Annotated in this window: 55 protein-coding genes (2 of these 55 running past the window's edge); 34 read left to right on the forward strand and 21 right to left on the reverse strand. The window is 62.8% G+C overall.

The window, feature by feature from the left end; translation table 11 throughout:
* Both OKW20_RS16085 and OKW20_RS16090 read right to left on the reverse strand, forming a co-directional pair.
* Window positions 1-374 carry the beginning of a VOC family protein gene (locus OKW20_RS16085; protein WP_429173568.1) on the reverse strand. The gene continues 1183 nt to the left of window position 1, outside the view, so the window shows 374 of its 1557 coding nt (coding positions 1-374); it begins with the start codon at window positions 372-374; its stop codon lies off the left edge, out of view.
* A 93-nt stretch (window positions 375-467) separates the two neighbouring features.
* Window positions 468-1325 (reverse strand): SDR family NAD(P)-dependent oxidoreductase, encoded by an 858-nt coding sequence (locus OKW20_RS16090; RefSeq protein ID WP_429173569.1) that lies wholly within the window; start codon window positions 1323-1325, stop codon window positions 468-470.
* Between the two features lie 190 nt (window positions 1326-1515).
* On the opposite strand from OKW20_RS16090, the gene OKW20_RS16095 reads away from it, so the two are divergent.
* Window positions 1516-2271, forward strand: coding sequence for a Crp/Fnr family transcriptional regulator (locus OKW20_RS16095; RefSeq protein ID WP_429173571.1), 756 nt, complete (start codon window positions 1516-1518; stop codon window positions 2269-2271).
* Window positions 2272-2334: 63 nt separating this feature from the next.
* Here the strand turns inward: OKW20_RS16095 and OKW20_RS16100 are convergent, their stop codons facing one another.
* The gene (locus OKW20_RS16100; protein WP_429116234.1) at window positions 2335-2847 is read right to left on the reverse strand and encodes a Dps family protein; all 513 of its coding nucleotides are present in this window, start codon (window positions 2845-2847) and stop codon (window positions 2335-2337) included.
* A 269-nt stretch (window positions 2848-3116) separates the two neighbouring features.
* Between OKW20_RS16100 and OKW20_RS16105 the strand changes: the two genes are divergently transcribed.
* Window positions 3117-3503 carry a response regulator gene (locus tag OKW20_RS16105; RefSeq protein ID WP_043611311.1) on the forward strand — a complete coding sequence of 129 codons (387 nt, stop codon included), beginning with the start codon at window positions 3117-3119 and terminating at the stop codon, window positions 3501-3503.
* A 13-nt stretch (window positions 3504-3516) separates the two neighbouring features.
* Here the strand turns inward: OKW20_RS16105 and cysQ are convergent, their stop codons facing one another.
* Window positions 3517-4293, reverse strand: coding sequence for a 3'(2'),5'-bisphosphate nucleotidase CysQ (cysQ, locus tag OKW20_RS16110; protein WP_205237993.1), 777 nt, complete (start codon window positions 4291-4293; stop codon window positions 3517-3519).
* A 214-nt stretch (window positions 4294-4507) separates the two neighbouring features.
* Here cysQ and OKW20_RS16115 point away from each other — a divergent pair, with 214 nt between their 5' ends.
* From OKW20_RS16115 to OKW20_RS16165, 11 genes are all read left to right on the forward strand, one after another.
* The gene (locus OKW20_RS16115; RefSeq protein ID WP_034798844.1) at window positions 4508-5758 is read left to right on the forward strand and encodes a sarcosine oxidase subunit beta family protein; all 1251 of its coding nucleotides are present in this window, start codon (window positions 4508-4510) and stop codon (window positions 5756-5758) included.
* Window positions 5759-5828: 70 nt separating this feature from the next.
* Entirely contained in the window at window positions 5829-6107 is a 279-nt protein-coding gene (locus OKW20_RS16120; RefSeq protein ID WP_113539221.1) for a sarcosine oxidase subunit delta, read from the forward strand.
* Entirely contained in the window at window positions 6104-9061 is a 2958-nt protein-coding gene (locus OKW20_RS16125) for a sarcosine oxidase subunit alpha family protein (protein WP_429173573.1), read from the forward strand. Before OKW20_RS16120 ends, OKW20_RS16125 begins: the two co-directional genes overlap by 4 nt.
* 10 nt (window positions 9062-9071) lie before the next feature.
* Window positions 9072-9626, forward strand: a complete 555-nt coding sequence (locus OKW20_RS16130) for a sarcosine oxidase subunit gamma (RefSeq protein WP_043611298.1) — start codon at window positions 9072-9074, stop codon at window positions 9624-9626.
* Window positions 9627-9879: 253 nt separating this feature from the next.
* A complete protein-coding gene (locus tag OKW20_RS16135; protein WP_429173575.1) occupies window positions 9880-12306 on the forward strand; it encodes a GcvT family protein in 2427 nt (808 codons plus the stop codon).
* Between the two features lie 288 nt (window positions 12307-12594).
* Window positions 12595-13497: a branched-chain amino acid ABC transporter permease gene (locus tag OKW20_RS16140; protein WP_043611301.1), complete on the forward strand. Its 903-nt coding sequence runs from the start codon at window positions 12595-12597 to the stop codon at window positions 13495-13497.
* Window positions 13498-13510: 13 nt separating this feature from the next.
* Window positions 13511-14887 (forward strand): high-affinity branched-chain amino acid ABC transporter permease LivM, encoded by a 1377-nt coding sequence (gene livM / locus OKW20_RS16145; protein WP_371742520.1) that lies wholly within the window; start codon window positions 13511-13513, stop codon window positions 14885-14887.
* On the forward strand, window positions 14887-15771 hold the full coding sequence (locus tag OKW20_RS16150; protein ID WP_043626789.1) for an ABC transporter ATP-binding protein: 885 nt from the start codon (window positions 14887-14889) through the stop codon (window positions 15769-15771). Before livM ends, OKW20_RS16150 begins: the two co-directional genes overlap by 1 nt.
* On the forward strand, window positions 15771-16496 hold the full coding sequence (locus OKW20_RS16155) for an ABC transporter ATP-binding protein (protein ID WP_043626786.1): 726 nt from the start codon (window positions 15771-15773) through the stop codon (window positions 16494-16496). Before OKW20_RS16150 ends, OKW20_RS16155 begins: the two co-directional genes overlap by 1 nt.
* A 24-nt stretch (window positions 16497-16520) precedes the next feature.
* Entirely contained in the window at window positions 16521-16865 is a 345-nt protein-coding gene (locus OKW20_RS16160) for a DUF6867 family protein (RefSeq protein WP_043626784.1), read from the forward strand.
* 114 nt (window positions 16866-16979) lie between these two features.
* Window positions 16980-18098: a branched-chain amino acid ABC transporter substrate-binding protein gene (locus tag OKW20_RS16165; RefSeq protein ID WP_043626781.1), complete on the forward strand. Its 1119-nt coding sequence runs from the start codon at window positions 16980-16982 to the stop codon at window positions 18096-18098.
* Window positions 18099-18189: 91 nt separating this feature from the next.
* Here the strand turns inward: OKW20_RS16165 and OKW20_RS16170 are convergent, their stop codons facing one another.
* On the reverse strand, window positions 18190-18642 hold the full coding sequence (locus tag OKW20_RS16170; protein WP_043626778.1) for a MarR family winged helix-turn-helix transcriptional regulator: 453 nt from the start codon (window positions 18640-18642) through the stop codon (window positions 18190-18192).
* Window positions 18643-18836: 194 nt separating this feature from the next.
* On the opposite strand from OKW20_RS16170, the gene OKW20_RS16175 reads away from it, so the two are divergent.
* The 14 genes from OKW20_RS16175 (at window position 18837) to ureG (ending at window position 29350) form a co-directional block, all read left to right on the forward strand.
* Window positions 18837-19847, forward strand: a complete 1011-nt coding sequence (locus OKW20_RS16175) for an alpha/beta fold hydrolase (RefSeq protein ID WP_429173577.1) — start codon at window positions 18837-18839, stop codon at window positions 19845-19847.
* Window positions 19848-19989: 142 nt separating this feature from the next.
* Window positions 19990-20964: a 2-hydroxyacid dehydrogenase gene (locus tag OKW20_RS16180; RefSeq protein WP_429173578.1), complete on the forward strand. Its 975-nt coding sequence runs from the start codon at window positions 19990-19992 to the stop codon at window positions 20962-20964.
* A 174-nt stretch (window positions 20965-21138) separates the two neighbouring features.
* Window positions 21139-21972, forward strand: coding sequence for an urease accessory protein UreD (locus OKW20_RS16185; protein WP_429173579.1), 834 nt, complete (start codon window positions 21139-21141; stop codon window positions 21970-21972).
* Window positions 21973-22096: 124 nt separating this feature from the next.
* Entirely contained in the window at window positions 22097-22399 is a 303-nt protein-coding gene (locus tag OKW20_RS16190; RefSeq protein ID WP_043627336.1) for an urease subunit gamma, read from the forward strand.
* 72 nt (window positions 22400-22471) lie between these two features.
* Window positions 22472-22777 (forward strand): urease subunit beta, encoded by a 306-nt coding sequence (locus OKW20_RS16195; protein ID WP_060518934.1) that lies wholly within the window; start codon window positions 22472-22474, stop codon window positions 22775-22777.
* Complete coding sequence (locus OKW20_RS16200; protein ID WP_429173580.1) at window positions 22774-23184, forward strand: lysozyme inhibitor LprI family protein; 411 nt, start codon at window positions 22774-22776, stop codon at window positions 23182-23184. The genes OKW20_RS16195 and OKW20_RS16200 overlap by 4 nt, the downstream gene beginning before the upstream one ends.
* A 3-nt stretch (window positions 23185-23187) precedes the next feature.
* Window positions 23188-23832 (forward strand): Urease operon accessory protein, encoded by a 645-nt coding sequence (locus OKW20_RS16205; RefSeq protein WP_429173581.1) that lies wholly within the window; start codon window positions 23188-23190, stop codon window positions 23830-23832.
* 3 nt (window positions 23833-23835) lie between these two features.
* Window positions 23836-25548 carry an urease subunit alpha gene (ureC, locus tag OKW20_RS16210; RefSeq protein ID WP_192447069.1) on the forward strand — a complete coding sequence of 571 codons (1713 nt, stop codon included), beginning with the start codon at window positions 23836-23838 and terminating at the stop codon, window positions 25546-25548.
* A gap of 18 nt (window positions 25549-25566) precedes the next feature.
* Window positions 25567-26238 (forward strand): TIGR02117 family protein, encoded by a 672-nt coding sequence (locus tag OKW20_RS16215; protein ID WP_429173582.1) that lies wholly within the window; start codon window positions 25567-25569, stop codon window positions 26236-26238.
* Between the two features lie 276 nt (window positions 26239-26514).
* A complete protein-coding gene (locus OKW20_RS16220) occupies window positions 26515-27054 on the forward strand; it encodes a peroxiredoxin (protein ID WP_429173584.1) in 540 nt (179 codons plus the stop codon).
* 168 nt (window positions 27055-27222) lie between these two features.
* Window positions 27223-27519: a putative quinol monooxygenase gene (locus OKW20_RS16225; RefSeq protein WP_192447067.1), complete on the forward strand. Its 297-nt coding sequence runs from the start codon at window positions 27223-27225 to the stop codon at window positions 27517-27519.
* 2 nt (window positions 27520-27521) lie between these two features.
* Window positions 27522-27995, forward strand: a complete 474-nt coding sequence (gene ureE, locus OKW20_RS16230) for an urease accessory protein UreE (protein WP_429173586.1) — start codon at window positions 27522-27524, stop codon at window positions 27993-27995.
* Entirely contained in the window at window positions 27988-28659 is a 672-nt protein-coding gene (locus OKW20_RS16235) for an urease accessory protein UreF (protein WP_429174496.1), read from the forward strand. Before ureE ends, OKW20_RS16235 begins: the two co-directional genes overlap by 8 nt.
* 79 nt (window positions 28660-28738) lie before the next feature.
* The gene (gene ureG / locus OKW20_RS16240; protein ID WP_034794155.1) at window positions 28739-29350 is read left to right on the forward strand and encodes an urease accessory protein UreG; all 612 of its coding nucleotides are present in this window, start codon (window positions 28739-28741) and stop codon (window positions 29348-29350) included.
* A 45-nt stretch (window positions 29351-29395) separates the two neighbouring features.
* Here the strand turns inward: ureG and OKW20_RS16245 are convergent, their stop codons facing one another.
* The 9 genes from OKW20_RS16245 to OKW20_RS16285 all read right to left on the reverse strand — a co-directional run bounded on the left by OKW20_RS16245 (window position 29396) and on the right by OKW20_RS16285 (window position 39652).
* Window positions 29396-30076, reverse strand: a complete 681-nt coding sequence (locus tag OKW20_RS16245; protein WP_429173587.1) for a Crp/Fnr family transcriptional regulator — start codon at window positions 30074-30076, stop codon at window positions 29396-29398.
* A 159-nt stretch (window positions 30077-30235) separates the two neighbouring features.
* Window positions 30236-33550: an efflux RND transporter permease subunit gene (locus tag OKW20_RS16250; protein WP_429173589.1), complete on the reverse strand. Its 3315-nt coding sequence runs from the start codon at window positions 33548-33550 to the stop codon at window positions 30236-30238.
* 14 nt (window positions 33551-33564) lie between these two features.
* On the reverse strand, window positions 33565-34752 hold the full coding sequence (locus tag OKW20_RS16255; RefSeq protein ID WP_429173591.1) for an efflux RND transporter periplasmic adaptor subunit: 1188 nt from the start codon (window positions 34750-34752) through the stop codon (window positions 33565-33567).
* A gap of 525 nt (window positions 34753-35277) precedes the next feature.
* Window positions 35278-36270, reverse strand: coding sequence for an ABC transporter substrate-binding protein (locus tag OKW20_RS16260; RefSeq protein WP_043620767.1), 993 nt, complete (start codon window positions 36268-36270; stop codon window positions 35278-35280).
* A gap of 51 nt (window positions 36271-36321) precedes the next feature.
* Window positions 36322-37191: an ABC transporter permease gene (locus OKW20_RS16265; RefSeq protein ID WP_043620764.1), complete on the reverse strand. Its 870-nt coding sequence runs from the start codon at window positions 37189-37191 to the stop codon at window positions 36322-36324.
* A complete protein-coding gene (locus tag OKW20_RS16270) occupies window positions 37188-38072 on the reverse strand; it encodes an ABC transporter permease (RefSeq protein WP_429173593.1) in 885 nt (294 codons plus the stop codon). Before OKW20_RS16270 ends, OKW20_RS16265 begins: the two co-directional genes overlap by 4 nt.
* A gap of 2 nt (window positions 38073-38074) precedes the next feature.
* Window positions 38075-38410, reverse strand: coding sequence for a hypothetical protein (locus OKW20_RS16275; protein ID WP_043620760.1), 336 nt, complete (start codon window positions 38408-38410; stop codon window positions 38075-38077).
* On the reverse strand, window positions 38407-38871 hold the full coding sequence (locus OKW20_RS16280) for a GNAT family N-acetyltransferase (protein ID WP_043620757.1): 465 nt from the start codon (window positions 38869-38871) through the stop codon (window positions 38407-38409). The genes OKW20_RS16275 and OKW20_RS16280 overlap by 4 nt, the downstream gene beginning before the upstream one ends.
* Window positions 38861-39652, reverse strand: a complete 792-nt coding sequence (locus OKW20_RS16285) for an ABC transporter ATP-binding protein (RefSeq protein ID WP_043620799.1) — start codon at window positions 39650-39652, stop codon at window positions 38861-38863. The genes OKW20_RS16280 and OKW20_RS16285 overlap by 11 nt, the downstream gene beginning before the upstream one ends.
* Before the next feature lie 121 nt (window positions 39653-39773).
* Between OKW20_RS16285 and OKW20_RS16290 the strand changes: the two genes are divergently transcribed.
* The gene (locus OKW20_RS16290; protein WP_429173596.1) at window positions 39774-40187 is read left to right on the forward strand and encodes a cupin domain-containing protein; all 414 of its coding nucleotides are present in this window, start codon (window positions 39774-39776) and stop codon (window positions 40185-40187) included.
* 93 nt (window positions 40188-40280) lie between these two features.
* On the opposite strand, the gene hydA is transcribed toward OKW20_RS16290, so the two are convergent.
* A complete protein-coding gene (gene hydA / locus OKW20_RS16295) occupies window positions 40281-41735 on the reverse strand; it encodes a dihydropyrimidinase (protein WP_429173598.1) in 1455 nt (484 codons plus the stop codon).
* A gap of 79 nt (window positions 41736-41814) precedes the next feature.
* Complete coding sequence (locus OKW20_RS16300; protein ID WP_429173600.1) at window positions 41815-43065, reverse strand: Zn-dependent hydrolase; 1251 nt, start codon at window positions 43063-43065, stop codon at window positions 41815-41817.
* A gap of 280 nt (window positions 43066-43345) precedes the next feature.
* Between OKW20_RS16300 and OKW20_RS16305 the strand changes: the two genes are divergently transcribed.
* On the forward strand, window positions 43346-43999 hold the full coding sequence (locus OKW20_RS16305; protein WP_034794116.1) for a TetR family transcriptional regulator C-terminal domain-containing protein: 654 nt from the start codon (window positions 43346-43348) through the stop codon (window positions 43997-43999).
* A gap of 17 nt (window positions 44000-44016) precedes the next feature.
* Here the strand turns inward: OKW20_RS16305 and OKW20_RS16310 are convergent, their stop codons facing one another.
* The 3 genes from OKW20_RS16310 to OKW20_RS16320 form a co-directional block, all read right to left on the reverse strand.
* On the reverse strand, window positions 44017-44946 hold the full coding sequence (locus tag OKW20_RS16310) for a DMT family transporter (RefSeq protein ID WP_429116189.1): 930 nt from the start codon (window positions 44944-44946) through the stop codon (window positions 44017-44019).
* A gap of 149 nt (window positions 44947-45095) precedes the next feature.
* Window positions 45096-46772: an adenylate/guanylate cyclase domain-containing protein gene (locus OKW20_RS16315; protein ID WP_429173601.1), complete on the reverse strand. Its 1677-nt coding sequence runs from the start codon at window positions 46770-46772 to the stop codon at window positions 45096-45098.
* Between the two features lie 312 nt (window positions 46773-47084).
* Window positions 47085-47984, reverse strand: coding sequence for a LysR family transcriptional regulator (locus tag OKW20_RS16320; protein ID WP_429173603.1), 900 nt, complete (start codon window positions 47982-47984; stop codon window positions 47085-47087).
* Between the two features lie 107 nt (window positions 47985-48091).
* Between OKW20_RS16320 and OKW20_RS16325 the strand changes: the two genes are divergently transcribed.
* Window positions 48092-49114, forward strand: coding sequence for a zinc-dependent alcohol dehydrogenase family protein (locus OKW20_RS16325; RefSeq protein ID WP_429173605.1), 1023 nt, complete (start codon window positions 48092-48094; stop codon window positions 49112-49114).
* 76 nt (window positions 49115-49190) lie between these two features.
* Here the strand turns inward: OKW20_RS16325 and preA are convergent, their stop codons facing one another.
* Both preA and OKW20_RS16335 read right to left on the reverse strand, forming a co-directional pair.
* Window positions 49191-50504 carry an NAD-dependent dihydropyrimidine dehydrogenase subunit PreA gene (preA, locus tag OKW20_RS16330; protein ID WP_104668042.1) on the reverse strand — a complete coding sequence of 438 codons (1314 nt, stop codon included), beginning with the start codon at window positions 50502-50504 and terminating at the stop codon, window positions 49191-49193.
* Between the two features lie 18 nt (window positions 50505-50522).
* Window positions 50523-51884, reverse strand: coding sequence for an NAD(P)-dependent oxidoreductase (locus OKW20_RS16335; RefSeq protein WP_429173606.1), 1362 nt, complete (start codon window positions 51882-51884; stop codon window positions 50523-50525).
* Between the two features lie 204 nt (window positions 51885-52088).
* On the opposite strand from OKW20_RS16335, the gene OKW20_RS16340 reads away from it, so the two are divergent.
* From OKW20_RS16340 to OKW20_RS16355, 4 genes are all read left to right on the forward strand, one after another.
* Window positions 52089-53042 (forward strand): sugar-binding transcriptional regulator, encoded by a 954-nt coding sequence (locus OKW20_RS16340; protein WP_429173608.1) that lies wholly within the window; start codon window positions 52089-52091, stop codon window positions 53040-53042.
* A gap of 199 nt (window positions 53043-53241) precedes the next feature.
* Entirely contained in the window at window positions 53242-54552 is a 1311-nt protein-coding gene (locus tag OKW20_RS16345) for an ABC transporter substrate-binding protein (protein ID WP_429173609.1), read from the forward strand.
* A gap of 162 nt (window positions 54553-54714) precedes the next feature.
* Window positions 54715-55587 (forward strand): carbohydrate ABC transporter permease, encoded by an 873-nt coding sequence (locus tag OKW20_RS16350; protein ID WP_429173611.1) that lies wholly within the window; start codon window positions 54715-54717, stop codon window positions 55585-55587.
* Between the two features lie 5 nt (window positions 55588-55592).
* Window positions 55593-56294, forward strand: the 5' portion of a protein-coding gene (locus OKW20_RS16355; protein ID WP_034794097.1) for a carbohydrate ABC transporter permease. 129 nt of this gene lie beyond the right edge of the window; 702 of the gene's 831 nt are visible here — the first part of the coding sequence; its start codon is at window positions 55593-55595; its stop codon lies off the right edge, out of view.

The raw sequence follows: 56294 nt of genomic DNA on the forward strand, positions 1-56294 counted from the left end.
TTGACGATGACACCGTCCGGATCCTTGAGCCGCAGCACCGGCTCGCCGAATTCCTGCGCCGGCCCCGATGTGGCGATGTTGAACTGCAGCGCGCGGGTCAGCCAGAAGCCGATGCTTTCCGGCCGGATGGCAAAGGCGATCTCGCTCGGCTGGCCATGGCCGACACGACCGCGACCGCCGTCCTCCCACATCAGGAAGGTCACGAGCGAACCCGCCGACCCCTCGGCGTCGCCGTAGAAGAGGTGCAACTGGTTGGCGTCCTCATAGCCGCCGGTCCGCTTGACGAGGCGCAGGCCAAGAAAGCCGACATAGAAGTCGACGTTTTCCTGGACCTTCCGGGCAATCAGGGTGATGTGGTGGATGCCGCTCGTCATTCTTTAGTCCCTCGTTATCGTCGTCCCACAAAACACGATGTGCCCCGCGAGCACCAGAAGCGCCGGCGAGAACGCAGTGTCAACGCAGGAGGATCAATCGCGATCCTTGTCGAGGAAGGCCTTGAAAGCCTCTCCGTATTTCGGATGCCAGCGCGACAGCGGCGGTCGGTTCTCGACGATGTCGCCGGCGGCCCAGAGGATACGCCGTTCGTCGGTGGCGCGTGGCACGTCGTTGTCCGGGCAGAGGATGTAGAAGTCGCCGCGCGCCAGGCTCTCCATCATGAAGTCGACCGTCTGTTCCGACGTCCAGGCGCCGGCCGGTTTTTCCGTGCGACCGCCAGCCGTCAGCCCGGTATAGACGAAACCTGGGATCAGCAGGTGCGCATGGACCTGGCTTCCGGCGGTGTTGCGCAGTTCGTGCTCCAGCGCCTCGGTAAAGACCTTCACGCCCGCCTTGGAGACGTTGTAGGCCGGGTCGCCAGGCGGCGTGGTGATGCCCTGTTTCGAGCCGGTGTTGATGATGACGGCCGCCTTGCCATGGGCGATCATCCGGGATGCAAAGACGCGCGAACCGTTGATGACGCTCCAGAGATTGACCCCGAGCGTCGCCTCCCAGGCCGCCAGGGGGCCAAGGATCGCACTGCCGGGCTGGATGCCGGCATTGTTCATGAGCACATGCACGTCGCCGAGTTGCCGATGCACCTCCCGTTCGAGTGCTTCGAGCGCGTCGAGCCGCGACACGTCGGTTGCAATCGCCGTGACGTGCTGCACCCCGCCCGGGGCGGCGGCTGCGACGTCGCTGGCAGCCTTATCCAGTTTCCCGCCTGCGAGGTCGGTGAGCACGACGCGCATGCCGAGCGTCGCGAAGTGCCGGGCGGCGGCAAGGCCGATGCCGGACGCAGCACCGGTAACGACGGCGACATTGCCGGGGGCGAAGGCAGGATGGGACATGGCGAAGCTCCTGTGGCGGGGTCGAGTGCCAAGAGATAGGGCGCCAAGGGCGGACTGTCCATGAGCATGTCGGCGGGGACGCTTCGGAAAACCAAGTGTTTTCAGTGTTGTATCTTGCCACCTGCGATGCCGGCGCTACTTGCAGTTTTGGGCGCCAACGCCCGAACGAACGCATGTGGTGGATGAAACGATGAACGAAATGACAGCCCGCAACGAAAAGCGCACCCCTTGCGAAAGCTGTCCCTTGCGCAAGCTCGATCATTTTCGCGCCTTTACCGGCGAAGAACTGGCCTTCGTTTCGCAGTTCAAGACCGGCGAACTGGCAGTCGACGGCGGCGCGACGATTCTTGTCGAAGGCGCACACAGCGCCCACCTCTTCACCGTGCTTTCCGGCTGGGGCTTCCGCTACAAGATGCTCGACGACGGTCGCCGCCAGATCCTCAATTACGTGATGCCCGGCGATCTGATCGGCCTGCAGGGTAGCTTGATGGGGGAGATGCAGCATTCGATCGAAGCGCTGTCGCCCGTCACCCTTTGCGTCTTCGAGCGCGGCAAGCTCAATCGCCTGTTCGAGAACTACCCCGAGCTTGCCTATGATCTCACCTGGATCGCGGCGCGCGAGGAGCGCATTCTGGACGAAAACCTCTTGAGCATCGGCCGACGATCCGCGCTGGAGCGGGCCGCCTATCTCATCGCCTTCCTTTACCAGCGGGCGGAAGTGCTCGATCTCTTCAACAACAGCCGCGTCGCCATTCCGATCAGCCAGCAGCACGTGGCCGACACGCTCGGCCTTTCGATCGTTCACACCAACAAGACGCTGAAGAAGCTTGCCGAACGCGGCCTGATCCGCTGGGCGGAGAAGGGCTGCAATGTCCGCGATATCGATGGGCTGCTGGCGATTTCCGGCTGGGAAGGGCTGCGCGAGCCGAAGCGGCCGTTCATCTGACGCGCCCTGTCATAGGCGATCGATGCGGCGCTGGAGCCGCATCGACTTCAAAGTGCGCGCCGGTCAGGCGGCGATGATCGCCCGCAGCATCCACAGCGCCTTTTCGTGGAAATCGAGACGATCGGTCAGCATGTCCGTCGTGACGAGGTCGCTGTCCTCGTCGGCCTTGGTGCCGGCGTCGCGTATGCGCCGCGCCGCGGCTTCGTGATTGGTGATCAGGTCGGCCACCATCTCCGCCGCCGTCGTGTGGTTGACTGAGGTGGCGCTCGGGGCAAAGGTTTTTGCTTCGGCAAGCTTTGCCGGCGCGAGGTGCCCAAGGGCGCGGATGCGCTCGGCAATGATGTCGGTTGCCTTGAACAGCGCGTTGTAGTGCTCTTCGGTCAGTTCGTGCAGCGGCTTGAACAGGGGGCCGACCACGTTCCAGTGGTAGATGTGGCTCTTGATGACCAGCTTGTAGGTATCGGCGAGGATATCGGAAAGCGCCGTCGCCATCTGCTGGCGATAGGCCTTCGTCAGGCCGATGTCGAATTCTTCGTCCCTGACCTTGGGTTTCAGCACGGCGGCAGTCTGTTTCATTCTCCTGCTCCAGTTCTGTCTTCGGAAATGTCGAGCGGTTTGCGGCCGGGGGCCACGCCGCATGAGTTGAACGCCGCGACGAAAGGGTTGTTCCCGATCCAGTCTCGACGCTCACATGTCTTTTTTAAATGCGAGGTCGGGCCATTGGGGCCTAAGCTCAGTCGTTGCCGTTGCCTCAGTGGAGGTTCCGGGACTCTGGACGGCATTCCGCCTGGAAATGCGCCTGCAGCGATGATGACTGCCGTCGCTGTACGTGAAAAATGGAGTGCATTGACATGGCCGAGCTTCCGCCGTCCGTCCGGACGGTCCTCGTTCTCGAGGACAACTTCATCATCGCCATGGACGTCGAGGAAATCCTCTCTTCACTCGGGATCCTGCAGGTTACGATCGCCGGAAATGCAAACCAGGCCTTGGAACTGCTGACGCTCCAGGCCTTCGATTTCGCGATCCTCGACGTCAACCTTGGCGATCACACGAGTTTCGTGGTTGCCGATGCCATGCTCGCCCGCGGCATGCCGTTCGGATTCACCAGCGGCTACGGCGATGCCGAGCATTTCCCGACCTATCTCAGGCACGTTCCGCGGATCGACAAACCGTTCAACGAGAAATCGATCGGCCAGCTGATCGCCGCCGGGATTCAGCCAAGAAACGTTTAGGTATCCAGTCCGGTCAGGGTTTGCCGCGCGACACGAACCAGGGATTGGCGAAGTCGCTGTCGTCCTTCTGGTTGCGCTTGCCGTAGGTGAGCGGCGTGCCGTCCATCGTCAGCGTTTCGCCGCCGGCCGCTCGAAGGATCGCGTCGCCCGCGGCGGTGTCCCATTCCATCGTCCGGCTGAAGCGCGGATAGACGTCGGCCAAGCCTTCGGCAAGCAGGCAGAATTTCAAGGACGAGCCGACGGTCCGGTAGTCGGCGATGCCGTGTTTTTCGAGGTAGTCGATCGTCTCGGCGCTGTTGTGCCAGCGGCTGGCGAGCCCCACCATGCGATCGCCGCAGCTGCGGCAGCCGATGATCGTTTCCTCGGTCAGGCGAAAGCTGCCATCAATAACCGACTTTACCGCCTTGCCATGGTGTGCCGCATAGAGGATGCCAAGCGCCGGGGCGTAGACGACGCCCGCGACCGGCGCGCCGTTTTCGATCAGCGCGATGTTGACGGTGAAGTCGTCGTTGCGGCTGATGAATTCCTTGGTGCCGTCGAGCGGATCGACAAGAAAGAACGACGTGCCGGACGTCTCCGGCACGAAACCGGCGGACACCGCTTCCTCGGCGACCACGGGAATGTCCGGAAAAGCCGCGGCGAGATCCGCCAGGATGATGCGTTCGGCGGTCGTATCGGCATCGGTGACCGGCGAGCAGTCGGGCTTGTGGGTGACCTCCGGCCCGGCATTGTAGATGTCGAGAATGGCCCGACCCGCCGCTATCGCCGATTGTTGCAGTATCTCCAGCATTCGCCCTGTCTTTCGGTCCGTCATCTGGCCCATAGCATATTGAGAGGAAGAATATAGCCATGCTTTTGACATGGCAGGCGGCTCTTTACACGTGGCCGCAGCCGATCTGCAGGGCGGCCGTCTCAAGGTTTTTTGCACCTGCGAGAGGCTTTGCATCTTTGCTTCCGCCTTGCGGCTGTGCAAATGTGCCGGCGCAACTGAACTGGATGCCTTCATGCGTTATTCCGCCTTCTCGCTTGTCAGGAACGCCCTTTCCGGAAACCTGAACTGGAAACCGCATTGGCGCCAGCCGCAGCCGAAATCCCACTATGACGTGATCATCGTCGGTGGCGGCGGACACGGGCTTTCGACCGCCTACTATCTCGCCAAGGAATTCGGCGTGAAGAACGTCGCGGTGCTGGAGAAGGGCTACCTCGGTTCCGGCAATGTCGGCCGCAACACCACGATCGTGCGTTCCAATTACATGCTGCCCGGCAACGAGCCGTTCTACGAATTTTCGATGAAGCTCTGGGAGGGGCTGGAGCAGGATCTCAACTACAATGTGATGCTGTCGCAGCGCGGCGTCATCATGCTCTACCACAGCGACGGCCAGCGCGATGCCTATGTGCGCCGCGGCAATGCCATGTGGATGGAAGGCGTCGCCGCCGAACTCATCGAGCGCGAACAGTTGAAGAAGATGATCCCCTTCCTCAACTACGATCACGCCCGTTATCCGATCCTCGGCGGCCTGCTGCAGCGCCGCGCCGGCACGGCGCGACATGATGCCGTTGCCTGGGGCTATGCCCGCGGCGCCGACCAGCATGGTGTCGACATCATCGAGCATTGCGAAGTGACCGGCATTCGTCGCGAAAACGGTGTCGTCACCGGTGTCGAGACCACCAAGGGCTTCATCGGCTGCGGCAAGCTGGCGCTGGCGGCGGCCGGCAACACCTCGCGCGTCGGCGAGATGGCGGACCTGAAGCTGCCGCTCGAAAGCCACGTCTTGCAGGCCTTCGTGACCGAGGGGCTGAAGCCCTGTATCGACCACGTGATCGTCTATGGCGGCGGCCACTTCTACATCTCGCAGTCGGACAAGGGCGGTCTCGTCTTTGGCGCCGAGATCGACGGCTATTCGTCCTATGCCCAGCGCGGCAACCTGGCGACGGCCGAGCACGTGATGGAGGAGGGGGTGACGATGATCCCCGGCCTTTCGCGCGTGAGGGTGCTGCGCGCCTGGGGCGGTGTCATGGACATGAGCATGGACGGCTCGCCGATCATCGACCGCACCTCGATCGACAATCTCTACCTGAACTGCGGCTGGTGCTACGGCGGCTTCAAGGCAACGCCGGCTTCCGGCTATTGCTTCGCCCATCTGATCGCCAAGAACGACACCCATCCGGTGGCGCGTGCCTTGAGGCTCGATCGCTTCGCTCGCGGCTATGCCGTCGACGAAGCCGGCGCCGGCCCGCAGCCCAACCTTCACTGACAGCACACGGCCCGCTGGCCCGTATGGAATGAACAGGAAGCCGGAGCGCGGCTTCAGGACACGGAAGACGATGGCAAGCCTGATTACCTGCCCGCATTGCGGGGTCCGACCGAAGGAAGAATTCGCGATCCGCGGCGATGCCTCGCGCGGCCGCCCCGAACCGATGGATTCGGACGAAGCCTGGCACGACTATGTTTACGTGCGCGCCAACCCGCGCGGCCGCACGTTGGAACATTGGCACCACGTCGCCGGCTGTCGCCGCTTCCTCGTGGTCGAGCGCGATACGGCGACCCACGAGGTCTATTCCGTCGTCGATGCGGCCGAGTTTGCGCGGAGGGCGGCGCGATGACCGGCTATCGTCTTTCCTCCGGCGGCCTCGTCGATCGCAGCAAGACGCTGAGCTTCACCTTCGACGGCCGGCCGCTGCGTGGATTTGCCGGCGATACGCTGGCCTCGGCCCTTCTTGCCAACGACCAGCTGCTCGTCGGCCGTAGCTTCAAGTATCACCGGCCGCGCGGCATCGTCAGCGCCGGGCCCTCCGAGCCCAACGCGCTCGTCACTCTCGGCTCTGGTGCGCGCACCGATGCCAATACCAAGGCGACCGTTGCTGAACTCTATAGTGGGCTGACAGCCAAAAGCCAGAACCGCTGGCCGTCGCTCGGCTTCGATATCGGGGCCGTCAACGGCGTGCTTTCGCCTTTCCTCGGCGCCGGCTTCTACTACAAGACCTTCATGTGGCCGAAGCAGGCCTGGGAACGGGTCTATGAACCCATCATCCGCCGCGCTGCGGGCCTCGGCCGGGCGGTGCTGGAGCGCGATCCCGAGAGCTACGAGAAGTCCTGGGCGTTCTGCGACCTGCTCGTCGTCGGTGCCGGTCCAGCCGGCCTGATGGCGGCGTTGACCGCCGGACGCGCCGGCCTCCGGGTCATCGTCGCCGACGAGGATTTCCGGCTCGGCGGTTCGTTGCTCTCCGCTAGTGAAACCATCGACGGCGCGCCGGCATCGGTCTTTGCCGACCGCATCGTCGTCGAACTGCAAGCGCTGCCCAACGTCACGCTGCTTTCGCGCACCACCGTCTTCGGCTGGTACGATGACAACGTCTTCGGCGCGGTCGAGCGCGTGCAGAAACACGTCGCCGAACCATCGTCGAAGCTTGTGAGCGAGCGCGTCTGGCGCATCGTTGCCAAGCGCGCGCTGTTGGCAACCGGTGCCGAGGAACGGCCGCTGGTGTTCGGCGGCAACGATCGTCCTGGTGTGATGATGGCGGGCGCCATGACCACCTATGCCGAACGCTACGGCGTCGCCGCCGGCAAGCAAGTCGCCATCTTTACCAGCGGCAGCGCCGGCTACCGGACGGCGCGGGTGCTTGCAGCCAAGGGCGTCGCGATCGCGGCGATCGTCGATGCCCGCGCTGAGGCCGCCGATCAGGCGCCCGATGGCATCAGGGTCATCCGCTCGGCCTCGATCGTCGACACCAAGGGCCGGCAACGTCTCAACGGCATCGTCGTCGAACGCTCCGGCTACGAGCAACTGATCGCCTGCGATGCGCTGGGCATGTCCGGCGGCTGGAGCCCGATCGTGCATCTTGCCTGCCAGCGCGGCGCAAGACCGGTCTGGTCGGAGGAATTGAAGGCCTTTGTCGCGCCTGACGTCGGCGGCAGCCTGCGTCCCGTGGGTGCGGCCAACGGCGTCTATACGCTCGCCGGCTGCCTGTCCGATGGTGCGGAGAAGGCCGCAGCGATTGCCGCCGACCTCGGCTTCAGCGCCAGCTCGGCGGCAGCACCGGTCGTCGATGGCGAGGAGGCCACTTCCTTCTCGGCGCTCTGGTACGTGCCGGGCGCCAGGTCGAAGGCCTTTGTCGATTTCCAGAACGACGTGCATGCGAAGGATCTCGGCCTGGCGCTGCGCGAAGGGTTCGGCCATGTGGAGCACGCCAAGCGCTACACGACCAGCGGCATGGCGACCGATCAGGGCAAGCTTTCCAACATCAATGCCGTCGGCATTCTCGCCGGCATGCGCGGCGTCAGCCCGGCCGAGGTCGGCACAACCACTTTCAGGCCGTTCTACACGCCGGTCTCCTTCGGTGCGCTCGCCGGTACGGCGCGCGACGAACATGCGGCACCGGCGCGCAAGTCGCCGCTGCACGGCTGGGCGATGAAAAACGGCGCGACCTTCGTCGAGGCGGGGCTCTGGCACCGGTCCGCCTGGTTCCCGCGCGCCGGCGAAAAGACCTGGCGCGACAGCGTCGATCGCGAAGTCCTGAACGTGCGGGCCAATGTCGGCCTCTGCGATGTCTCGACCCTCGGCAAGATCGAGGTCTTCGGTCCCGACGCTGCGGAGTTCCTCAACCGGCTTTATTGCAACCCGGTCCTGAAGTTGCCGATCGGCAAGGCGCGTTACGGCCTGATGCTGCGCGAAGACGGTTTCGTCTTCGACGACGGCACCGTCAGCCGCTTCGACGATGAGCATTTCTTCGTCACCACGACGACGGCGATGGCAGGTCCCGTCATGGCGCACCTGGAATATTGCGCCCAGACGCTCTGGCCGGACCTCGAAGTCCGCTTCACCTCGTCGACCGACCAATGGGCGCAGATGGCGATCGCCGGTCCGAAAGCGCGCGCGGTGCTGCAGCAGATCGTGGATGGCGATATTTCCGATGGCGCGTTTCCGCTCCTGTCCGCCCGCAAGATCGTCCTGAAAAGCGGTGTGTCGGCGCGGCTCTTCCGCATTTCCTTCTCCGGGGAGCTGGCTTTCGAACTTGCGGTGCCGGCAGGTTATGGCGAGGCGGTGGCCGACCAGATCATGGAGGCCGGCCGGCCGCATGAAATCTGTGCCTATGGCGTCGAAGCCTTGAACGTGCTGCGGCTGGAGAAAGGGCTGCTGACGCATGCCGAATTCGACGGTCGCGTGACGCCAGACGATGCCGGGCTCGGCCGAATGCTCTCGATGCAGAAGACCGACTTCATCGGCAAGCGCCTCTCGACGCGCTACGGCCTGACGGCGGCGGATCGCATGCAGCTCGTTGGTTTGAAGCCCGTCGATGCCGACAAGGACATGCGGGCCGGAGCGCATCTTCTGAAGGAGGGGACCAAGCCCTCGACGCTGAACGATCAGGGTTGGGTCAGCTCGGCCGGTTACTCGCCGGTCCTGGGCCACGCCATCGCGCTCGCCTTCCTGAAATCCGGGCGCGAACGCTATGGCGAGAAGGTCGTCGTGTTCGATAAGCTCCGCGATCAGGAGATCGTCGCCGAAGTCTGCGACCCGGTCTTCGTCGATCCGCAAAATGCAAAGCTGAAGGCCTGAGGAGGCGGTGATGGTTCGCGACTACAACAACCGCCACGCACTGGAGCAGAAACTGCGATCGGCACCCACGTCGCCGGCGGCCGACCACCTGATGGTCGGGCATTGGCGCACGATGGCGACGGTTCTTGCACGCGCCGGCCGGGAGGAGACCGTGCGTGAGGCGATCGCCGCCCAGTCCGACTTGTCCATGCGGTTCTCGGCACCGGGGGAGTGGCTGGTCGTCTCCGAGGTGGAAGCGCCGAGCGGGCTCGTGCGTTGGCTCGAAGAGCTTTGCGACGGCGGTGCCTATGTTGTCGACCAAAGCGATGGGCGCGTCGTCTTCCGGATCGCCGGCCCGAACGTGCGCAGCATCCTCGCCAAGGGCATCGGCCTTGATCTTCATCCATCAGCCTTCACGGTTGGCGGCAGCACCAATGCGCTCTGCGGTCACATCCCGGTCAATCTCGCCCGGACGGACGAGGACACGTTCGAGCTGATCGTGCCGCGGAGCTATGCGGAATCGCTCTTCGATGACCTGATGAAAATGGGGCGGGCCTTCGATCTCACCGCCGCTTTCTCGGACTGAACCCGCCCTTTCAAGAGGCCGAAATCAAATGCGGCATGAAATGCCGCAAACGGGTCGCCCATCCGCCAGCAAACGGCGGAAATGGACAAGCGTCCTTCGCAGCCGTGTCTTTATCGGCGCCGTCTTTCTGACTAGGCTTTCATCGTCAGCCGCTTGCGCTTCTGTGCTCGAAGCAAGCGGTCGCCGTGCCTGAGTTTCTTCCTGACAATTTGGCCATGTCTCCGGGAGGAGCATGGGGAGACGGAGTGTACGCATGAAAAGCCATGCCAAGGTCGTCGTTATCGGAGGCGGTGTCGTCGGGTGTTCGGTGCTCTATCACCTGACGAAATTCGGCTGGACCGACGCCGTGCTGCTCGAGCGATCGGAACTTACTTCCGGCTCCACCTGGCATGCGGCCGGCGGCATGCACACGATCAACGGCGACCCGAACGTCGCCAAGCTGCAGAAATATACGGTCGAGCTCTACAAGGAGATCGAGGAATATTCCGGCCAGGATGTCGGCCTTCACATGACCTCGGGCATGATGCTGGCCGCCACCAAGGAACGCTTCGACTGGATGAAGTCCATCCTCGCCAAGGGCCGCTACATGGGGCTCGAAGCGGAGCTTTTGACGCCGAAGGAAGCGCACGACCTGATGCCGCTGCTCGATCCCGACCAGTTCGTCGGCGCAGTGTTCGATCCGGTCGAGGGGCACCTCGATCCCTATGGCACGACGCATGCCTATGCCAAATCGGCGAAGAAGAACGGTGCGGAGATCTACCTGCACACCAAGGTCGAGGATCTGGTGCAGCGGGAAGACGGTTCCTGGCGGGTGATCACAAACCAGGGCGAGATTATCGCCGAACACGTTGTCAACGCCGCCGGCCTCTGGGCGCGCGAAGTCGGCCGCATGGTGGGGCTGGAGCTGCCGGTGCTTGCCATGGAGCACATGTATCTCATCACCGAGGACATGCCCGAAGTCATCGAATTCAACCAGACACGCGGCAAGGAGCTGATGCACTGCGTCGATTTCGACGGCGAGATTTATCTCCGCCAGGAGCGAAACGGCATGCTGATGGGCACCTATGAGAAGGCGTGCCGCCCGTGGTCGCCGATCTCGACGCCCTGGGATTTCGGCCACGAACTCCTGGCCGAGGACATCGACCGCATTTCGCCGGAACTCGAAGTCGGCTTCCGGCACTTCCCGGCCTTCAACAAGGCCGGCATCAGGAAGATCATCAACGGCCCCTTCACCTTTTCGCCGGACGGCAACCCACTGGTCGGCCCGGTGCGGGGCTTGAGGAACTACTGGTCGGCCTGTGCCGTCATGGCCGGCTTCAGCCAGGGCGGCGGCGTCGGCCTGGCGCTCGCCAACTGGATGATCCATGGCGACCCCGGCTTCGACGTGTTTGCCATGGACGTGTCCCGATACGGCGATTTCGCCACGCTTGCCTATACCAACGCCAAGGTGCGCGAGAACTACTCGCGTCGCTTCTCGATCCGTTATCCGAACGAGGAACTGCCGGGCGCGCGGCCGCTGCTGACGACGCCGATCTACGACCGGCTGAAGGCGGCAGGCGCCGTCTTCGGCGCGTCCTATGGGCTCGAAACGCCGCTGTGGTTTGCACCCGAGGGGGTAAAGGATGCCTTCTCCTGGCGGCGCTCGACCGATTTCGAGACCGTGGGCGCGGAGGCGCGGGCCGTGCGCGAAGGCGTCGGCCTGATGGAGACCTCGGGCTTTGCCAAATATGCGATCACAGGCAACGGCGCGGAGGCGTGGCTCGACCGCATGCTGGCCTGCCGCATACCGCAGACGGGGCGTATGGCGCTGGCGCCGATGTTGAAGGACGACGGCAAGCTGATCGGCGACTTCACCCTGGCCAAGCTCGGCGAGTGGGATTTCCTGCTCGTCGGCTCCGGTATCGCCGAGGACTACCACATGCGCTGGTTCGAGGCGCATCTGCCTGCGGACGGTGCGGTGTCGCTGAAGGCTTTGAAGCTGGAGCTGGTCGGCCTGTCGATCGCCGGGCCAAAGGCCCGCGATGTGCTCGCGAGCCTTACCCATCTCGACGTCTCCGACGCAGCGTTCCCGTTCATGGACATCCGCCGCATGGACCTCGGCATGGCGCCTGCGATCGTCGGCCGGGTTAGCTATACGGGCGATCTCGGCTACGAGATCTGGATGAAGCCGGAGTACCAGCGCTATCTCTTCGAGCTGCTGATGGAGAAGGGGGCCGCGTCCGGCATCCGTCTGTTCGGCTTGAGGGCACTGAATGCGCTGCGCGTCGAGAAATCCGTCGGCAGCTGGGCGCGCGAGTATCGTCCCCTTTATGGCCCGGTCGAAGCCGGGCTTGGACGGTTTGTTGCGACCGGCAAGGATGCCGATTTCATCGGCAAGGCGGCGGCGGTTAAGGAGAAGGCGGATGGTGGCGCACTACGTCTGAGAACCTTCCTGCTCGAGGCGAAGGACGCTGATGTCATCGGCGACGAGCCGATCTACCTCGACGGCGTCGTGCGCGGCTGGGTGACATCGGGCGGCTATGCGCATGCAAGCGGCGTTTCGGTCGCCATGGGCTACGTGCCGAAGGAGATCGCCGACCGCAGCGATGGCTGGTCGATCGAACTCCTGGGTGAGATCCTGCCGGCCCGTCTTCAGCCGCATCCGCTGTTCGATTCGAACGGTCAGCGCATGCGCGCCTGAGCAATCGGGGTGGAGTGCAGGCCGTAGTGGGCTGTTGAAGCTTCATAGAATACCCGACGCTTTTACGACTAAAGTTGATGATTTCGCGGGCGAAAGCTGCGGAAATTTTGATTTTTCTGGCTGTAAAAGCGTCAAATCGATTTTATCGAGGAAGTTTTTGATGAAGTCGCGTTTTTTAGCTTTCCTTTTCGTTTGAAAGAGGTATGGAATCGAGCAAACACAGCGCTCAACAATGAGCTCAAAAAACAAGAGACCGGACCGTTATGGATCTGGTCCAGGGGAAGATTGATGGAGTATTTCGTCCAGCAGCTCGTCAACGGGCTGACTCTTGGGTCTATTTATGGTATGATCGCTATTGGTTATACCATGGTCTACGGCATCATTGGCATGATCAACTTCGCTCACGGCGATATTTTCATGCTCGGCGGCTTTGCTGCTTTGATTGTCTTTCTTATTCTCACAACATTCATCGGGGGCGTCCCGGTTGTACTTGCTCTCCTGCTGATGATGGTCGTCGGCATGTTGACCGCAGGTCTCTGGAACTGGACGATCGAGAAGGTGGCCTATCGGCCCCTGCGCGGTTCGTTCCGGCTTGCGCCGCTGATCACCGCAATCGGCATGTCGATTGCGCTGTCGAACTTCATCCAGGTGACGCAGGGTCCGCGCAACAAGCCGATCCCGCCGCTCGTTTCCTCGGTCTACGAGGTCTTCGGCATCACCATCTCGCTGAAGCAGATCATCATCATCGTCATCACGGCGGCTCTGCTTTCGATCTTCTGGTACATCGTCAACAAGACGCCGCTTGGCCGGGCCCAACGCGCGACCGAACAGGACCGCAAGATGGCGGCGCTGCTCGGTGTCGACGTCGACCGCACCATCTCGGTGACCTTCATCATGGGTGCAGCACTCGCTGCCGTCGCCGGTACGATGTATCTGATGTATTATGGCGTCGTCGTCTTCACCGACGGTTTCGTGCCTGGCGTCAAAGCGTTCACCGCGGCCGTTCTCGGCGGCATCGGATCGCTGCCGGGCGCCGTTCTCGGCGGACTGTTGATCGGGCTCATCGAGTCCCTCTGGTCCGCCTATTTCACCATCGACTACAAGGACGTCGCGACCTTCTCCATTCTCGCCATCGTCCTGATCTTCAAGCCGTCTGGCATTCTCGGACGACCGGAAGTCGAGAAGGTATAATTCCATGGCAAACATTGCTTCTACGACTGCAAGCGCCGGCACTGACGTGACGGCGCGGGCCCTGCGCGAGGCTGTCTTCGCGGGCCTGATTTCGCTCGGTCTTTTCGTGCTGTTCGTCGGTCTCAAGTCCGACCAGAACATCCGCAACGAGCTGATCCTCAACCAGCGCTGGGGCCTGCTGGCGATCTTCGTGATCGTCGCTGCCGTCGGCCGCTTCCTGATGGTGGCCTATGTCCAGCCGGCCATGGCCCGGCGCAAGGCCGCCAAGGCCGAAGCCGAGGATGCGGTGAAGGAGGAGACCTTCTTCACCCGCCACTTCTCCAAGCTCGCGATCGCGTTCCTGCTCGTCTATCCGCCGCTCGTCGTCGCGATCTTCGGCATCCAGGGCTCGCTCAAGTGGGTCGACAATTTCGGCATCCAGATCCTGATCTACGTGATGCTGGCCTGGGGGCTGAACATCGTCGTCGGCCTCGCCGGCCTGCTGGACCTGGGTTATGTCGCCTTCTACGCGGTCGGTGCCTATTCCTACGCCCTGTTGTCGACCTATTTCGGCCTGTCCTTCTGGGTTCTTCTTCCGGTCGCCGGCATTCTTGCCGCCTTCTGGGGCATGATCCTCGGCTTCCCGGTTCTGCGTCTGCGCGGCGACTATCTGGCGATCGTGACGCTCGCCTTCGGTGAAATCATCCGATTGGTGTTGATCAACTGGACGGAAGTGACGAAGGGTACGTTCGGCGTCTCCGGCATCGCCAAGGCAACGCTATTTGGCATCAAGTTCGATGCCTCGAAGGACGGCTTTGCCGCGCTGATGGGCCTGCCGATGTCGTCGGCCTATTACAAGATCTTCCTGTTCTATCTGATCCTGGCGCTTGCGCTGCTCACGGCTTACGTGACGATCCGGCTGCGCCGCATGCCGATCGGCCGCGCCTGGGAAGCGCTGCGCGAGGACGAGATCGCCTGCCGCTCGCTCGGCATCAACACGGTGACGACCAAGCTCACCGCCTTTGCGACGGGCGCCATGTTCGGCGGTATCGCCGGCTCGTTCTTCGCCGTGCGCCAGGGCTTCGTATCGCCTGAATCCTTCGTCTTCCTGGAATCTGCGGTCATTCTCGCGATCGTGGTTCTCGGCGGCATGGGCTCGCTCACCGGTATCGCTGTCGCTGCGGCCGTGATGATCGGCGGCACCGAAATCCTGCGTGAGCTTTCCTTCCTGAAGATGGTCTTCGGACCGGACTTCACACCTGAACTCTACCGTATGCTGATCTTTGGCCTGGCCATGGTCGTCGTCATGGTCTGGAAGCCGCGCGGCTTCGTCGGATCGCGCGAACCGACAGCCTTCTTGCACGAACGCAAGGCAGTCTCGGGCAGCTTCACCAAGGAAGGGCACGGTTGATGGCCCGCGAGACGACGACAATGACAAAAGACCCCATTCTCAAGGTTGAGCACCTGTCGATGCGCTTCGGCGGTCTCATGGCCATCAACGACTTCTCCTTCGAAGCCTATCGCGGTGACATCACCGCGCTGATCGGCCCGAACGGAGCGGGCAAGACCACGGTGTTCAACTGCATCACCGGCTTCTACAAGCCGACGATGGGCATGATCACGATGAAGCAGAAGGCCGGCAAGGAATACCTGCTGGAACGTCTGCCGGACTTCGAGATCACCAAGCTCGCCAAGGTGGCGCGTACCTTCCAGAACATCCGGATGTTCTCCGGTCTGACGGTGCTCGAAAACCTGCTCGTCGCGCAGCACAACAAGCTGATGCAGGCATCCGGCTACACTTTCCTCGGCCTGCTCGGCTTCCCGGCTTACCGCCAGGCATCGCGCGAGGCGATCGACCTTGCCAAGCACTGGCTGGAAAAGGCGTCGCTGATCGACCGTGCGGACGATCCGGCCGGTGACCTCTCCTACGGCGCCCAGCGCCGTCTCGAGATTGCCCGCGCCATGTGCACGGGTCCGGAACTGCTTTGCCTGGACGAGCCGGCCGCCGGTCTCAATCCGCGCGAGTCCCTGGCGCTCAACGAATTGCTGAAAAGCATTCGCGCCGATACCGGCACGTCGATCCTGTTGATCGAACACGACATGTCCGTGGTCATGGAGATTTCCGACCACGTGGTGGTCCTGGAATACGGACAGAAGATTTCCGACGGCACACCGGATTTCGTGAAGAACGATCCGAGGGTCATTGCGGCCTATCTGGGTGTCGAGGATGAAGAGGTTGAAGAGGTGATCGAACAAATCGAGGAAATCGAAGGCGGGCAGGGGGGCACCAACTGATGACGGCGCCTCTTCTCCAAGTTAAAGCCGTCGAGACCTACTACGGCAACATCCGCGCGCTGAGCGGGGTCGATGTCGAAGTTCACCGCGGTGAAATCGTCTGCCTGATCGGTGCCAACGGTGCCGGCAAGTCGACGCTGATGATGACGATCTGCGGCAGCCCGCAGGCGCGTACCGGTTCGGTCTTCTTCGAAGGCCAGGACATCACCCGCATGCCGACGCACGAGATCGCCCGGCTGCGCATCGCGCAGTCGCCCGAGGGTCGGCGCATCTTCCCGCGCATGACGGTGTTTGAAAACCTGCAGATGGGCGCCAGCCTCGACAACCTGAAGCACTTCGACCAGGACGTGGAAAAGGTGTTTGCGCTTTTCCCGCGCCTGAAGGAGCGCCAGGCGCAGCGCGGCGGCACGCTTTCGGGCGGCGAGCAGCAGATGCTGTCGATCGGCCGCGCACTGATGGCCCGGCCGAAGCTCCTGCTTCTCGACGAGCCGTCGCTCGGTCTCGCACCGCTGATCGTCAAGGGCATCTTCGAAGCGATCAAGAAGCTCAACAAGGAGGAAGGCCTGACCGTCTTCCTCGTCGAGCAGAACGCCTTCGGTGCGCTCAAGCTTTCGGACCGCGGCTACGTGATGGTCAACGGCCGGGTGACGATGAGCGGTTCCGGCAAGGAACTGCTCGCCAATCCGGAAGTGCGCGCGGCCTATCTCGAAGGCGGCCGTCATTGAACGGCTGCATCTGGAGCAAGTGACATGCAGGGAATTCTCTACGAAGAAGTGTCGATCTGGCAATTTCTTTTCATCAGCTGCGTTCTCGGCGGCTGGACGGCGTGGCGTACCGGCAAGAGCGTCGCCGAAAGCTGGGAGGAGTTTCCGCGCCTCCTTCTCTACGTTGCGTTGCTGGGGCTTGGCATCCGCTTCGTGCATCACGCTCTCTTCGAGGGCACGATGTTCAGCCTGCACTACTATATCGTGGACACGATCGTGCTTTTGTTGTTTGCTACCGCAGGTTTCCGATACTACCGGACCAAGCAAATGACCAATAACTACTATTGGCTCTATGAGAAGGCTTCGCCTTTCTCATGGAAAGCCAAATAAAGGGAACAGCGCGCGCCGGCCGCCGCGGCCGGTGCGAAAGAAACACCGGCGCAACTATGGTGGGCATTGCGCAGGTTGGTAACGAGACCCGCTCGAATAATTGGGAGTAACAAGATGAAAAAGTCTCTTCTGTCGGCGGTCGCGCTGACGGCTATGGTTGCCTTCAGCGGCAGCGCCTGGGCTGATATTCTCGTTGGTGTCGCCGGCCCGCTGACTGGCCCGAACGCCGCTTTCGGTGCACAGCTCCAGAAAGGTGCAGAGCAGGCCGCCGCTGACATCAACGCTGCCGGCGGTATCAATGGGGAACAGATCAAGGTTGTGCTCGGCGACGACGTTTCGGACGCCAAGCAGGGCGTTTCGGTCGCCAACAAGTTCGTTGCTGACGGTGTGAAGTTCGTTGTCGGTCACTTCAACTCGGGCGTGTCCATCCCGGCTTCTGAAGTTTACGCCGAAAACGGCATCCTGCAGGTAACGCCGGCCTCCACCAACCCGCAGTTCACCGAGCGCGGTCTCTGGAACACGTTCCGTACCTGCGGCCGTGACGACCAGCAGGGTGCAGTTGCCGGTGCCTACCTCGCCGCCAACTTCAAGGACGCAAAGATCGCCGTCATTCACGACAAGACCCCCTATGGTCAGGGCCTTGCCGACGAAACCAAGAAGTCGATGAACGAAGCCGGCCTCACCGAAGCCCTCTATGAAGGCATCAACACCGGCGACAAGGACTTCTCGGCGCTCATCGCCAAGATGAAGGAAGCTGGCGTTTCGATCGTTTACTACGGCGGTCTGCACACCGAAGCCGGCCTGATCATGCGCCAGATGAAGGACCAGGGCCTCAAGGCTACCCTGATGTCGGGCGATGGTATCGTTTCGAACGAACTGGCTTCGATCGCCGGCGACGCCGTTGACGGCACGCTGATGACGTTCGCTCCGGATCCGCGCAAGAACCCGGCTGCCAAGGACCTCGTCGAGAAGTTCCGCGCTGCCGGCTTCGAACCGGAAGCCTACACGCTCTACGCCTACGCCGCTCTCCAGGTCATCGCAGAAGCTGCCAAGGCTTCCGGCGGCAACGACCCGCAGGCAGTTGCCGAAGCCATCAAGGCAAAGGGTCCGTTCAAGACCGCAATCGGCGAACTCGGCTATGACGAAAAGGGCGACATCACGCGTCCGGACTACGTCATGTACACCTGGAAGAAGGGTGACGACGGCAAGTACAACTACTTCCAGAACGAGTAGTTCTGATTTCGGACCTTGTGTCCGACTGGTTGGGGCCCGGCGAGCGATCGCCGGGCTTTTCTTTTTGGTGAGATGTCGGCGCAGCGGTCGGCTATTTCAGCAGCGTGTCCCTGAGTGAAGAGACCTCGGCGCGCAGTCGCTCGAGATCGTCGGCGCCGAGCTTCGTCGCTTCGGTGAGACCGCGCGGCACTTCCACTGCCTTTTGCCGCAAGGCCTTACCCATGTCGGTCAATTGCACCCGGACCTGCCGCTCGTCCGCCTTGTCGCGCACACGGGCGATGTAGCCGGCGGCCTCCAGGCGCTTCAGCATCGGCGTCAAAGTGCTCGATTCCAGGAAGAGCCGTTCACCGAGGCTGCCGACCGTCTGGTCGTCTTTCTCCCACAACAGCACCATCACCAGATATTGCGGGTAGGTGAGATCAAGTTCCTCCAGCAGCGGCTTGTAGATGCGCGTGAAGGCGTGGTTTGCCGAATAGACCGCAAAACAGAGGAAGCTGTCGAGCGCCAGCATCGCCTCGTCGTTCTTGGAGTTGGTGTCAGTCATCGCTTTCTCCTGTCATGCGTTCAAAATAAATCGTTCACGATATAATCGCAAGGCATTGACAGCGGTGCAGTCGCACTATAAATGTTGTGCACGATCTAATCGATGGCGATATAAACGTATATAAATCGTGCACGATTTAATCGCTAGATATCTAACTATAGAGCGGCATGACCGCAGGGAAGAAGGAGCGTTCCATGAGCAAGGCAATCAGCAAGACCGAAGCCAACGGCATCTCCCGCCGCAGCGTTCTCTCGGCCGCCTTTGGCGCAGCCGCCACGGCAGCCGCGGTCAATGCCATGAACACACCGGCCAAGGCCGCATCCACCACCGCAGCAACCGCCGGCGCGTCCGGCACGAAGGGAGCAAACACCATGGCCAGCCGCATCATCACCCGCGATGGCGTCGAGATTTATTACAAGGACTGGGGTCCGAAGGATGGCCCGGTCGTCGTGCTCAGTCACGGTTGGCCACTGTCGTCGGACAGCTGGGAGGCGCAGGCCTTCCACCTTGCCGCCAACGGCTTCCGCGTCGTCACCCATGATCGCCGTGGCCACGGCCGCTCGTCGCAGCCCTGGGACGGCAACGACATGGATCACTATGCCGACGACCTTGCTGACCTGATCAATGCGCTCGATCTCAAGGACATCTTCCTCGCCGGGTTTTCGACCGGCGGCGGCGAGATCAGCCGTTATATCGGCCGCCACGGCACCAGCCGGGTCGCCAAGGCCGGCCTGATCTCGGCGGTGCCGCCGCTGATGGTCAAGACCGACAAGAACCCCGGTGGCCTGCCGAAGGAAGTCTTTGACGGTTTGCAGGCGGCAAGCCTCAAGGATCGCTCGAAGCTCTACCGCGACATCGCGTCCGGTCCGTTCTTCGGCTTCAACCGGACGGGGGCTGTCGCGTCTGAAGGCATGATCGACAGCTTCTGGCTGCAGGGCATGATGGCCGGCCACAAGAACACCTACGACTCGATCGTCGCCTTCTCGCAGACCGACTTTACCGAGGACCTGAAGAAGTTCGACGTGCCGACCTTGATCATCCATGGCGACGACGACCAGATCGTGCCGATCGATGCGGCGGCGAGAGCCTCGAAGACGCTGGTGCCGCATGCGGAGCTCAAGGTCTATGCCGGCGCACCGCACGGCATCACCGACACCCACAAGGACCAGCTCAACGCCGACCTGCTCGCCTTCGCCAAGGCCTGATGGCAGTTGAAATCACGATGAGAGGCGCCGGCAACGGCGCCTCTTTTTTGCTTTTTGTGATAGGTGTTTCGCTTGTCGAGATAGCTGTCGAGTCGCGCCGTTTCGTGCACTATCTCGCAGCGATTCTGATCCGGAGGCAGGCATGAGCTCGAAACCCCGCATTCTCGTCACCCGTCGTTGGCCGGCAGCGGTGGAGCAGGTGCTTGCCGAACGCTTCGACGTCACCTTGAACGAAGGGGACGTGCCGCTGACAGCCGCAGAACTCGCCGAAGCACTGCGGACCTATGACGCCGTTCTCCCGACGGTCTCTGACCGGCTTCCGGCCGACCTCTTTGCCCGCGGCGGTCTCCGCGCGAAGATCCTTGGAAACTATGGCGTGGGCTACAATCACATCGACGTTGCGGCCGCCAAGGCTGCCGACATCGTCGTCACCAACACGCCGGGTGTGCTGACCGACTGCACCGCCGACATCGCCATGACGCTGCTGCTTGCAGTCGCGCGGCGGGCAGGCGAGGGCGAGCGGCAGGTGAGGGCCGGCGAATGGACCGGCTGGCGCCCGACCCACATGATTGGCGGCAAGGTCACCGGCAAGACGCTCGGCATCATCGGCTTCGGCCGCATCGGCAAGGCGATGGCCAAGCGCTGCCACTTCGGCTTCGACATGGATGTCGTTTTCTACAATCGCTCACGCATCGACCCGGCCGAGGCCAGCCGTTATGGCGCCCGCCAGCTCGACACGGTCGAGGACGTGCTGAAGGTGGCGGACTTCGTGTCGCTGCATTGCCCCGGCGGCGGCGAAAACCGGCACCTCATCAATGCCGAACGCCTGGCCCTGATGAAGAAAAGCGCCTACCTCGTCAACACGGCGCGGGGTGATGTGATCGACGAGCTGGCGCTGATTGCGGCGCTCGAAGACGGTGTCATTCGCGGCGCCGGGCTTGATGTCTTCGAGGCGGAACCGAACGTGCCGGAACGTCTGCGCGCGCTCGAAAATGTCGTTCTGCTTCCACATCTCGGCAGTGCGACGGAGGAGACGCGCGTCGCCATGGGCATGAAGGTGGTCGACAATATCACGGCGTTTTTCGACGGGCGCGAACCGCCGGATCGCGTGGCGTAGAAGGTTGCCCGTTTTCTGCGCAGAGTCTGCATGGAAATGCAGCACGTTGACGATTTTCTTTGCAAAACAATAACTTGACTTGTCGTGCCGCGATGCGGACGATAGCGCCAAGATAAGGCGGTGGGCTCAATGGGCACTGCGCCTCGAATGAAGGACGCCGTTTAGCGGTCTGAGATGGACAAGGCAGCACGCATCGCCCCGCAGCGGGCCTGGGGCAAGGGACGGCTGGTCGCCAAGGCGGCGCTCGGCCACAGCCGCATTGCCGAACTCTACCAGGAAGGCTGCGCCAAGATCCGCCTGCCGAAGACCTTCGATACCTCGATGGAGGCGGTGCTCATCAATTCTTCCGGCGGGCTTACCGGCGGCGACCGGATGATCTGGGAGGTCGCGGCAGGGGCCGAAACCGAGGTGACGGTGACGACGCAGGCCTGCGAGAAGATCTACAAGGCGAGCGCCGATACCGTCGAAGTGGCGACCCGCATCGAGGTTGCCCCCGGCGCGCGCGTCGACTGGCTGCCGCAGGAGACGATCCTCTTCGACCGGGCCTCGCTCTCGCGCTCGCTGGAGGTGGAACTTGCCTCGGACTCGACGTTTCTCGCGGTCGAAGCGGTGCTTCTCGGCCGCAAGGCAATGGGCGAGGCGGTTGAAACCGGGCTCTTCCGCGATCGCTGGCGTATCCGTAGCGGGGGCAAGCTGCTGCATGCGGACAATCTCGCCCTATCAGGAGAAGTCGCCAGTCTCGCCCAACGCAAGGCGGTGCTCGACGGCGCAGCCGCTTTTGCCACGCTGCTCTATGTCGGTCCGGACTGCGAACTCCAGCTGCCGCGTTTTCGGTCGCTCGTCGATGGCGCAGCGGGCGTCGGCATCAGCCATTTTCAGGTCCATGGCCGCGACAAGCTGGTTGCCCGTTTCGTGGCGCCGGATGGCTTCGCGCTCAGAAAAATCCTCATCCCGGTTATTTCGCACTTGCGCAAGCAGAAGACTGTGCCGAAAGTCTGGGTACTCTAGCGCGTTTCACATTTTTATTTGAAACAGTGAAACGATCTAACGCATTGAAACTTTGTAATTCCTGGCGGAAGACCGCTTCGCAGATTTCCCAGGGAATTGCTTCACGAACAACCGGTGGCGACGCATGAATCTTACCCCGCGCGAGAAAGACAAACTGCTGATTTCGATGGCGGCTATGGTTGCCCGCAGGCGCCTGGAGCGCGGCGTGAAACTCAACCACCCGGAGGCGATCGCGCTGATCACCGATTTTGTCGTCGAGGGCGCGCGCGACGGGCGCTCGGTCGCCGAACTGATGGAGGCGGGTGCGCAGGTGCTGACGCGCGAGCAGGTGATGGAGGGCATCGCTGAGATGATCCATGACATCCAGATCGAGGCGACCTTTCCGGACGGAACCAAGCTCGTCACCGTGCACGAGCCGATCCGCTAGGCGCAGGGCGCCTGAAGCCTGAACGCGGGATAAAAGCATGCGGCCGGCCGAGGGCGGCTTGAGGAGAAGACCATGATCCCAGGAGAAATCATCGCGGCGGCCGGAGAGATCGAGCTCAATGTCGGCCTCGACACGACGACGATCGAGGTCGCCAATACCGGCGACCGCCCGATCCAGGTCGGCAGCCACTATCACTTCGCCGAAACCAATGCGGGACTTAAATTCGACCGCAAGGCCGCCTACGGTCGCCGGCTCGACATTCCCGCCGGCACGGCCGTGCGGTTCGAGCCGGGCCAGACGCGCCAGGTGACGCTGATACCGCTTTCCGGCAAGCGCGAGGTCTATGGCTTCCGCCAGCAGGTGATGGGCAAGCTATGAGGGCGCTGCCGGTTCTCGGGCTGCTTCTGCTGCTTGCTGCGCCGGCGCTCGCCGAGGACGAGCCGGACTTGGATTGTGCGAATGCGATGGCTCAGCCGGATCTGAATGACTGCGCCTACCAGGAATATGAAGCGGCCGACGCGGAGTTGAATGCAGTCTACCGGCAGGCGCTGACGGCGGCGCAGAATGTCGACAAGGAGCTGGAAGGCGCCGATATCGGCGCGGTCGAGGCGCTGAAGACGGCGCAGCGCGCCTGGATCGGCTATCGCGACGGTCAATGCGAGTTTGCCGGCTTCCAGGCCCGTGGCGGCCAGGCGGAGCCGATGCTGGTTTCGGGCTGCCTTGCCCAGCTCACGCAGAAGCGCACCGCCGAACTCAACGAATTTCTCGAAACCCAAGGGAACTGATCATTGCAGGCTCGCCTCGTCATCATGATCGTGGGCAATGGCGAGGTGCCTGACGGCGCCGGCGCGACGATCGATAGTGCCGATCTCGTCGTGCGCTTCAACGATTGCCGCTCTGTCGGCTCCGGCGGCCACAGGACCGATATCGTCGCCGTCTGCAACACCGGGCGACCGGGGATTTCCATGCTGGGCGGTGGCCGCTGGAAGACGAATGCCGCGGTGCGCCAGGCGCGGGAGATCTGGTGCGTTCGTTCCGGCGCGAAGTTTGCCGCGATGCGCGCCGGGCTTGCGGAAACGCATCCGAACCTCGACGATTTCTGCGACGATTACACTGTCGGTTTCGAGAGCTTCGCCCGCTCGACCAACCGAGGCTTTCGCGTCGTTCCGGTCGATGTGCACGAGCAGGTGGAGCAGGACCTCGCTGGGTTTTCACCAGATCCTTACGTCGTTCCATCCAGCGGGATGATCGTGATTGCCGATATCCTCGCGCATCTTGCGACGCCCAACGACGATGTCGTTCTTGCCGGTTTCGGTCATGTCGGCTGGGAATGGCATCCCTTCGCCGCCGAGCGCCGCCATGTCGACGCGCTTGCGGCTGGCGGCCGTCTTCGCCGCCTCCATCCCGTTTCTTCTTCGTCCCAAGGAGCCTGAACCATGCCCTACAAGATGTCGCGCGCGGCCTATGCCAACATGTTCGGCCCGACGGTCGGCGACAAGGTGCGGCTCGCCGATACCGAACTCTTCGTCGAGGTGGAAAAGGATTTCACCACCTATGGAGAGGAGGTGAAGTTCGGCGGCGGCAAGGTCATTCGCGACGGCATGGGGCAAAGCCAGATGACGCGCGCCGAGGGCGCCGTCGATACTGTTATCACCAATGCGCTGATCGTCGACCACTGGGGCATCGTCAAGGCGGATATCGGCCTCAAGGACGGGCGCATCGCCGGCATCGGCAAGGCCGGCAACCCGGACACGCAACCGGGCGTCACCGTCATCGTCGGTCCCGGCACGGAGGTCATTGCGGGCGAAGGCAAGATCATCACCGCCGGCGGCATGGACAGCCACATCCACTACATCTGCCCGCAACAGATCGAAGAAGCGCTGGTGAGCGGGCTGACCACCATGCTCGGCGGCGGCGCCGGGCCGGGGCATGGCACGCTTGCAACCACCTGCACCTCCGGTCCCTGGCATCTCGCCCGCATGATCGAGGCGGCCGATGGCTTCCCGATGAACATCGCCTTTGCCGGCAAGGGCAATGCTTCGCGGCCGGGTGCTCTGGTGGAAATGGTGCTTGCCGGCGCCACCTCGCTGAAGCTGCATGAGGACTGGGGCTCGACGCCGGCGGCGATCGACTGCTGCCTCGGCGTTGCCGACGAATACGACGTTCAGGTGATGATCCACACGGACACGCTGAACGAGAGCGGCTTCGTCGAGGATACGATCGCGGCGATCAAGGGCCGCACCATCCATGCCTTTCACACGGAAGGGGCGGGGGGCGGCCACGCGCCCGATATCATCAAGATCTGCGGCCAGCCGAACGTCATCCCGTCGTCCACCAACCCGACGAGACCCTACACCAAGAATACGCTGGCCGAGCATCTGGACATGCTGATGGTCTGCCATCACCTGTCGCCGTCGATCCCCGAGGACATCGCCTTTGCCGAGAGCCGCATCCGCAAGGAAACGATCGCAGCCGAGGACATCCTGCACGATATCGGTGCCTTCTCGATCATCTCGTCGGACAGCCAGGCCATGGGCCGCGTCGGCGAGGTGGCGATCCGCACCTGGCAGACCGCCGACAAGATGAAGCGCCAGCGCGGCCCGCTGCCGCAGGAAACCGGCGACAACGACAATTTCCGAGTGAAGCGCTATATCGCCAAATACACGATCAATCCGGCGATCGCCCACGGCCTCAGCCATGAGATCGGCTCCATCGAGGTCGGCAAGCGTGCCGATCTCGTCCTCTGGAACCCGGCCTTCTTCGGCGTGAAGCCCGACTTCGTGCTACTGGGCGGCTCGATCGCGATGGCGCCGATGGGCGATCCGAACGCCTCCATTCCGACGCCGCAGCCGGTGCACTACCGGCCGATGTTTGCCGCCTATGGCAAGAACCGCACCAGTTCCTCCGTCACCTTCGTGTCGCAGGCCTCGCTCGATGCGGGCCTTGCCGCCAAGCTCGGCGTCGCCAAGCAACTCGTGGCGGTCCGCAATACCCGCGGCGGCATCGGCAAGGCATCGATGATCCACAACAACCTGCTGCCGCATATCGAGGTGGACCCGGAGACCTACGAGGTGCGCGCCGACGGCGAACTTCTGACCTGCGAGCCGGCGACGGTCGTGCCGATGGCACAGCGCTACTTCCTGTTCTAGAGCAGGCAGGGACAGGGAATGAAGCGTGGCCTGAAATGGGTTTTCTTCGGCCTGCTGGCGGCGGTACTTGCCGTTGTCGTCGGAACCCTGCTGCCGCGGCCGCTCCTGCCGGTTTCCGCCGCTGCGGCTGGAACGGGGGGCACCCGCATCCTTCTGCTTTCCGGCCCGATCCACACGGACATCGCCATACCTCTGACGGACGAGACCCGGGCGCGGTTCGGCTTTGTCGAGGCGGCCGGCGTACCGCTTGCGCATCCGCAGGCCGAATGGCTGATCTTCGGTTGGGGCGGGCGCTCCTTCTATCTGGAAACGCCGACCTGGTCGGAGCTGAAGGCCGGGCCGGTGTTCAAGGCGCTGACGCTCGACCGCTCGGTCATGCATGTGGATATCGCCGGCCGGATCGTCGAGCCGCAGGCGGCTGTCTCCGGCTTCGAGCTGAACGAAGCGGGATACGATCGGCTGCTCGATTTTGTGTCCGAGAGCTTCACCCGCGAGGCCGGAACCGTCGTTCCGGTCGAGGGCTTTTCCTACAATGGCAACGACCGCTTCTTCGAGGCTGGCGGCAGCTTCAACGCGCTCTTCGGCTGCAACACATGGACGGCGCGGGCGCTGCGAGAGGCGGGCTTGAGGACGGGCCTGTGGAACCCGGTTCCGCCAAGTCTTGGGTTGTCGCTGCGGCTCCATAACTGAGCAATGACGGGCCGATTGGAGCCATGCGGTCACCGCATGGCTGCCATGCTTGCATGTGAATTGGGGCCTTTCGTGCTGCGCCGCAGCGCAAGATCCGATAGGAAGACAGCTGACCTTCCTCGGTTGCCAGCAATCCTCCCAAGACCTGCCGACCGAGAGCTGCGCCAGAGCGGCTTGCGGTTTCCCGCATGTATCCCGCTCTAACTTACAAGAGACGATCACGTTGATGATTTTGGTCGAGCCGACCCAGATCATCGTGGTCCAAAGGAGATGACGATGCTTGGCAGAAAAGTACCCGCTGTAACGTTCCGCACCCGCGTTCGCGACGAGGCCGTTGGCGGCTCGAACCCGTTCCGCTGGCAGGACGTGTCCTCCGACGATTATTTCGCCGGCAAGCGCGTCGTGCTGTTTTCGCTGCCGGGCGCGTTCACGCCGACCTGCTCGACTTTCCAGCTGCCCGATTTCGAAAAGCTGACCGCCGATTTCCGCGCCGAAGGCGTTGACGAAATCTATTGCATCTCTGTCAACGACGCTTTCGTCATGAACGCCTGGGGCAAGTCCCAGAGCCTCGAAAACGTCAAGCTGATCCCGGATGGTTCGGGCGAGTTCACCCGCAAGATGGGCATGCTCGTTGCCAAGGACAATCTCGGCTTCGGCATGCGCTCCTGGCGCTACGCTGCCGTCGTCAACAACGGCGTTGTCGAGCAGTGGTTCGAGGAAGAAGGCTATTCCGACAACTGCGACAGCGACCCCTATGGCGTTTCCTCGCCGCAGAACATTCTTGAGACGCTGAAGTCCCAGAAGCTCGCCGCCTGATGGTAGCGGTCTACCGTTCCTGATTGAAGAGCCCGAAGATCGGATCCGGTCTTCGGGCTTTTTCTTGCGCGGTCCCAGTCGCCGCAGGCGTGTGAAAAGCCGTGCTCGCTGCTGGCGCCAGTGCTTTTTCTTGCTAAAGTAGCCGACAGAAAAGATATCGAGGGTTCAATGGTTTACATTATCGCCTACCTGACCGCACACCCGGGCAAGGGGGATGAAGTGGTGTCGCTTGCAGCACCGCTGATCGAGGCCACGCGGCGCGAAGCCGGCTGTATCACCTACGATCTCTATCGCAAGCCGGCCGAACCCGATGTGCTGGTGTTTGTCGAGACCTGGAAGGACAAGGCAGCCGTCGACGCGCATTTCGAGGAACCGCATCTGAAGGCCTTCCAGGCGGCGATGGCCGACCTGCTGGTCGAAGCGCGCATCGAACTCGTGACGCCGGAAAAGGTCGAGGTTCTCTGAGGATGCCCTATCGTTCGACAGAGGTTCTCTCGCCGGGACCGGCCGAAATTGCGCCGCTTCATAGCGTGACATTGACGCATGACGCGCGGCATCTGCGCCGCAAGTTGCTGCATCTCGAAAACGACGATGTGGTGATGCTGGATCTCAAGGAAGCGGTGATGCTTGCCGATGGCGACCTCCTTGTGCTTGAGGGGGGCGGCCATATCCGCATCGTCGCGGCACCGGAAGCGCTCTACGAAATCCGCCCGCGCGATGCGATGCATGTGATCGAGCTTGCCTGGCATCTCGGCAATCGCCATTTGCCGGCACAGTTCGAAGAAAACCGCATCCTGATTGCCCGCGATCCGGTGATCCGCCAGATGCTCGAAGGCCTGGGCGCGGCGGTGAGCGACGTTTCGTTGCCTTTCCATCCGCTGCGCGGCGCCTACCATGCCGGCGGCCACAACCATGGCCATAGCCATCACCACCATGGCTGAGCGGGTCGACACGCAAGCGCTGCTTCGCCTCGTGACATGGATGTCGCCGGCCTTTCCGGTCGGCGCCTTTTCCTATTCCAGCGGGCTCGAGCAGGCGGTTCACGACCTTCTGGTGACCGACGCCGGCGCGCTTCGTACCTGGCTTGAGACCGTCGTCTCTCAGGGCTCCGGCTGGAACGACGCGCTGCTTCTGGCCGAGAGCTATCGCGCCGTGAACGACCATGCCCGTCTGGCTGCGGCGGCAGAGCTTGCCGAAGCCCTGGCGGGAGGCCGAGAGCGCCATATGGAAACCATGCTGCAGGGCCAGGCGTTTCTGGCAGCGGCGCGCTCATGGCCGCATCCGGTTCTCGATGCGCTGCCTGAAAGTGTCGCCTATCCGGTCGCAGTCGGTGCCGTCGCCGGCGCCCATGAAACGGGCCTCGAGCCGGCGCTTGCCGCCTATCTCAACGCCTCGGTCTCGAACGCCGTCTCGGTGGCGATCCGTTGCGGCGTGACCGGCCAACGCGATGGCGTCGGTGTCATCGCAGCGCTCGAACCGGTCATCGCGGCGACAGCCGTCAAGGCCGCCGGCGCCTCGCTCGACGATCTCGGCTCGGCCACGATGACAGCGGATATTTCGGCGCTCAGGCACGAGAGCCTGCATTCGCGGCTCTTCCGTTCGTAATCTATAGAACTGCGCAATTTCAGACGGAAAGCTGCTTCACACTTTCCCGGAATTGCTTCCACCTTGAAAGGACATCCAGATGGCATCGAAGAACGGTCCCCTTCGCGTCGGCATCGGCGGGCCGGTGGGCTCGGGCAAGACGGCGCTGACCGACAAGCTCTGCAAGGCGATGCGGGAGAAGTACTCCGTCGCCGTCGTCACCAACGATATCTACACCAAGGAAGATGCCGAGGCGCTGGTGCGCATGCAGGCGCTGCCGTCCGATCGCATCGTCGGGGTGGAGACCGGCGGGTGCCCACACACGGCGATCCGCGAGGACGCCACGATCAATCTGCAGGCGATCGCCGATCTCAACCGCCGCATCCCCGATCTCGATGTCGTCTTCATCGAATCCGGCGGTGACAATCTCGCGGCGACCTTTTCGCCTGATCTCGCCGACCTGACGATCTATGTCATCTCGGTCTGCCAGGGCGAGGAGATCCCGCGCAAGGGCGGGCCGGGCATTACCAAGTCCGACCTTCTGGTCATCAACAAGAAGGATCTCGCCCCTTACGTCGGCGCCGATCTCGACGTGATGCAGCGGGACGCGACGCGCATGCGGGCGGAAAAGCCCTTCGTCTTTACCGACATGAAGCGCGGCGACGGCATCAACCGGATCGTCGATTTCCTGACGCTGCACGGCGGGCTTTGACGCCGTCCGCCTTTGTTGCTTCTGGCGCCTGAGCTTGTCAGTGCGTCAGAAGCGCTCCAGCGCCTGCCGGTCGTGGATCTCGATGACGCGGCCCTTGACGGTGACGCCGGAGCGGCGAAGGGCCGAGAAAGCGCGCGAGAGTGCCTCGGGCGCCAGGCCCAGCTTGCCGGCCAACACATTCTTCTGGAAGGGCAGGCGGAAGGAAAAGTTGGTGATGCCGTCGGGGCAATTGCCGAGAATGTAGCTTGCGACCCGCTGCGGCGCCGTCAGCAGCCGGTCTTCGGCCAGGCAATCCTCCGCCATTTGCGCGTGCCGGCACAGAAGCTGCATCAGCGCGTCGGCGATCTCGGGTGACTGTTCGGCCAGCTTGCGGAGCCTGCGGCTGTCAATGCGGGCGAGCATCGTCGTCTCGATCGCCTGGGCGTTGGCGGTGGCGCGGTTGCCAAGGAACATCGCGCTTTCACCGAAAAGCTCGCCTTTCGGGAAGACGGCGATATCCGCTTCGCGCCCGTCCTTGCCCAGCCGATAAAGCCGCACCAGGCCGGAAAGCACGAAGAAGACATGGTCCAGCGCCTCGCCCTGGCCAAACAGTATGTCGTGCTCCTCGTGGGTGGAAACCACGACATCATCGAGAATGGCGCTCGATGCGGCCGCCGGCAGCTTTTCGAAAAAGCAGGAGCCGAGCAGCAGCGCCCTGTCGTTCGAGTTCAATCGCAACGTCTTCATCGTACCCGTCCTGAGTAAAATCCGGTGTCAGGGTAGTGGGCTTTGCGGATCGTGGTTTGACCTCGATCAAATAGAAACAACAAAAAGCCCGCGCTTGCAGGGCGCGGGCTTGCTTTGGAATTGTGGCAGCCCAGGTTGGAGGGCCACGCCGGTGACGATTTACTCGGCTGCGAGCGCCGGATGATTGATCACCTTGCCGCCGGACCGTCCCTTGGTCTGGTCCGTTTCCAGCGTCTTCAGCCGGTCTTCCAGGCTCTCGATCGTCTTGCCTTGTTCGTGCACGAGACCCGTGAGGGCTTCGCGGTCGAGCGGCAGGTTCTCCTCGTCCTTCTTGCCGACGAAGCGTCCGAAAGCCCAGGCGAGCAGGCGCGACAGGTCGTCCATGATCAGGAAGAACGATGGTACCACGACGAGGCTGAGAACCGTCGAGACGATGATGCCGCCGATCACTGCGATCGCCATCGGAGCGCGGAACGAGCCGCCTTCGCCGACGCCAAGCGCGGAGGGCAGCATGCCCGCCGACATGGCGATCGATGTCATGATGATCGGGCGGGCGCGCTTGCGGCCCGCTTCGATCATCGCCTGCGTCCGGTCCATGCCGTGATGCATCATCTCGATGCCGAAATCGACGAGCAGGATGGCGTTCTTGGTGACGATGCCCATCAGCATCAGGATGCCGATCAGCACCGGCATCGACAGCGAGTTCTGGGTCAGGATCAAGCCGGCTGCGACACCGCCCATCGCAAGCGGCAGCGAGAACAGGATGGTGAACGGCTGGATCACGTCCTTGAACAGGAGGATCAGCACCACCAGCACCAGCATCAGGCCGAGCAGCATCGCATTGACGAAGCTTTGCTGCATTTCCTCCTCGACCTCCGCGTCGCCGCTCTTCAGCAGCTGAACCGTGGAGGGCATCTTGGCCTCGTCGGCAATCTGCAGGAAGCGCGCAGAGGCGGTATTGAGCGCCACGCCGATCGGAAGATCCGCGCCGAGCGCCACGACGCGGTTGCGGTCGTAGCGTTTGATCGAACTCGGGCCTTCGGAATAGTTGATGTCGGCGACGCTCGACAACGGTACTGTCAAGCCAGAAGCGGTCTGGATCTTCAGATTGCGGATCGCGGCGATATCCGTTCGGAAGTCGCGGTTGATCTGCACGCGGATCGGGATCAGCCGGCCGTCAAGGGCGATCTTCGTCAATGCAGCGTCGATATCGCCGATGGTGGCGACACGGATCACCTCGGAGATCTGCGCCGTGGTGATGCCGAGGCGCGACATCTGCTCGTCGCGCGGACGGATCTGCAACTCGGGACGCGGAAGGGCACCGTCCGGGCTGACATTGGCCAGCAACGGATCGCTGCGCAGCTTTCCTTCCAGAATGCCGACGGCTTTGTCGAGATCGGCCTCGTTGTTGGAGAGCAGATTGAACGACAGTTCCCGCTCGCCGCGGTCGTTGAGCTTGATCACCCGGACATCCGGCAAATCGCGAACGCGGGCAAAGATTTCCTTCTCGATCTGCGACTGCGGAATGATGCGGCCCGATGGCGGCAACTTCGGCAGGTACTGGCCGACGACCGGCAGTTTGCCGAAGACGTCGTTGACCACCTTGTTGAGGAGCGAGTGGTCGCGCTTTTCGAGCAGCACCGTCACCGTGGCCCGGCGCAGTTCCAGGTCGCCCTTCGGCGAGGCGCCGCCAAGCACGAAGACGCTTTCGACGCCGTCGAGGTCCTTGACCCTTTCGTAGATCTGCGCGGTCGTCCGGTCGGTGTCTTCCAGCATAGCGTCAGGCGCCAGTTCGACCGACAGGCTGACACGCGACGTGTCGTCCGGAGGCAGGAACCCGCCGGGCACGAACATGAACAGAGCGACAACGGAGGCCACGGTCACGCCGATCGCGATGAGCACCGTCAGGTAGCGCATGTACCAGCGCTTCGTCGTCGCATGAACGAGGCGCGTGTAGCCGCGCATAAAAGTGCCGTCTTCGGCATGATGCCCGTCAAGTTTGGACGGACGCATCATATAGGCGGCCATGACCGGCGTAATCAGGCGTGCAACGAGCAGCGAGAAGAAGACCGAGACGGCCACGGTCAGGCCGAACTGGATGAAGTACTGGCCAACAATCCCCGGCATGAACGACACCGGGATGAAAACCGCGATGATCGTGAACGTGGTTGCGATCACCGCGAGGCCGATTTCATCCGCCGCTTCGATCGCTGCCCTGTAGGGCGACTTGCCCATATGGATATGGCGCTCGATATTCTCGATCTCGACGATGGCGTCGTCGACAAGGATGCCGGTTGCAAGTGTCAGTGCGAGGAAGCTGACGAGATTGAGCGAGAAGCCGAGCAGTTCCATGACCCAGAAGGTTGGAACGGCCGACAACGGCAGGGCGACGGCGCAGATCAGCGTGGCGCGCCAGTTGCGCAGGAACAGCATGACGACGATGACGGCGAGCAGCGCGCCTTCCATCAGCGTGTGCAGCGCCGCTTCGTAGTTGCCGTAGGTGAAGTAGACGGAATCGTCGACCATCTCGATGGTGACATCCGGGTTCGACGCGCGGATCTTCTCGAGCGATTTGGCGACCGTCTCGGCGACGCTGACTTCCGAGGCGCCCTTGGCGCGGAAAACCGCGAAGGTCACGCCGGGGGTGCCGTTGAAGCGCGAGAAGGAGCGTGGCTCCTCATAGGTGTCGGTCACCGTACCAAGATCGGACAGGCGCACGAAACGGCCGCTCGGGACCGAGATCATCGTGTTGGCGAGTTGGTCGACATTGCGGGCGTCGCCGAGCGTGCGGATCGCCTGCTCGCTGCCGCCCACCTGGCCGCGGCCGGAGCCGAGGTCCATGTTCATGCGGCGCAGCTGGCCGTTGACGTCTGCGGCGGTGATGCCGAGCGAATTCAGCTTGTCTTCGTTGAGTTCGACACGCACTTCCCGGTCGGCGCCGCCGTAGCGGTCGACGCGGCCGATGCCGCTTTTGCCCTGGATCTCGCGCTTGATGACGTCATCGACGAACCAGGAAAGTTCTTCGAGCGACATGCCGGGTGCCGAGACGGAAAAGGTCTGGATCGCCTGGCCTTCGACATCGACCTTGGAGACGATCGGCTCCTCGATCGAGGTCGGCAGGTCGCTGCGGATACGGTCGATCGCATCCTTCACGTCCTGCACGGCCTGGGTTGTCGGCACTTCCATGCGGAAGATCACGGCGGTGGTCGATGTGCCGTCGTTGATCGTCGACTGGATATGATCGACACCGGTGACGCTGGCGACCGCGTCCTCGATTTCCTTGGTGACCTGCGTTTCAAGCTCGGCAGGCGAGGCACCGCTCTGGGCCACGCTGATCGAGACGATCGGCACGTCGATGTTGGGGAAGCGGGTGATAGGCAGGCTATTGAACGACTGATAGCCGAGCACCATCAGCACGAAAAAGGCAAGGATCGGTGCGATCGGATTGCGTATGGACCAGGCTGAGAAATTCATGGTCACGGTTCCTGTCAGTTTGTCGCTGGTTCAGCAGACTTGACGGGGTTGATGCGGTCGCCGTCGCGGACATAGGCGCCGGCTCTTGCCACGACTTCCTCTCCCGCCGTCAGGCCTTCGAGCACCTCGACGAACTTGCCGTCCGAGATCCCTGTCTTGACCGGCAGAATACGGATGACGCCGTTTTCGACCTTGCGAACGATGGTGCGGCCATCCTCGTTGGTAACGGCTGTCTGCGGCAGGACCACCGCCCGCTTCTGCTCGGCGGTAATCAGCGCGCTCGCATACATGCCGGCGCGCGCCTTCGTGGTGTCGTTGAGGCTGATGAAGACGGTGCCGAGGCGGCTTACCGGGTCGACCGTCGGAGCGATCAGGCGGATCGAGCCTTCGACCTTGGTGTTGCCGCCCGCAAGCGTCACGGTGGCAGGCTGGCCGACCGCAAGCTTGATGATATCGGCCTCGGCGACGTCTGCCTTCATTTCGATCGCACCGTCGCGGATCATCGCAAACAGCGGTTCGCCGCTGCCATTGGCAATGGCGCCGATCTTGGCGTTCTTGGCGGAGATCACACCGGCGACGGGTGCCTTCACTTCGGAGCGCGTCAGGCGAAGGTCAATGTCTTCGATCTGCGCCTCTGCCACCTTGATGTCTGCGGTTGCGACAGCGACTGCCTGCTCGGCGGAACGAACGCGGGCCTGCATCGCGATATAGAGCGCCCGGACCCGGTCCGCTTCGGCGGTCGAAACCGTTCCGTTCTTGGAGAGCCCGGCGGCGCGATCGCTGACCCGCTTGGCTTCGTCGTTGTTGGCCCTGGTTTCGGTGAGCTGGGCGTTCAATTGCGCCAGTCCGGCCTCGGCCTTGGCGAGCGCCGCCTCGAGCTCACTTTTTTGCAGGCGAAGCGCGTCGTCGTTGAGAACCACCAGCACGCTGCCGGCCTCGACCTTGTCGCCGACGTCGACATTGAGCGAACGAATGGAGAGGCCGTCGACCATCGGCGCGACATAGACCTGCTCGACCGCCTGTATGGTGCCGGTTGCAACCACCCGGTCGCTGATCGGCTTGTCGACCGCCGCCGTCACGACGATGGAGGGAAGGGTCGGCGCTGGTTTCGGTTGCGCTGCTTCCTCCGCCCGGGCGAAGGAAAGCGAACCAAGTGTCATCGCAGCGCACACGCTGAGAACAGGCAATACTTTTTGAGCCATCGGCTTTACAGTCCCGGCAATGGAAACAACATCGAGCGGATCACCGCTCAAGGCAGGATCCACGGGCAATCAGGCGATTTTATCGCGCCGACATCGCGCCCCGTCGATTGCACGGGGACAGAAGACTGCGCTTCTCCTCACTTCGCGCTCCGCGTGCACGGTATCAGACCGTAGACGCGGGCGGAACTGGGACCGGTTACCGCAGGCATGGCACTGGAAAAAGGACGTCCTCCATCATGCCTGCCTCCAACAAACATCGTCGCCTATGTAATCTCGGCCTTGCACGCTTACAAGAGTGCTCGAAGCGATGGTGCCTCAATATTCAGTTCGTTCTGCGGTTATGGTTGCGATCTTGACACGATCTTGACAGTGGCAAGCAAAGGTAGCGCCGTTGCTTGCCGCGTTACCACCCCCACGCCCGGTACCCGGCAGCAGCTTGGCGGATGCGAACGACCGCTAAGAAAACGGAAGAGGGCCGCACGATACTGAGCCGTGCGACCCTCTTTTGCTTTGTGGAAACAGGTCCTATTTCAGCGCGGCGTCGGTGATCTCGTGGGTCCAGGCGCCCTCAGGCTCCTTGGAAATCACGGGATCGGAACCGCCCGAAAGCAGCGACTGCACGGTGCGCTTGTAGTCTGCCTCGTCGAGCGAACCGTTGGAGCCGGCGGTGAGCTTCGCCACTTCGCTCATCATGCGCTTCTGGTGCTTCTCCGTCTGGGCGCCGGTGGAGTCGTTCTCAAGAACGATATCGGCGGCCTCGTCCGGGTTCTGCTCTGCGTACTTCCAGCCCTTCATCGAGGCACGGACGAACTTTACCATCTTGTCCTTGAAAGCCGGATCCTTGAGCTTGTCCTCAAGCACGTAAAGGCCGTCTTCAAGCGTCGCCACGCCCTGGTCTTCATACTTGAACGTCACCAGGTCGTCCGGCTTGATGCCGGCGTCGATGACCTGCCAGTACTCGTTGTAGGTCATGGTCGAGATGCAGGCGGCCTGCTTCTGGATCAGCGGGTCGACGTTGAAGCCCTGCTTCAGCACGGTCACGCCGTTCGGCCCGCCGTCGGTCGGGATCTTCAGGTGCGACATCCAGGAGAGGAACGGATACTCGTTGCCGAAGAACCAGACACCCAGCGTCTGGCCCTTGAACTTGTCGGGGCTGGTGACGCCGGTTTCCTTCAGGCAGGTCAGCATCATGCCCGATTTCTTGAACGGCTGGGCGATGTTGACGAGGGCCACGCCCTTTTCGCGGGTCGCAAGGGCCGACGGCATCCAGTCGACGATGACATCGGCGCCGCCGCCGGCGATCACCTGGGCCGGTGCGATATCCGGACCGCCGGGCTTGATGTCGACGTCGAGGCCTTCTTCTTCGTAGAAGCCCTTGTCTTTTGCGACATAGTAGCCGGCAAACTGCGCCTGGGTCACCCACTTCAGCTGCAGCGTCACCTTTTCGGCAGCTTCAGCCTGGAACGCTGCGAGCGAAAAGACGCCTGCGGCGAGAAGCGATGCAAGTCTTTTGTTCATGTCAGTTCCCTCTTGTTTTTACTTCGTTTTATTTAAGTTCTTCAAGCAGGCTCAGGCGCGCCCTCCGCGGATGGAGGGATGCCAGAAGGTGACGGCGCGCTCGATGAGTGCGACCACCCCGTAGAAGGCGGAACCGGCGACCGCCGCAACGGCAATCTCGGCCCAGACCATGTCGACATTCATGCGTCCCACTTCCGTGGAAATCCGGAACCCCATGCCGACGATGGGGGTCCCGAAGAACTCGGCGACGATGGCGCCGATCAGCGCCAGCGTCGAATTGATCTTGAGCGCGGTGAAGATGAACGGCCACGCGGCCGGCAGGCGCAATTTGACCAGCGTCTGCCACCAGGAGGCAGCGTAGGTGCGCATCAGGTCGCGTTCCATGTGGCTGGCGGCGGCAAGGCCGGCAACCGTGTTCACCAGCATTGGGAAGAAGGTCATGATAACGACGACGGCAACCTTCGACTGCCAGTCGAAGCCGAACCACATGACCATAATCGGGGCGACGCCGATGACGGGAAGGGCCGAGACGAAATTGCCGAGCGGCAGGAGGCCCTTCTGCAGGAAGGGAGACCGGTCGATCAGGATCGCGACGGCAAAGCCGAGGCCGCAGCCGAGCGCATAGCCGATCAGTACCGCCTTCAGGAAGGTCTGGCGGAAATCGGCGCCAAGCGTCGGCAGCGAGTTGATCAGCCTCTGCCAGATCATCGAGGGCGCCGGCAAAAGCACGGACGGAACCTGGAAGCCGCGCACGATGCCTTCCCAGAGGACGAGGATGGTGATGCCGAAAAGCAGGGGCACGGCAAAGCGGGCGGCGCTGTTGGCGATATCGCTTTCAAATTTCTGGCGTACCAGCCATTCGTTGAAGGCCCAGGCGGCGAGCCAGAAGATGATCGCAGCAGCAAGGACGGGGAGGTTCATGGCTTGGCTCCCATGCGCTTGAGGACGGCGGTGTGGGCGAAGCCGACGATCATGACGAGAACGGCTGCAAGAGCCGCCGCCATGAACAGCGCCGCCCAGATCTGGACCGTCTGGCCATAGTAGGAGCCGGCAAGCAGCCGCGCGCCGAGGCCGGCGACAGCACCGGTCGGCAATTCGCCGACGATGGCGCCGACCAGCGAAATGGCGACGGCGACCTTCAGCGAAGTGAAGAGATAGGGCATCGACGACGGCCAGCGCAGCTTCCAGAAGGTCTGGGCCGAGGAGGCATTGTAGGTGTGCATCAGGTCGAGCTGGATCGTCTCCGGGCTGCGCAGGCCCTTCACCATGCCGACGACGACAGGGAAGAAGGAGAGATAGGTAGAGATCAGCGCCTTCGGCAATAGCCCGGAAATGCCGATAGCGTTCAAGACAACGATGATCATCGGCGCAATTGCGAGGATCGGGATCGTCTGGCTGGCGATCACCCAGGGCATCAGCGAGCGGTCCATGGCGCGGTTATGCACGATGCCAACAGCAAGCAGGATGCCGAGTGCTGCACCGATGCCGAAGCCGAGCAGGGTCGCCGAGAGCGTGATCCAGGCGTGGTAGACGAGGCTGCGCTTGGAGGTGATCGCCTTGTTGAAGGTGGTGTCCCAGATCTCGGCGACCACCTGGTGCGGTGCCGGCAGGACCGGACGTTCCTGCGCCATGGTGTTGCGCACGATGTCGGAAAAGCTGATCTCGGTGCCGGCGCGGGATGCCGTATCACGCTCGAAGGGCGCGTTGAGGAAGACGACCGCGACATACCAGATGGCGATCAGCAGCAGGACGACGGTGCCGACCGGCACCAACTTGTCCCTGATGAAACTTGGTTCCTGCATCGTCACGCCTTTCCGCTTGCGGGCAACAACATCAGGCCCATGGCGACGATGCCGAGAAGCACGCCGGCGGCCTGTGTGAGACTCAATCGTTCGCCGAACACCGTGAAGGCGATGACATTGACCATCACGAGCTGCACGATCGCCGACAGCGAGATGGCAAGGCCGAGGCCGCCCTCGCGCATGAGCTTCACCATGATGATGTTGCCGACCACGTAGAGCCCGAGTGCCAGGAAGAGCATGCCGAGGTTATTGTTGGAGACATAGGCGCGTGAGGCCGTGGCGCCGCCAAGGAAGATCGTCGTTGCGAGCAGCATCCAGAGGCCAAAGGCAAGGTTCATGCCCGCACCTCCCTGCCGCGCCAGCGATAGAGGATATCCGGCAGCTGTTCCTCGTTGTCGCCGTCGGTCCGCCGCACAGCCTTAAAGCCCTGGTGCTCGTAGAAGCGCTGGGCGTCACGGTTGTTTTCGAAGGTCCAAAGGCTCAACTCGTCCGGTGACATCGCCTTGGCGGTGTCGATCAGCCGGGCGCCAATGCCGGCGCCACGGTGCCTCTCGTCGATGTAGAGCGCAGTGACGTGGTGGTCGTCGGAGAGGGAGAGGAAGCCGGCGATCTTGCCATCCTCCTCTGCCAGGAACACGGTGCGTTCGGCAAAGACGGTTTCGGCGTAATAGCGTTCGACATCGGCATGCTCATGCACCCGCGGCATCCAGGCCGTGGCGTCGATCCAGCGATTGAGAATGCCGGCGCAGGCGGCCATGTCGGTCTGTTCGGCCCGGCGGATGCCGATGCTATTCGTCATAGCTGTGTCCCGCGCGCAGGCCTTCGCGAACGCGATGGGCGATTTCGAGGAACTCCGGCGTTTCGCGAATGCCAAGCGGCCGTTCGCGCGGCAGCGGCGATTCGATCACATCGGTGACGCGGCCGGGGCGGGGGCTCATCACCACGATCTTGGTGGAGAGGTAGACGGCCTCGGGGATCGAGTGGGTGACGAAACAGATCGTCTTGTTGGTGCGGGCCCAGAGCTTCAAGAGCTGTTCGTTGAGGTGGTCGCGCACGATCTCGTCGAGTGCACCGAAGGGCTCGTCCATCAGAAGCAGATCGGCGTCGAAGGCGAGTGCGCGGGCGATCGAGGCGCGCTGCTGCATGCCGCCGGAGAGCTGCCAGGGGTATTTCTTGCCGAAGCCCGTGAGGTTGACGAGGTCGAGCGTGCGCTCGATGCGCGCCTTCTTTTCCTCCTTCGAATAGCCCATGATCTCCAGCGGCAGGGCGATGTTGTTTTCGATCGTGCGCCAGGGATAGAGCGCGGCCGCCTGGAAGACATAGCCATAGGCGCGCTCCTTGCGCGCTTCCTCGGGCGTCATGCCGTTGACGCTGATCTTGCCGGACGTCGCTTTTTCAAGATCGGCGATCACGCGCAGGAAGGTCGTCTTGCCGCAGCCGGACGGACCGATGAAGGAAACGAAGTCACCCTTGGCGACATCCAGGTTGACGCCGGTCAGCGCATGGACGGGGCCATCGGCGGTGTCGAAAGTCAGGCAGAGGTCCCGGGCCGAAACCACGGATGCGGTATTGGACGTCATCGGCGAATACTCATTCTGGCTGGTCTGTGTCAGACTGCTATCCGGACCGGCAACATGCAATCGCGGATTTGGGTGCGAAGCCGTTTGTTGCTGGTTTTTCAGGGAATTCTGGAGAACGCTCATGTCTCGATCATCCAATCCGGGCTGTCGCGTGGTTCGTCCTGAAGGCGCCGTGGCCGGCCAGCAGGGGCTCAACTATTTCGAGGGCATTGCGGCGGAGACCGTCGGGGCGACAGGGCTCTGCATGCACATCGTGACGATCCCGCCCGGCGCGCGCGCCAAGGCGCATCTGCACGAGAGCCACGAGACGGCGATCTACGTGCTTTCCGGAGAGGCCTGGACCTGGTTTGGCGAGAGGCTTGAGGAGCACGTCGTCGCTCGGGCCGGCGAGATGGTCTACATCCCCGCCGGCATGCCGCATCTGCCGGAGAACCGCTCGAACGCGCCCTGTTCGGCCGTCATCGCACGCACGGACCCGAACCAGCGCGAAAGCCTCGTGCTGCTGCCCGAGCTCGATCACCTCGTGCCCGGCTGACGGCTCGCAGGCCGAAGCGCCCCGCCAAGGTGGCGGGACATGTCCGGTGGGACAGAGCGGCGCGAAGACGTGCAAGCCGCGAAACATGAGGCCTCAGACGCCCGTGGCCGGAATGCCGGTGCGCTGGACGGCGCGCGGCGCTGTCACTTCCTTCCAGGTGGAAAGGGCGGAGCTGACCGCTGGGAACGGATCGCGGCGGACGAATTCGCCGTGGCCCTCGCGGGTCTTGATCGAGCTCTCCTCGATCGCGACGACGCCGCGGGTCAGGGTGAAGCGCGGCAGGCCTTTCACTTCCTTGCCCTCGAAGACGTTGTAGTCGATCGCCGACTGCTGGCTTTTGGCGGAGATCGTCTTTGAGCGCTTCGGATCCCAGACGACGAGGTCGGCATCGGCGCCGACGAGGATCGCGCCCTTCTTCGGGTAGATGTTGAGGATCTTGGCGATATTGGTCGAGGTCACGGCCACGAACTCGTTCATGGTGATGCGGCCGGTGTTGACGCCATGGGTCCACAGCATCGGCATGCGGTCTTCGAGACCACCGGTGCCGTTCGGGATCTTGGTGAAATCGCCGACGCCGAAGCGCTTCTGCTCGGAGGTAAAGGCGCAATGGTCCGTCGCCACCACCTGCAGCGAGCCCGAGGCAAGGCCGGCCCAGAGCGAATCCTGATGCAGCTTGTTGCGGAAGGGCGGCGACATCACGCGGCGGGCCGCATGGTCCCAGTCCTTGTTGAAATACTCGGTTTCGTCGAGCGTCAGGTGCTGGATCAGCGGCTCGCCGAAGACGCGCATGCCCTTGGAGCGGGCGCGGCGGATCGCTTCATGTGCCTGTTCGCAGGATGTGTGCACGATGTAGACGGGGCATCCGGCCATGTCGGCGATCATGATCGCGCGGTTGGTGGCTTCGCCTTCGACCTCGGCGGGCCGTGAATAGGCGTGCGCCTCCGGCCCATTGTTGCCATCGGCGAGCAGCTTTGCCTGCAGCTGGGCGACGACGTCGCCGTTTTCGGCGTGCACCAAGGGCAGCGCACCTAGTGCTGCGCAGCGCTGGAAGGACGAGAACATCTCGTCGTCGTCCACCATCAAAGCACCCTTGTAGGCCATAAAGTGCTTGAAGGTGTTGATGCCCTTGTCCTTGACGATCGTCTCCATCTCGTTGAAGACCTGCTCGCTCCACCAGGTGATCGCCATGTGGAAGGAATAGTCGCAGTTCGCACGGGTGGACTTGTTGTCCCACATGGTGAGCGCTTCGAGCAGCGACTGGTTGGGCGAGGGGAGTGCAAAGTCGACCACCATCGTCGTGCCGCCGGCAAGGGCCGCGCGCGTGCCGCTTTCGAAATCGTCCGAGGAATAGGTGCCCATGAAGGGCATTTCGAGATGCGTATGCGGGTCGATGCCGCCGGGCATGATGTAACAGCCGCTCGCATCGAGCGTTTCGTCGCCCGACAGGTTCGGGCCGATCTCGACGATCTTTCCGCCGTCGATCTTGACGTCCGCCTTGTAGGTCAGGTCGGCCGTGACGATGGTTCCACCCTTGATGACAGTGCTCATGATTGTTCCTCGCGATTGCGCTTCCGGCAGCCAGGCAGCCGCCACGAAAAAGGGCGGAACTTTCGTCCCGCCCGCAAACTCATTCGACGATTTCGGCCGTTTCGACGACGGCGTGGAAGAGGACGTCGGCTCCGGCGCTGGCCCACTCCCTGGAGATGTCCTCTGCCTCGTTGTGGCTGAGGCCTCCGACGCAGGGGCACATGATCATCGTCGTCGGCGCCACCTTGGCGGCCCAGCAGGCGTCATGCCCGGCGCCTGAGATGAGGTTCATGTGGCTGTAGCCGAGATGCTCGGCGGCGTTGCGCACGGCGCTGACCAGCTTCGGGTCGAAGGTGACCGGCTCGAAATGGCCGATCGCCTCGATGGAACAGCCGACGCCGAGCGCCTCTGTGATCTTGGGGGCCTCGGCCTCGATCTTGGCGCGCATGCGGTCGAGCTTGGCCTTGTCGGGCGAGCGGATGTCGACGGTGAAGACCACTTTGCCCGGCAAGACGTTGCGGGAGTTGGGCGAGAAGAACACCTGGCCGACGCCGCCGACGGCGCCCGGCTGATTCTCCATGGCGACGCCCTGGACCATTTCCAGGATGCGGGCCATGGCAAGGCCGGCGTTGACGCGCATGTTCATCGGGGTCGAACCCGTATGGGCTTCGCGGCCGGTCAGCGTGAACTCCAGCCACCACAGGCCCTGACAGTGGGTGACGACGCCGATGTCCTTGCCCTCGGCCTCGAGGATCGGGCCCTGCTCGATGTGATATTCGAAATAGGCGTGCATCTTGCGGGCGCCGACTTCTTCGTCGCCGAGCCAGCCGATGCGCTTCAACTCGTCGCCGAAGGTCTTTCCTTCCGGGTCCTTGCGGCCATAGGCGAAGTCCTTTGTGAGCACGCCGGCAAAGACACCGGACGCAAGCATGGCCGGCGCAAAGCGCGCGCCTTCCTCGTTGGTCCAGTTGGTGACGACGACGGGGTGCTTTGTCTTGATGCCGAGATCGTTCATCGAGCGAACGACCTCAAGGCCCGAGAGCACGCCGAGCACGCCGTCATACTTGCCGCCGGTTGGCTGGGTATCGAGATGCGAGCCGATATAGACGGGCAGCGCATCCGGGTCGGTGCCCGGCCTTGTGAAGAACATATTGCCCATGGTGTCGACGCCCATGGTGAGGCCGGCCTTTTCGCACCAGGACTGGAACAGCCGGCGCCCTTCGGCGTCCTCATCGGTCAGTGTCTGGCGGTTGTTGCCGCCCGCGACACCAGGGCCGATCTTGGCCATTTCCATAAGTGAATCCCACAGGCGGTCGGCATTGACGCGCATGTTCTCGCCAGGTGCAGCCACGGCGGTCTCCTCATCTTTTCAGGGCTTTGCCTTGATCGGCGCGCCCTTATGTTCCCGTGGTCAAATCCAGGCTTGGTTTTTTCTGGTGCCCTTCGATCAGCCGTTGCCTTTGGCGGTGAACTGGCTGATAATTTGACCGGTTGGTAAACATTACAACTTCCGTTGCGGCACTCAAGCCGGAAAAACAAAAAAACGAAGTTGTTGCCCAAGAAGATGGCGAGGCCAGAAATTGGGCAGCCGGTTCCTGTGCGACGAGGCGCGGGCATCGCCAGGGGGACAGATGGTATTACCGAGAGCGGCCAGGACCCAGAGGCGGACCCGGATACAGGGGGAGAAGGAAGAGCGCATTCTCGAGGCGGCGCTCGAAGTCTTTTCCGCCAACGGTTTCCGCGGCTCGACCGTCGACCAGATCGCCGAAGTGGCGGGCATGTCGAAGCCCAATCTGCTCTATTATTTCCGCACCAAGGAGGCGATGCACCGGGCGCTGATCGACCGGGTGCTTGACACCTGGCTCGACCCCTTGCGGGAGTTCAACGCCGAGGGGAACCCGGTCGCCGAAATCCGCAGCTATATCCGGCGCAAGCTCGAGATGGCCCGCGACTATCCGCGCGAAAGCCGGCTCTTCGCCAACGAGGTGCTGCAGGGCGCGCCGCATATCGAGGACGAGCTAAAAGGACCGCTGAAGTCGCTGGTCGACGAGAAGGCGGAGGTGATCCGCGCCTGGGCCAAGGCCGGCAAGATCGCCAAATGCGATCCCTATCACCTGATCTTTGCGATCTGGTCCACCACCCAGCACTATGCCGACTTCGATGTGCAGGTGCGCGCCGTGCTCGGCCAGGGCAATGCCGGGGACGGACGCTTCGAGGATGCGGCACGCTTCCTCGAACGGCTGTTCGTCGACGGGCTGCAGGTGAGCGAGCAGCCGGCGGCCTGAGCCGCTCTTTCTGATTTTCAATCGGGCAGCAGCGCCATCAAGAGCAGGCCGCAGGCGGTGGTGAGCGCGCCGGCAAGCACCGGTAGGCTGGTCCAGCCGTGACCGAGCAGACCTTCGAGCAGGATGATGAAGCTTGGCGTCAGGTAGCCGTAGCCGAGCACCTTCGATGCCGGCAGCCGCATCGAGGCATATTGCAAAAGCAGGAAGGTGATCGCGGTCGTAACCACGGCAAGATAGAGCACGGCCATCCAGACGATTGCCGGAAGTGCGGCAAAATCGGCGGTGACGAGGCCGACGCCGCCGGGCACCAGCAGCCAGGGCACGGTGAAGACCGCTACCCAGAAGCCGAAGGCGAAGGGACTCTCCTCTCGGCCGAACTTGCGGATCAGCGGCACATAGACCGCGTGGCAGACGACGCCAACGAAGAAGATCAATTCGCCCTGGCCGACGTCGAAGGCAAGGATCGCGCCGACATCGGCGCGAAAGATCACCCAGACGGCGCCGAGGGCGGCGATGATGAGCCCGGCGAGCACGCCCGGGCGGGTATGCTGACCGAGCAACACGAACGCGAATCCGGCGCTCAAGAGCGGCATCAGCGTGAAGACCGCGCCTGTCGAAACCGGGCTGGTGAACTCCAGCGCCTTGAACATCGTCAGCATGTAGACAGCGATCAGCCCGCCGAGGATCACAAAGCGCCATGCTTGCCTGGGGAAATGAAACGGCACGCGGGCATAGCCGAAGGTGAGCAGGCCAAGGACCACGACGGTCAACAGATAGCGCCAGAGCGTCAGCGGCCCGGCGCCCATATGTTGGGTGGCAAGGCCGCCGAAGGAAAAGGAGCCGGCGATCAGGACGGCGAAGGTCATCATCGCCAGGTGCGCCTTCAGCTTCTCGGCGCCTTTCGCATGAACCTGGTGCGCGGTTTTCGGGGAGACGTCCTGTTTCATGCGGGCTTCCGGATTGGATCGGCGGCGAGGGCGGGAAGGATCTCTACTACTAGATCATTTCAGCGCCTCATTGAAACCGTGAAAAGATCCAACGGCTTGAACGTATGCAACGTCGGGCGTGAAACTGTTTCACGCTTTCAAGCGTTGCCTTACGCGTTCGACGGGGCTGGCTGCAAGGCCTCGGAGATGCGTGCGGCGTCCTCGACGATCCAGGTTTCGAGCGTCGCCTGCCGGCCGCGCAGGCCGATGTCCAGTCGCTCGTGCCCTTCGATCACCAGGCCCGCGCGGTTGACGAGCTCGGCCGAGACGGCCAGTTGCACGTCATGTTCCTTGGCGAGGCCCTCCAGCCGGCTCGCGGTGTTGATGGTATCGCCGACCGCCGTCAGCGATGTCGCCTGGCCGTAGCCGATCTCGCCGATGATCGCCGGGCCTGCGTGCAGGCCCATGGCGATGCGCAGCGGCTCGTCGAGCTCGCCGCGGAAGGTCTGGTTCAGCGTCTCGAGGCCCCTGGATATGCGCACGGCGGCGGCAAGCGACTGACGGCAGGCCTCGGTATAGGTGCTCTTCAGGCCGAAGATCGCCAAAGCGCCGTCGCCGATGAACTTGTCGATGACGCCACCGGAATCCTCGACGGCTTCTCCCACCATCTCGAAGTAGCGGTTGAGCAGGAACACGGTGTCGAAAGGCAGCTTGTGTTCGGCAATGCTGGTGAAGCCGCGCAGGTCGCAAAAGAGCACGGCGATGCGCCGCTCGCGGCCTTCGCCGCCTTCGCGTCCGATCTGCTTCTTGATGCCGAGGCTGTCGCTGTCGAGGATCGGCACGACCGTCACATTGTGCACCGGGCGGAACTGGCAGGCGAGGCGGACATTGTCGGGGGCGCCGATCCGCGTGAGGGTTGCAAGCTCTGCATCCTCGGGCGGCGGCTGGTCTTCAAGGCCCTGGATGATGCGCACGCGGCAGGTCGAGCATCGGCCGCGGCCGCCGCAGACCGAGACATGGGCGATGCCCGCGGCCCGGCTTGCTTCGAGCACGCTGAAGCCGAGATTGACGGTGGCGACCCGGCCGTCGGGGTAGCGGACGCGAATGCGCCCACCCTTCGGCATGGCCCGCAGCAGGAAGGTGCCGGCGATCAGGCCGCCAAAGCCGAAATAGAGGCCGAGCCGAATATCCTCGAGGAGCGTCAGGTCGAACTGAGGCTTCGAATAGGAACGGTCGCCGTAGCCGCCATGTTCGGCGTAACCGTCCTCCATCGAGCGGGCGCCGCTGACGAAGCCGAGCAACGCGAAGATCGGCACCAGGATCGCGACCGTGTAGAGCAGGATTTCGTAGCGCGGGAACCAGGCCCGGCCGCGCATCCAGAACCAGGCTCCGAGGCAGCCGTGGCCCCAGACGAGCAGCAGGGCGACGGACTGTCTGATGGCGTTGAACGAATTCGACCAGAGCGTGCGGAGCATGTCCGGATAGTCGGCGTCGATCCCGGTGAGGAGCGGCTCGACGCGCGCGGCGGTGACATGGCCGATCAAAAGGAAGGGCAGGCTCAGACCGAAGACGATCTTCAGCGCCTCGCGCGCCGGCATTCTGAGTGTCTGCCGGCGGTAGATGCTTTCGAGCGCCATGACGAAGTGCAAAAGCAGGGCGCCATAGAGCAGCACCGTGCCGGGCAGGCTATGCCATATGAGATTGAAGCCCCTGCGGGCGGTTTCCATCGCCTCGATGGAGATCAGGCCCAGCGAATGGTTGAAGAAATGCGCCAGGACAAACGTACCGAGGATGGCCCCGGAGACGAGGTGAATTCGCTTGCGTCGGTTGGCCGAAATGATCGTCAAGCAACAAGTCCGGCTCTGCCGGAAGTCGTCCGGCTGCAGTGTCAAAACCGTCGGAGACAGCGCTACGGCCCTGATCGAGCCCGCGGCGCACCCCGTATGAGTTCTCCCTTATTATCCAGATCGTGCGAGCCGACAACTTACCATTTTTACACAATCTGTTTCGTTTTCGTGTCCTGTTCGTTATCGGCCGGGAAGGCTATTCAACGGAATTCGGCCGTCGGGCCGCGGGATCCGCAGTGCCGGGCGAAGCGGCCGCCAATGCCGGCCATTATCCGCACGCCGTCGCCTTCGGAAGCAGGAATGCTCCGCGGATCATTGCATCATGGGGGCCAGTCGATCGGCCAGCGTGTCGATCATCAGCCGCAATTTCGGCGGCATGTATTGCGTGCGCGGCCACACGACATGGGCTGCGAAGGAGAGGGCGGGCACATCGGTAAGAATGCGGACAAGCCGTCCTGAGTCGATGTGACTGCGCACCAGCCAGCACGGCAGCCAGGCAAGGCCGAAGCCGTCTGCCGCCGCATCCGCGATCGAGGTCAGGTCGTCGAGTTTCAGCCGTGCCGGCGGCGTCACCTGCCGGGGTGCCGCTCCCTTGATCGGGAAGGACCAGGAAAGCGCATCGCTGCTGCGCCGATAAAGGATCGCTTGATGGCCGGGAAGGTCATCGATACTGCGCGGCGTGCCGTGCCGCTGCAGGTAGGCGGGGGAGGCGCAGACCGTCATGGGCTGGTCGGCAACCTTGCGCGCCATCAAGTCGGGTTCATCGGGCAGCGGACCTGTGCGAATGGCGAGATCGAATCCGTCCTCGACAAGATCGACCCTGCGGTCGCTGAAATTGACGTCGAGTTCCAGGAGCGGGTGCTGACCCAGCAGTTCCGACAAGAGCGGCATGACGCATTGCCGTCCGAAAACCACGGGCAGGGACATGCGCAGCCGACCTCTGATCTCCTGCTTGCCCGACTCCAGCAGTGCTTCGCCGGCACGAATCTCACCAACGGCTCTGAGGCAACTTTCATAATAGAGCTGGCCTTCGACCGTCAGGCTCTGTGTGCGGGTTGTGCGATGGAAGAGCCGGACGCCAAGTCTTTGTTCAAGCTTGGCAATCGTCTTGCCGACAGCGGAGCGCGAGAGGTTCAGCCGTTCGGCCGCCGCTGAAAATCCACCGGCGTCGACCGCCTCGACGAAGATCGAAATGCCCCCCAGCCGCTCCACGATTGTCTCCCTTAAAGAACCAATATGGCGAATTCTTATCGCAACTGGAGAGATAAATTCAACGCTATGCTTCCTCCATCAGATCAATCCAGTGAAAGGAACGGACCATGGCAAGACTGATGAAGGAATGGACGATCGACGCGCTTGGAGCCGAAAACCTCAAAATTACCGAGCGGCGCGTTCCGGAGGCCGGCCCGGGCGAGGTCCTAGTGCGCACGACTGCCCTGTCGCTCAATTTCCGCGACAAGCTGGTTCTGGAGAACGGCATGGGCATGCCGCTTTCCTTCCCCTTCGTGCCGGGCTCCGACATGGCCGGTGTGGTCGAAGCGATCGGTCGGGGCGTGACCCGCTTTCAGCCGGGCGATCGGGTCATCTCCGTCTTCGATCCCACCTGGATCGACGGCCAGAAGCCGGGCACGGCCCGTCACCCCACCTCCTTCGCGCTCGGTGGCCTCAATCCGGGCGTCGCTTCGGAATATGTCGCCTTCCCCGAGGACTGGTTCGTGAAGGCACCCGAAAGCCTTGACGACGGCGAGGCGAGCACCTTGCCCTGTGCCGGGGTGACAGCCTGGTTCGCCCTGGTCGATAAGGGCCATCCAAAGGCGGGTGACCGTGTCGTCGTGCAGGGCACCGGCGGCGTTTCGCTGTTCGGCCTGCAGATCGCCAAGGCACATGGCGCCGAGGTTATCGTCACGTCGGCGAGCCAGGAAAAGCTCGAGCGCGCGCTTGCTCTCGGCGCCGACCATGGCATCAACCGCGTGAGCGAGGATTGGGCGGAGCGCGTTCTCGAGATCACCGGCGATCGTGGCGCCGATCATATTTTGGAGATCGCCGGTGGCGCCAATCTCGGCAAGTCGCTGCAGGCGGTGGCCGTGCAAGGGCGGATTTCGGTCATCGGGGTATTCGAGGGCGCCGAGATCTCTGCGCCGGTGACCCCGGTTCTTCTGAAATCGCCCGTGATCCAGGGCATCGGCGTCGCCCATCGCCGGGCATTGGAAGATCTTGTCGGCGCCATCGATCGGACTGGGATCAAGCCGGTGGTCGACGCACGCTACCGGTTCTCCGAATTGCCGGAAGCGCTCGCGCATCTCGATCGCGGTCCGTTCGGCAAGGTGGTCGTCGAGGTCTGAATTGAACGACGAAGCCGCCGGCTGGAGGTCCGGCGGCTTCGTTCGATGCGTTGCGGGCGAACCCGCTCGGGGGACCTTATTCCGCGGCCTGGCGGGCCATCGGGTTGTTCGGGTGCGTGGTCCAGTTGGCGTAGTTCGGATCGACCGGCTTGCCGGTACGCTGATCGATCGTGCCGACCGGCAGCTCTTCCATGGTGATGCAGTTTTCGACGGGACAGACGTTGACGCAGAGATTGCAGCCGACGCACTCGTCTTCCATCACCTCGAAGTGGCGTACGCCGTTGACGAACTGCGTGATCGCCTGGTGCGAGGTATCCTCGCAGGCGATGTGGCAGCGACCGCACTTGATGCAGGCATCCTGGTCGATCTTCGCCTTGGCGATGTAGTTGAGGTTCAGGTACTGCCAGTCGGTGACGTTCGGGACCGCGCGCCCGGTGATGTCGTCGAGGTTGCGGTGGCCCTTGGCGTCCATCCAGTCGGAAAGGCCCGAGATCATTTCCTGGACGATCTTGAAGCCGTAGGTCATGGCTGCCGTGCAGACCTGAACGTTGCCGGCCCCGAGCGCCAGGAACTCGGCCGCATCGCGCCAGGTGGTGATACCGCCGATGCCGGAGATCGGCAGGCCGTAGGTTTCCGGATCGCGGGCGATCTCGGCGACCATGTTGAGTGCGATCGGCTTCACCGCCGGGCCGCAATAGCCGCCGTGGGTGCCCTTGCCGCCGACCGTCGGGTTCGGCGCGAAGTTGTCGAGATCGACGGAAACGATCGAGTTGATCGTGTTGATCAGCGACACGGCGTCGGTGCCGCCGGCCTTGGCGGCGCGGGCGGGTTTGCGGATGTCGGTGATGTTGGGCGTCAGCTTGGTGATGACGGGCATGCGCGTGTACTGCTTGCACCAGCGCACGACCATCTCGATGTATTCCGGCACCTGGCCGACCGCAGCACCCATGCCGCGCTCGGACATGCCGTGCGGACAGCCGAAGTTGAGTTCGATGCCGTCGGCGCCGGTTTCCTCGACCAAAGGCAGGATCGCTTTCCACGCCTCTTCCTCGCAGGGTACCATGATCGAAGCGATCAGGGCGCGATCCGGCCAGTTCATCTTCACCTGCTTCATTTCGCGCAGGTTCACATAGAGGTCGCGGTCGGTGATGAGCTCGATGTTGTTCAAGCCCAGCAGACGGCGGTCGGCACCCCAGATCGCGCCGTAGCGCGGTCCGTTGACGTTGACAACCGGCGGTCCTTCCTCGCCGAGCGTCTTCCAGACGACGCCGCCCCAGCCCGCCTTGAAGGCGCGCTCGACGTTATAGGCCTTGTCCGTCGGTGGGGCAGACGCCAGCCAGAACGGGTTAGGGGATTTGATGCCGACGAAATTGTTGCGAAGATCAGCCATTGGTTTCTCCTCCCGATCTCAAGCGACGGCGGTCGCGCGCGGCGCTGCCGCGGCGAACGCCCGGTTGATCGATTCAGCGGCATCTCGGCCCATGGCGACGGCGGAAACCGTCAGGTCCTCGCCGCCGAGCACGCAGTCGCCACCGGCCCAGACGTTATCGATCGACGTGCGTCCTTCGGCATCGGCAACAATGCGTCCACCTTCGAGCTGCAGCGCGCCGAGGCCTGCACCGAGGAAGCTCTGGCCGATCGCCTTGAAGATCTGGTCGGCCGCAATGATACCGGTTTCGCCGGTCGCCGTCAGCTTTCCGTCTTCGAGCGTGGTGTATTCCAGCTCGATGCCGGCGACCTTGCCGTCCTTCTCGGCGATGCGCTTGGGCTGCAGCCAGTGACGGATGGTGACGCCCTTGGAGGCCGCCAGGTCCTGCTCGAATTCGGAGGCGTTCATGTGTTCCTTGCCGCGGCGATAGCAGATCGTCACCTCTTCGGCGCCGAGCAACTTGGCTTGCACCGCCGCGTCTATGGCGGTCATGCCGCCGCCGAGAACGACGACGCGGCGCCCGACCGCAATGTCGGCCTTGGTCTTCGACTGGCGAAGCGCTGCGATGAAGTCGACGGCGTCGTCAACGCCTTCGGCATTTTCACCTTCGAGGCGCAACGCGTTGACGCCGGCAAGGCCGAGGCCGAGGAAGACGCCGTCATATTGCTCCGAGAGGTCGGCAAGGGTGAAGTCGCGGCCGAGTGCCTGCCCATGGCGCACTTCGATGCCGCCGATCGCCAGCACGTAGTCGACTTCCTTCTGGGCGAAGTCATCGACCGACTTGTAGGCGGCAATGCCGTATTCGTTGAGGCCGCCGGACTTCGGGCGGGCATCGTAGATCACGACGTCGTGGCCCTTGACGGCGAGCCGATGGGCGGCAGCAAGACCGGCCGGGCCGGCGCCGACGACGGCCACCTTGCGGCCGGAGCTTTCCGCGCGGGTGTAGAACTGCTTGTTCTCCTTCATCGCCACGTCGGTCGCATAGCGCTGCAGGCGGCCGATCTCGACCGGGCGCTCCTCGGCGGTGTTGCGAACGCAGGCCTGTTCGCAGAGCGTTTCGGTGGGACAGACGCGGGCGCACATGCCGCCCAGGATGTTCTGATCGAAGATCGTCTTGGCCGATCCGATCGGGTTGCCCGTCGATATCTGCCGAATGAACAGCGGGATATCGATGGAGGTGGGACAGGCCGTCATGCACGGCGCGTCATGACAGAAATAACAGCGGTCGGAAGCGACGAGGGCCTCGTGCTTGTCGAGCGGCGGATGCAGGTCGGAGAAATTGCTCTCGTACTCCCCGAGCGGCAGGCGGCCGCCGAGGATCCCAGATTGTGTCGTTCCCATTTTTGGCTCCCAATGTTTTCTCAGGATGATGGAACGGTAACACGCTTTATTTTTTTATCAAACGGTAAAAATTTGGGGCCGAAACGGGCAAAAAGCCTTGTGCTCCCGGGCTTTGGAGCAGACCTGCCAAGCCCTTGTTCTTGGCCGATGTTTGACAGGGAGGGGCAATAGTGGCAGCAGATCATGGGGGAACGGAGAACAGCGATGGCGCGCAGGGGCGAGGCGAACAACAGGCTTGACGATGCTGCCCGGGCTGGCTGGCTATACTATGTCGCCGGCCGAACCCAGGACGAGATCGCGACCGTCATGGGGATCTCGCGCCAGTCGGCGCAGCGGCTGGTTTCGCTTGCCATGTCCGAGCGGCTGATCAAGGTCCGGCTCGACCATCCGATCGCGGCCTGCCTGGAAGCGGCGGCAGGTCTTCGCGACAAATACGGGCTGAAACATGTGGAAGTGGTGCCGAGCGATCCCGGCTCGACCTCGACGACCGTCGGCATCGCGGAGGCGGGTGCTGCCGAGATCGAGCGCTGGCTGAAATCGCCGGAGCCGCAGGTGCTGGCGATCGGTACCGGCCGCACGCTGAAGGCGGCGGTCGACCAGTTGCCGCCGATGGAATGTCCGCAGCACCGGATCGTGTCGCTCACCGGCAATATCGGCCTCGACGGCTCGGCCGCCTATTACAACGTCATCTTCAGCATGGCCGATGCGGTCAAGGCGCGGCATTTTCCGATGCCGCTGCCGGTGCTCGCCGCTTCGGCCGAGGAGCGCGAGGTGTTGCACAGCCAGAGCCTGGTGCAGGTGGCGCTCAGGCTCGGCGCCGAGGCAAATGTCGCCTTCGTCGGCGTCGGCGAACTAGGGCCCGATGCGCCGCTCTGCCAGGACGGGTTTCTGGCGCAAGAGGAGATGGCCGGCCTGACCAAGGCGGGTGCTGCGGGCGAGATCTGCGGCTGGATGTTCGATCATGACGGCGCGTTGCTCTCGGGCAGCTTCAACGAGCGCGTCGCCTCCGTTCCCTTGCCGCCGCGCGACAAGGCCTCGGTGATCGGCCTTGCCAAGGGCCGGCGCAAATATGAGGCGCTGAGGGCGGCGGTAAAGGGCGGCATCATCAACGGCCTTATCACCGATGAGGCGACTGCGAGCTATCTGCTCAACGCTTGAGCGTAATGCGAAACGTTTGAAAAGGCCGGCCAATGCGCCGGCCTTTCGCATTTGCGAAACGAAAAAATCGACAATCAAAACAATCTTCTAATGTTTCTGTGTGCGCCGCAGCAACGAATGCGCATTGACAATTCGTCACGAGAAGTGAGTAATTGCCCATGAGCGAGGCAAATGCTCAATTTCTTCTGGGAGGAAGTCGATGAACTTGAGAACTTTCCTGCTGGGCACGTGCTCGGCAGTCGCACTGTCGGGTCTGGCCCAAGCAGAAACCCTGACGATCGCGACCGTGAACAACGGCGACATGATCCGGATGCAGAAGCTGACGGAGGATTTCACGTCCAAGAATCCGGACATTCAGCTCGAGTGGGTAACGCTTGAGGAAAACGTGCTGCGCCAGCGCGTGACGACCGATATCGCCACCAAGGGCGGCCAGTACGACATCATGACGATCGGCACCTATGAAGTGCCGATCTGGGCGAAGCAGGGCTGGCTGCTGCCGCTCGACAATCTCGGCGCCGACTACGATGTCGACGACCTGCTGCCGGCAATCCGCTCGGGCCTCACCATCGACGGCAAGCTCTATGCAGCACCCTTCTACGGCGAAAGCTCGATGGTGATGTACCGCAAGGACCTGTTCGAAAAGGCCGGGCTCACCATGCCCGACGCGCCGACCTGGGATTTCATCGCCGACGCGGCGCGCAAGATCACCGACAAGAACGCCGAGATTTACGGCATCTGCCTGCGCGGCAAGGCCGGCTGGGGCGAAAACATGGCCTTCTTGACCGCGACCGCAAACGCCTTTGGCGCCCGCTGGTTCGACGAGAACTGGAAGCCGCAGTTCGACCAGCCCGAATGGAAGAACGCGCTCGACTTCTACGTCAAGCTGATGAACGACGCCGGACCGCCCGGTGCCTCCTCGAACGGCTTCAACGAGAACCTGTCGCTGTTCCAGACCGGCAAATGCGGCATGTGGATCGACGCGACGGTGGCCGCGTCCTTCGTGACCAATCCGAAGGAATCGACGGTTGCCGACAAGGTGGGCTTCGCGCTTGCTCCCGACACCGGTCTTGGCAAGCGTGGCAACTGGCTCTGGGCCTGGAACCTCGCCATCCCCGCCGGCTCGCAGAAGGTCGCTTCGGCCGAGAAGTTCATTTCCTGGGCAACCGGCAAGGGCTATCTGAATCTGGTGGCGGAGAAGGAAGGCTGGGCGAACGTTCCTCCGGGCACGCGCACCTCGCTCTACGCCAACCCCGAGTATCAGAAGGCAGCACCGTTCGCGAAGATGACGCTCGACTCGATCAACGCGGCCGACCCGAAGAACCCGGCGGTCAAGCCGGTTCCCTATGTCGGCGTGCAGTTCGTGGCGATCCCGGAATTCCAGGGTCTCGGCACGGCGGTCGGCCAGCAGTTCTCGGCAGCGCTTGCCGGACAGATGAGCGTCGACCAGGCGCTTGCCAGCGCCCAGCAGCTCACCGAGCGTGAGATGACAAAGGCTGGCTACATCAAGTGAGGCTCCCAAGGGCCCGGGGTGCTGGCCGCAAATGGCCGGCGCCCCGGTAATTCTCCTCCGGGCAGCTCTCCTGGAGGACTTTCCGAGGCGCGCGCGGTGAGCCCACGCGCGCTCGGTCCGAGCTCTCGAACACGCGTTGAATTCCATCATTTGGGGGACGCCATGGCGACCTTGCACACACGCTCCGCCGCGCGGCTGATGATCGCGCCTTCGGTGCTTCTGCTTCTGGCCTGGATGATCGTTCCCCTGGCCATGACGATCTATTTCTCGTTCCTGCGCTACAATCTGTTGATGCCGGGCATGGAAGAGTTCGCCGGCTTCACGAACTACAAATACTTCCTGACCGATCCCGCTTTCTTCCAGGCGATTTTCAACACGCTGGCGATCGTGCTCGGCGTGCTGTTCATCACTGTCGTCGGCGGCATCGCGCTGGCGCTTTTGCTCGACCAGCCGATGTTCGGGCAGGGGATCGTGCGCATCCTCGTCATTGCTCCCTTCCTGATCATGCCGACGGTGGCCGCACTCGTCTGGAAGAACATGTTCATGAACCCGGTCAACGGGCTCTTTGCGTGGATCGCCAAGCTCTTCGGGCTGCAGCCCTTCGACTTCCTCGCCAATGCGCCGTTGATGTCGGTTATCCTGATCGTCGCCTGGCAATGGCTGCCCTTTGCGACGCTCATCCTTCTGACGGCACTGCAGTCGCTCGACGAGGAGCAGAAGGAAGCAGCCCAGATGGACGGCGCCGGCGCCTTTAGCCGCTTCATCTACCTGGTGCTGCCGCATCTGTCCCGCGCGATCACCGTCGTCATCCTGATCCAGACGATCTTCCTGCTCTCGGTCTTTGCCGAGATCCTGGTGACGACCAATGGCGGCCCGGGCACGCAGAGCACCAACCTGACCTTCCTCGTCTATGCGCAGGCTCTCTTGCAATTCGACGTGGGCGGCGCGTCCGCCGGCGGCATCATCGCTGTCATCCTCGCCAACATCGTCGCATTCTTCCTGATGCGCATGATCGGCAAGACGCTGGAGGCTTGAGAACCATGGCACGCAACGTCTCCACCCAAAGAAAGATCGTCGTCACCGTCGTCGCCTGGACGATCGGCATCCTGATCTTCTTCCCGATCCTCTGGACGTTCCTGACGAGCTTCAAGACCGAGGCAGAGGCGATCGCCTCGCCGCCGTCGCTGTTCTTCTTCGACTGGACGACGGAGAACTATCACGAGGTGCAGAGCCGCTCGAACTACTTCCTGCACTTCATGAACTCGGTCGTCGTCTCCTTCGGCTCGACGCTGATCGGCCTGATCATCGCCATCCCGTCCGCCTGGGCGATGGCGTTCTCGCCGACCAAGCGCACCAAGGACGTGCTCATGTGGATGCTCTCCACCAAGATGATGCCGTCGGTGGGCGTGCTGGTGCCGATGTACCTGTTGTTCCGCAACACCGGCCTGCTCGACACCCGCACCGGCCTCGTGATCGTGCTGACGCTGATCAACCTGCCGATTATCATCTGGATGCTCTACACCTACTTCAAGGAGATCCCGGGCGAGATCCTCGAAGCGGCCCGCATGGATGGCGCCTCGCTCTCCAAGGAGATCATCTATGTGCTGACGCCGATGGCGATCCCCGGCATTGCCTCGACGCTGCTCTTGAACATCATCCTCGCCTGGAACGAGGCGTTCTGGACGCTGAACCTCAGTGCGGCGAAAGCCGCGCCGCTGACAGCCTTCATCGCCTCCTATTCG

It is taken from the genome of Ensifer sp. LBL (assembly GCF_050435225.1).
Classification (GTDB): domain Bacteria; phylum Pseudomonadota; class Alphaproteobacteria; order Rhizobiales; family Rhizobiaceae; genus Ensifer.

Bases quoted from the DNA above. Each gene is read 5' to 3' on its own strand.
- OKW20_RS16130 (WP_043611298.1), top strand. From the start codon at position 9,072: ATGGTTCGCGACTACAACAACCGCCACGCACTGGAGCAGAAACTGCGA.
- OKW20_RS16090 (WP_429173569.1), bottom strand. From the start codon at position 1,325: ATGTCCCATCCTGCCTTCGCCCCCGGCAATGTCGCCGTCGTTACCGGT.
- OKW20_RS16180 (WP_429173578.1), top strand. From the start codon at position 19,990: ATGAGCTCGAAACCCCGCATTCTCGTCACCCGTCGTTGGCCGGCAGCG.
- OKW20_RS16285 (WP_043620799.1), bottom strand. From the start codon at position 39,652: ATGACGTCCAATACCGCATCCGTGGTTTCGGCCCGGGACCTCTGCCTG.
- ureE (WP_429173586.1), top strand. From the start codon at position 27,522: ATGCCCTATCGTTCGACAGAGGTTCTCTCGCCGGGACCGGCCGAAATT.
- preA (WP_104668042.1), bottom strand. From the start codon at position 50,504: ATGGCTGATCTTCGCAACAATTTCGTCGGCATCAAATCCCCTAACCCG.
- OKW20_RS16095 (WP_429173571.1), top strand. From the start codon at position 1,516: ATGAACGAAATGACAGCCCGCAACGAAAAGCGCACCCCTTGCGAAAGC.
- ureC (WP_192447069.1), top strand. From the start codon at position 23,836: ATGCCCTACAAGATGTCGCGCGCGGCCTATGCCAACATGTTCGGCCCG.
- OKW20_RS16200 (WP_429173580.1), top strand. From the start codon at position 22,774: ATGAGGGCGCTGCCGGTTCTCGGGCTGCTTCTGCTGCTTGCTGCGCCG.
- OKW20_RS16140 (WP_043611301.1), top strand. From the start codon at position 12,595: ATGGAGTATTTCGTCCAGCAGCTCGTCAACGGGCTGACTCTTGGGTCT.
- OKW20_RS16225 (WP_192447067.1), top strand. From the start codon at position 27,223: ATGGTTTACATTATCGCCTACCTGACCGCACACCCGGGCAAGGGGGAT.
- OKW20_RS16125 (WP_429173573.1), top strand. From the start codon at position 6,104: ATGACCGGCTATCGTCTTTCCTCCGGCGGCCTCGTCGATCGCAGCAAG.
- OKW20_RS16245 (WP_429173587.1), bottom strand. From the start codon at position 30,076: ATGAAGACGTTGCGATTGAACTCGAACGACAGGGCGCTGCTGCTCGGC.
- OKW20_RS16345 (WP_429173609.1), top strand. From the start codon at position 53,242: ATGAACTTGAGAACTTTCCTGCTGGGCACGTGCTCGGCAGTCGCACTG.
- OKW20_RS16120 (WP_113539221.1), top strand. From the start codon at position 5,829: ATGGCAAGCCTGATTACCTGCCCGCATTGCGGGGTCCGACCGAAGGAA.
- OKW20_RS16260 (WP_043620767.1), bottom strand. From the start codon at position 36,270: ATGAACAAAAGACTTGCATCGCTTCTCGCCGCAGGCGTCTTTTCGCTC.
- OKW20_RS16220 (WP_429173584.1), top strand. From the start codon at position 26,515: ATGCTTGGCAGAAAAGTACCCGCTGTAACGTTCCGCACCCGCGTTCGC.
- OKW20_RS16170 (WP_043626778.1), bottom strand. From the start codon at position 18,642: ATGACTGACACCAACTCCAAGAACGACGAGGCGATGCTGGCGCTCGAC.
- OKW20_RS16150 (WP_043626789.1), top strand. From the start codon at position 14,887: ATGGCCCGCGAGACGACGACAATGACAAAAGACCCCATTCTCAAGGTT.
- OKW20_RS16135 (WP_429173575.1), top strand. From the start codon at position 9,880: ATGAAAAGCCATGCCAAGGTCGTCGTTATCGGAGGCGGTGTCGTCGGG.
- OKW20_RS16215 (WP_429173582.1), top strand. From the start codon at position 25,567: ATGAAGCGTGGCCTGAAATGGGTTTTCTTCGGCCTGCTGGCGGCGGTA.
- cysQ (WP_205237993.1), bottom strand. From the start codon at position 4,293: ATGCTGGAGATACTGCAACAATCGGCGATAGCGGCGGGTCGGGCCATT.
- OKW20_RS16335 (WP_429173606.1), bottom strand. From the start codon at position 51,884: ATGGGAACGACACAATCTGGGATCCTCGGCGGCCGCCTGCCGCTCGGG.
- OKW20_RS16350 (WP_429173611.1), top strand. From the start codon at position 54,715: ATGGCGACCTTGCACACACGCTCCGCCGCGCGGCTGATGATCGCGCCT.
- OKW20_RS16165 (WP_043626781.1), top strand. From the start codon at position 16,980: ATGAAAAAGTCTCTTCTGTCGGCGGTCGCGCTGACGGCTATGGTTGCC.
- OKW20_RS16250 (WP_429173589.1), bottom strand. From the start codon at position 33,550: ATGAATTTCTCAGCCTGGTCCATACGCAATCCGATCGCACCGATCCTT.
- OKW20_RS16255 (WP_429173591.1), bottom strand. From the start codon at position 34,752: ATGGCTCAAAAAGTATTGCCTGTTCTCAGCGTGTGCGCTGCGATGACA.
- OKW20_RS16185 (WP_429173579.1), top strand. From the start codon at position 21,139: ATGGACAAGGCAGCACGCATCGCCCCGCAGCGGGCCTGGGGCAAGGGA.
- OKW20_RS16235 (WP_429174496.1), top strand. From the start codon at position 27,988: ATGGCTGAGCGGGTCGACACGCAAGCGCTGCTTCGCCTCGTGACATGG.
- ureG (WP_034794155.1), top strand. From the start codon at position 28,739: ATGGCATCGAAGAACGGTCCCCTTCGCGTCGGCATCGGCGGGCCGGTG.
- OKW20_RS16195 (WP_060518934.1), top strand. From the start codon at position 22,472: ATGATCCCAGGAGAAATCATCGCGGCGGCCGGAGAGATCGAGCTCAAT.
- OKW20_RS16175 (WP_429173577.1), top strand. From the start codon at position 18,837: ATGAGCAAGGCAATCAGCAAGACCGAAGCCAACGGCATCTCCCGCCGC.
- OKW20_RS16155 (WP_043626786.1), top strand. From the start codon at position 15,771: ATGACGGCGCCTCTTCTCCAAGTTAAAGCCGTCGAGACCTACTACGGC.
- OKW20_RS16160 (WP_043626784.1), top strand. From the start codon at position 16,521: ATGCAGGGAATTCTCTACGAAGAAGTGTCGATCTGGCAATTTCTTTTC.
- OKW20_RS16340 (WP_429173608.1), top strand. From the start codon at position 52,089: ATGGCGCGCAGGGGCGAGGCGAACAACAGGCTTGACGATGCTGCCCGG.
- OKW20_RS16270 (WP_429173593.1), bottom strand. From the start codon at position 38,072: ATGCAGGAACCAAGTTTCATCAGGGACAAGTTGGTGCCGGTCGGCACC.
- OKW20_RS16115 (WP_034798844.1), top strand. From the start codon at position 4,508: ATGCGTTATTCCGCCTTCTCGCTTGTCAGGAACGCCCTTTCCGGAAAC.
- OKW20_RS16265 (WP_043620764.1), bottom strand. From the start codon at position 37,191: ATGAACCTCCCCGTCCTTGCTGCTGCGATCATCTTCTGGCTCGCCGCC.
- OKW20_RS16100 (WP_429116234.1), bottom strand. From the start codon at position 2,847: ATGAAACAGACTGCCGCCGTGCTGAAACCCAAGGTCAGGGACGAAGAA.
- OKW20_RS16280 (WP_043620757.1), bottom strand. From the start codon at position 38,871: ATGACGAATAGCATCGGCATCCGCCGGGCCGAACAGACCGACATGGCC.
- OKW20_RS16325 (WP_429173605.1), top strand. From the start codon at position 48,092: ATGGCAAGACTGATGAAGGAATGGACGATCGACGCGCTTGGAGCCGAA.
- OKW20_RS16275 (WP_043620760.1), bottom strand. From the start codon at position 38,410: ATGAACCTTGCCTTTGGCCTCTGGATGCTGCTCGCAACGACGATCTTC.
- hydA (WP_429173598.1), bottom strand. From the start codon at position 41,735: ATGAGCACTGTCATCAAGGGTGGAACCATCGTCACGGCCGACCTGACC.
- OKW20_RS16305 (WP_034794116.1), top strand. From the start codon at position 43,346: ATGGTATTACCGAGAGCGGCCAGGACCCAGAGGCGGACCCGGATACAG.
- OKW20_RS16190 (WP_043627336.1), top strand. From the start codon at position 22,097: ATGAATCTTACCCCGCGCGAGAAAGACAAACTGCTGATTTCGATGGCG.
- OKW20_RS16290 (WP_429173596.1), top strand. From the start codon at position 39,774: ATGTCTCGATCATCCAATCCGGGCTGTCGCGTGGTTCGTCCTGAAGGC.
- OKW20_RS16310 (WP_429116189.1), bottom strand. From the start codon at position 44,946: ATGAAACAGGACGTCTCCCCGAAAACCGCGCACCAGGTTCATGCGAAA.